At 55.5% G+C, this 57,671-nt stretch carries 47 protein-coding genes, 1 pseudogene and 2 CRISPR repeat arrays (2 of these 50 cut by a window edge); of the genes and pseudogenes, 19 read left to right on the forward strand and 29 right to left on the reverse strand.

Annotated elements, in window-relative coordinates:
- Together A6013_RS03365 and lrp are read right to left on the reverse strand one after the other, a co-directional pair.
- A protein-coding gene (locus tag A6013_RS03365; protein ID WP_069732549.1) for a DNA translocase FtsK 4TM domain-containing protein crosses the window boundary here: on the reverse strand, positions 1-1,907 show its 5' portion. It extends 1,789 nt beyond the left edge of the window; 1,907 of the gene's 3,696 nt are visible here — the first part of the coding sequence; it begins with the start codon at positions 1,905-1,907; its stop codon lies off the left edge, out of view.
- A 135-nt stretch (positions 1,908-2,042) separates the two neighbouring features.
- A complete protein-coding gene (gene lrp, locus A6013_RS03370) occupies positions 2,043-2,537 on the reverse strand; it encodes a leucine-responsive transcriptional regulator Lrp (protein WP_000228469.1) in 495 nt (164 codons plus the stop codon).
- Positions 2,538-3,081: 544 nt separating this feature from the next.
- Here lrp and trxB point away from each other — a divergent pair.
- The 7 genes from trxB to A6013_RS03405 all read left to right on the forward strand — a co-directional run bounded on the left by trxB (position 3,082) and on the right by A6013_RS03405 (position 11,158).
- The gene (gene trxB / locus A6013_RS03375; RefSeq protein WP_028012555.1) at positions 3,082-4,050 is read left to right on the forward strand and encodes a thioredoxin-disulfide reductase; all 969 of its coding nucleotides are present in this window, start codon (positions 3,082-3,084) and stop codon (positions 4,048-4,050) included.
- Between the two features lie 114 nt (positions 4,051-4,164).
- Positions 4,165-5,931 carry a cysteine/glutathione ABC transporter permease/ATP-binding protein CydD gene (cydD, locus tag A6013_RS03380; RefSeq protein ID WP_069732550.1) on the forward strand — a complete coding sequence of 589 codons (1,767 nt, stop codon included), beginning with the start codon at positions 4,165-4,167 and terminating at the stop codon, positions 5,929-5,931.
- Positions 5,931-7,652, forward strand: a complete 1,722-nt coding sequence (gene cydC, locus A6013_RS03385; protein ID WP_069732551.1) for a cysteine/glutathione ABC transporter ATP-binding protein/permease CydC — start codon at positions 5,931-5,933, stop codon at positions 7,650-7,652. Before cydD ends, cydC begins: the two co-directional genes overlap by 1 nt.
- A 45-nt stretch (positions 7,653-7,697) precedes the next feature.
- Complete coding sequence (aat, locus tag A6013_RS03390; RefSeq protein WP_041910636.1) at positions 7,698-8,402, forward strand: leucyl/phenylalanyl-tRNA--protein transferase; 705 nt, start codon at positions 7,698-7,700, stop codon at positions 8,400-8,402.
- Positions 8,403-8,686: 284 nt separating this feature from the next.
- Complete coding sequence (gene infA, locus A6013_RS03395) at positions 8,687-8,905, forward strand: translation initiation factor IF-1 (RefSeq protein ID WP_002211347.1); 219 nt, start codon at positions 8,687-8,689, stop codon at positions 8,903-8,905.
- A 110-nt stretch (positions 8,906-9,015) separates the two neighbouring features.
- Positions 9,016-10,004: direct repeats of the CRISPR family, unit length 28 nt; unit sequence TTTCTAAGCTGCCTGTACGGCAGTGCAC.
- Between the two features lie 240 nt (positions 10,005-10,244).
- Positions 10,245-10,688: an antitoxin Xre/MbcA/ParS toxin-binding domain-containing protein gene (locus tag A6013_RS03400; protein ID WP_045261776.1), complete on the forward strand. Its 444-nt coding sequence runs from the start codon at positions 10,245-10,247 to the stop codon at positions 10,686-10,688.
- Positions 10,685-11,158, forward strand: coding sequence for an RES family NAD+ phosphorylase (locus A6013_RS03405; RefSeq protein ID WP_045261777.1), 474 nt, complete (start codon positions 10,685-10,687; stop codon positions 11,156-11,158). The genes A6013_RS03400 and A6013_RS03405 overlap by 4 nt, the downstream gene beginning before the upstream one ends.
- A 22-nt stretch (positions 11,159-11,180) precedes the next feature.
- Here A6013_RS03405 and cas6f read toward each other — a convergent pair whose 3' ends face one another.
- The 7 genes from cas6f to A6013_RS03440 all read right to left on the reverse strand — a co-directional run bounded on the left by cas6f (position 11,181) and on the right by A6013_RS03440 (position 21,105).
- Positions 11,181-11,735 carry a type I-F CRISPR-associated endoribonuclease Cas6/Csy4 gene (cas6f, locus tag A6013_RS03410; RefSeq protein WP_045261778.1) on the reverse strand — a complete coding sequence of 185 codons (555 nt, stop codon included), beginning with the start codon at positions 11,733-11,735 and terminating at the stop codon, positions 11,181-11,183.
- A gap of 9 nt (positions 11,736-11,744) precedes the next feature.
- Positions 11,745-12,743 carry a type I-F CRISPR-associated protein Csy3 gene (gene csy3, locus A6013_RS03415; RefSeq protein WP_069732552.1) on the reverse strand — a complete coding sequence of 333 codons (999 nt, stop codon included), beginning with the start codon at positions 12,741-12,743 and terminating at the stop codon, positions 11,745-11,747.
- Between the two features lie 13 nt (positions 12,744-12,756).
- Positions 12,757-13,692, reverse strand: coding sequence for a type I-F CRISPR-associated protein Csy2 (csy2, locus tag A6013_RS03420; protein WP_069732553.1), 936 nt, complete (start codon positions 13,690-13,692; stop codon positions 12,757-12,759).
- Positions 13,689-14,999 (reverse strand): type I-F CRISPR-associated protein Csy1, encoded by a 1,311-nt coding sequence (gene csy1 / locus A6013_RS03425; protein ID WP_069732554.1) that lies wholly within the window; start codon positions 14,997-14,999, stop codon positions 13,689-13,691. Before csy1 ends, csy2 begins: the two co-directional genes overlap by 4 nt.
- A gap of 16 nt (positions 15,000-15,015) precedes the next feature.
- A complete protein-coding gene (gene cas3f / locus A6013_RS03430) occupies positions 15,016-18,246 on the reverse strand; it encodes a type I-F CRISPR-associated helicase Cas3f (protein ID WP_069732555.1) in 3,231 nt (1,076 codons plus the stop codon).
- Entirely contained in the window at positions 18,243-19,226 is a 984-nt protein-coding gene (cas1f, locus tag A6013_RS03435) for a type I-F CRISPR-associated endonuclease Cas1f (RefSeq protein WP_069732556.1), read from the reverse strand. Before cas1f ends, cas3f begins: the two co-directional genes overlap by 4 nt.
- 331 nt (positions 19,227-19,557) lie before the next feature.
- Positions 19,558-20,487: direct repeats of the CRISPR family, unit length 27 nt; unit sequence TTTCTAAGCTGCCTGTACGGCAGTGAA.
- Positions 20,488-20,664: 177 nt separating this feature from the next.
- Positions 20,665-21,105, reverse strand: coding sequence for a hypothetical protein (locus tag A6013_RS03440; protein WP_069732557.1), 441 nt, complete (start codon positions 21,103-21,105; stop codon positions 20,665-20,667).
- A gap of 640 nt (positions 21,106-21,745) precedes the next feature.
- Here A6013_RS03440 and A6013_RS03445 point away from each other — a divergent pair.
- Together A6013_RS03445 and A6013_RS03455 are read left to right on the forward strand one after the other, a co-directional pair.
- A complete protein-coding gene (locus tag A6013_RS03445) occupies positions 21,746-22,447 on the forward strand; it encodes a hypothetical protein (protein ID WP_069732558.1) in 702 nt (233 codons plus the stop codon).
- Between the two features lie 233 nt (positions 22,448-22,680).
- Positions 22,681-23,160, forward strand: coding sequence for a type VI secretion system tube protein TssD (locus A6013_RS03455; protein WP_069732560.1), 480 nt, complete (start codon positions 22,681-22,683; stop codon positions 23,158-23,160).
- A 103-nt stretch (positions 23,161-23,263) separates the two neighbouring features.
- On the opposite strand, the gene clpA is transcribed toward A6013_RS03455, so the two are convergent.
- Both clpA and clpS read right to left on the reverse strand, forming a co-directional pair.
- On the reverse strand, positions 23,264-25,543 hold the full coding sequence (gene clpA, locus A6013_RS03460) for an ATP-dependent Clp protease ATP-binding subunit ClpA (protein ID WP_028012550.1): 2,280 nt from the start codon (positions 25,541-25,543) through the stop codon (positions 23,264-23,266).
- A gap of 27 nt (positions 25,544-25,570) precedes the next feature.
- The gene (clpS, locus tag A6013_RS03465) at positions 25,571-25,891 is read right to left on the reverse strand and encodes an ATP-dependent Clp protease adapter ClpS (protein WP_006174393.1); all 321 of its coding nucleotides are present in this window, start codon (positions 25,889-25,891) and stop codon (positions 25,571-25,573) included.
- 267 nt (positions 25,892-26,158) lie between these two features.
- Here clpS and cspD point away from each other — a divergent pair, with 267 nt between their 5' ends.
- Positions 26,159-26,380 (forward strand): cold shock-like protein CspD, encoded by a 222-nt coding sequence (gene cspD, locus A6013_RS03470; protein WP_006809408.1) that lies wholly within the window; start codon positions 26,159-26,161, stop codon positions 26,378-26,380.
- 70 nt (positions 26,381-26,450) lie between these two features.
- Here the strand turns inward: cspD and macB are convergent, their stop codons facing one another.
- Both macB and macA read right to left on the reverse strand, forming a co-directional pair.
- A complete protein-coding gene (gene macB, locus A6013_RS03475; protein WP_045630015.1) occupies positions 26,451-28,391 on the reverse strand; it encodes a macrolide ABC transporter ATP-binding protein/permease MacB in 1,941 nt (646 codons plus the stop codon).
- Positions 28,388-29,503, reverse strand: a complete 1,116-nt coding sequence (macA, locus tag A6013_RS03480; protein WP_041910641.1) for a macrolide transporter subunit MacA — start codon at positions 29,501-29,503, stop codon at positions 28,388-28,390. The genes macB and macA overlap by 4 nt, the downstream gene beginning before the upstream one ends.
- Before the next feature lie 159 nt (positions 29,504-29,662).
- Here macA and A6013_RS03485 point away from each other — a divergent pair, with 159 nt between their 5' ends.
- Entirely contained in the window at positions 29,663-30,619 is a 957-nt protein-coding gene (locus A6013_RS03485; protein WP_045630014.1) for a VirK/YbjX family protein, read from the forward strand.
- Here A6013_RS03485 and A6013_RS03490 read toward each other — a convergent pair.
- Positions 30,616-32,274 carry an ATP-dependent endonuclease gene (locus A6013_RS03490; protein WP_069732561.1) on the reverse strand — a complete coding sequence of 553 codons (1,659 nt, stop codon included), beginning with the start codon at positions 32,272-32,274 and terminating at the stop codon, positions 30,616-30,618. The genes A6013_RS03485 and A6013_RS03490 overlap by 4 nt on opposite strands.
- A 291-nt stretch (positions 32,275-32,565) precedes the next feature.
- Between A6013_RS03490 and aqpZ the strand changes: the two genes are divergently transcribed.
- The 4 genes from aqpZ (at position 32,566) to hcr (ending at position 37,113) form a co-directional block, all read left to right on the forward strand.
- Positions 32,566-33,261: an aquaporin Z gene (gene aqpZ / locus A6013_RS03495; protein ID WP_028012545.1), complete on the forward strand. Its 696-nt coding sequence runs from the start codon at positions 32,566-32,568 to the stop codon at positions 33,259-33,261.
- Between the two features lie 176 nt (positions 33,262-33,437).
- The gene (locus A6013_RS03500; protein ID WP_069732562.1) at positions 33,438-34,337 is read left to right on the forward strand and encodes a lysine exporter LysO family protein; all 900 of its coding nucleotides are present in this window, start codon (positions 33,438-33,440) and stop codon (positions 34,335-34,337) included.
- A 144-nt stretch (positions 34,338-34,481) separates the two neighbouring features.
- Positions 34,482-36,134 (forward strand): hydroxylamine reductase, encoded by a 1,653-nt coding sequence (gene hcp / locus A6013_RS03505; protein WP_041910645.1) that lies wholly within the window; start codon positions 34,482-34,484, stop codon positions 36,132-36,134.
- Between the two features lie 10 nt (positions 36,135-36,144).
- A complete protein-coding gene (hcr, locus tag A6013_RS03510; RefSeq protein WP_069732563.1) occupies positions 36,145-37,113 on the forward strand; it encodes an NADH oxidoreductase in 969 nt (322 codons plus the stop codon).
- A 395-nt stretch (positions 37,114-37,508) separates the two neighbouring features.
- Here the strand turns inward: hcr and A6013_RS03515 are convergent, their stop codons facing one another.
- On the reverse strand, positions 37,509-37,943 hold the full coding sequence (locus tag A6013_RS03515; RefSeq protein WP_047368196.1) for a DoxX family protein: 435 nt from the start codon (positions 37,941-37,943) through the stop codon (positions 37,509-37,511).
- A gap of 151 nt (positions 37,944-38,094) precedes the next feature.
- Between A6013_RS03515 and poxB the strand changes: the two genes are divergently transcribed.
- The 4 genes from poxB (at position 38,095) to A6013_RS03535 (ending at position 43,404) form a co-directional block, all read left to right on the forward strand.
- Positions 38,095-39,813, forward strand: a complete 1,719-nt coding sequence (poxB, locus tag A6013_RS03520) for a ubiquinone-dependent pyruvate dehydrogenase (protein WP_041910648.1) — start codon at positions 38,095-38,097, stop codon at positions 39,811-39,813.
- A 37-nt stretch (positions 39,814-39,850) separates the two neighbouring features.
- Positions 39,851-40,852, forward strand: coding sequence for a low-specificity L-threonine aldolase (ltaE, locus tag A6013_RS03525; RefSeq protein WP_069732564.1), 1,002 nt, complete (start codon positions 39,851-39,853; stop codon positions 40,850-40,852).
- 10 nt (positions 40,853-40,862) lie between these two features.
- Positions 40,863-42,299, forward strand: a complete 1,437-nt coding sequence (locus A6013_RS03530) for an SDR family oxidoreductase (protein ID WP_045261794.1) — start codon at positions 40,863-40,865, stop codon at positions 42,297-42,299.
- 91 nt (positions 42,300-42,390) lie between these two features.
- Entirely contained in the window at positions 42,391-43,404 is a 1,014-nt protein-coding gene (locus A6013_RS03535) for an NAD(P)-dependent oxidoreductase (protein ID WP_028012536.1), read from the forward strand.
- A gap of 111 nt (positions 43,405-43,515) precedes the next feature.
- Here the strand turns inward: A6013_RS03535 and A6013_RS03540 are convergent.
- The 14 genes and pseudogenes from A6013_RS03540 to gspD form a co-directional block, all read right to left on the reverse strand.
- Positions 43,516-45,331, reverse strand: a pseudogene (locus A6013_RS03540) (glycoside hydrolase family 19 protein).
- A 133-nt stretch (positions 45,332-45,464) separates the two neighbouring features.
- Positions 45,465-45,905, reverse strand: a complete 441-nt coding sequence (iagB, locus tag A6013_RS03545; RefSeq protein ID WP_048959679.1) for a type III secretion system invasion protein IagB — start codon at positions 45,903-45,905, stop codon at positions 45,465-45,467.
- A gap of 102 nt (positions 45,906-46,007) precedes the next feature.
- The gene (locus A6013_RS03550; protein WP_047368191.1) at positions 46,008-48,734 is read right to left on the reverse strand and encodes a glycosyl hydrolase family 18 protein; all 2,727 of its coding nucleotides are present in this window, start codon (positions 48,732-48,734) and stop codon (positions 46,008-46,010) included.
- Between the two features lie 255 nt (positions 48,735-48,989).
- The gene (locus A6013_RS03555) at positions 48,990-49,787 is read right to left on the reverse strand and encodes an A24 family peptidase (protein WP_047362778.1); all 798 of its coding nucleotides are present in this window, start codon (positions 49,785-49,787) and stop codon (positions 48,990-48,992) included.
- Positions 49,784-50,269 carry a type II secretion system protein GspM gene (gspM, locus tag A6013_RS03560; RefSeq protein WP_045261799.1) on the reverse strand — a complete coding sequence of 162 codons (486 nt, stop codon included), beginning with the start codon at positions 50,267-50,269 and terminating at the stop codon, positions 49,784-49,786. The genes A6013_RS03555 and gspM overlap by 4 nt, the downstream gene beginning before the upstream one ends.
- Positions 50,266-51,399: a type II secretion system protein GspL gene (gene gspL, locus A6013_RS03565; RefSeq protein ID WP_069732565.1), complete on the reverse strand. Its 1,134-nt coding sequence runs from the start codon at positions 51,397-51,399 to the stop codon at positions 50,266-50,268. The genes gspM and gspL overlap by 4 nt, the downstream gene beginning before the upstream one ends.
- Before the next feature lie 15 nt (positions 51,400-51,414).
- A complete protein-coding gene (gene gspK / locus A6013_RS03570; RefSeq protein ID WP_069732566.1) occupies positions 51,415-52,425 on the reverse strand; it encodes a type II secretion system minor pseudopilin GspK in 1,011 nt (336 codons plus the stop codon).
- On the reverse strand, positions 52,422-53,057 hold the full coding sequence (gene gspJ, locus A6013_RS03575; protein WP_063154599.1) for a type II secretion system minor pseudopilin GspJ: 636 nt from the start codon (positions 53,055-53,057) through the stop codon (positions 52,422-52,424). The genes gspK and gspJ overlap by 4 nt, the downstream gene beginning before the upstream one ends.
- Entirely contained in the window at positions 53,054-53,431 is a 378-nt protein-coding gene (gspI, locus tag A6013_RS03580) for a type II secretion system minor pseudopilin GspI (RefSeq protein ID WP_028012527.1), read from the reverse strand. The genes gspJ and gspI overlap by 4 nt, the downstream gene beginning before the upstream one ends.
- Positions 53,424-53,909, reverse strand: coding sequence for a type II secretion system minor pseudopilin GspH (gene gspH / locus A6013_RS03585; RefSeq protein ID WP_028012526.1), 486 nt, complete (start codon positions 53,907-53,909; stop codon positions 53,424-53,426). Before gspH ends, gspI begins: the two co-directional genes overlap by 8 nt.
- Positions 53,909-54,358, reverse strand: coding sequence for a type II secretion system major pseudopilin GspG (gspG, locus tag A6013_RS03590; protein ID WP_028012525.1), 450 nt, complete (start codon positions 54,356-54,358; stop codon positions 53,909-53,911). The genes gspH and gspG overlap by 1 nt, the downstream gene beginning before the upstream one ends.
- Before the next feature lie 3 nt (positions 54,359-54,361).
- A complete protein-coding gene (gene gspF, locus A6013_RS03595; RefSeq protein WP_063942883.1) occupies positions 54,362-55,570 on the reverse strand; it encodes a type II secretion system inner membrane protein GspF in 1,209 nt (402 codons plus the stop codon).
- Positions 55,570-57,048: a type II secretion system ATPase GspE gene (gene gspE, locus A6013_RS03600; RefSeq protein WP_069732567.1), complete on the reverse strand. Its 1,479-nt coding sequence runs from the start codon at positions 57,046-57,048 to the stop codon at positions 55,570-55,572. The genes gspF and gspE overlap by 1 nt, the downstream gene beginning before the upstream one ends.
- Positions 57,049-57,062: 14 nt before the next feature.
- On the reverse strand, positions 57,063-57,671 hold the 3' portion of the coding sequence (gene gspD / locus A6013_RS03605) for a type II secretion system secretin GspD (RefSeq protein ID WP_048959671.1). Its footprint extends 1,326 nt past the window's final position; the window shows 609 of its 1,935 coding nt (coding positions 1,327-1,935); the start codon falls outside the window, past its right edge — the gene reads right to left on this strand; its stop codon occupies positions 57,063-57,065.

Genomic DNA, 57,671 nt, shown 5'->3' on the forward strand with positions numbered 1-57,671 from the left:
GCTGGCTGTTCACCTGAGTAACGCTGCTGCTGGGTTGCCGCAAACTGACGCGCTAATTCGGCTTCAGCCGCGTCATCTTCGTCTTCCAGCATCGGTTCATCATGCTGATAGTCTTCACCGTAGCGCTGATTCTGCTGCGCGGCGAACTGGCGCGCCAGCTCGTCCTGCTGCATTTCATCAGCATCATCTTCGTAGTCCGTCCCACGCGCTTTCTCTTCGGCCATCCGCTGGGAAGGCAGCTTGATACCATAGGAGGCAAGCTCACGACGAGTTGGAACGCGGACGCGGTTAGGGCGAGGCAGTTGCGGACCAATTCCCTCTTTCACCTGTGGACGCGGCGCACCGCCCGTTGCCAGGCTAAAGACAGGTGCCGCCGCCGCTGCGGCTGCGGTAGCCTGCTTCACGCTTTCCGCTACGGGGGCAACAGCAGGCGTCGGGTCGACCGGTGGAACCGAAACCGACGGGGCTTTTGGCGCAGGTTCCTGCACCGGTTCAGGCACAGGCTGATACCATGCCGCCAGCTGTTCGCGCTCACGAGCACGGCGTTCTTCAACTTCTTCAAAATAGTACATTGGCGGACGAGACGGTTTCATCTCTTCCACCACCTCAGGTTCAGGCTGAGGCTCGACATAAGGCTGCACAGGTTCAACCGGTTCAGGCACGTACTCCTGATAAGGCTGGGCCACAGGCTGCTCATAGTGCGGCTGTTCATACTCAGGTTGCGGCGGCTGATAAGGCTGCTGCCACTGCTCCTGCTGCACGGGGATGTAGCTCTCTGGTTCCGGCGCGATAACAGGCTCCGGCGTGTGGACACCCGGCGCGGTCTGCCAGGCAACCTGAGGCTGCTGAATAGCGGATTCCGGAGGCGGAACCGGCGCGGATGGCATCACGGCTTCGACAGGCGCGGCATACGCCTGTGATGCTGTCGTTGCGGCTGCGGCCGCGGCAACCGGCGCGGTAACGGTATGGCCGTTAAGCAGCGGATCGTATTCATCGAAATCACCCGGCATCGCCCGGTTGCCGGAGAAAAGCACATCATCAGGATCGACTGTACTACCCGCTGCGCGGTACTCCACCTGCTCGTCTTCATCCATACGCTTACCGGAGAAGAGCGCCGCGTCGGTTTTACGTCCAAGCGGGTTGGCAAATTTTTCAGCAACGCGCTGGCGACGCGCCAGGGCACCGCGCAGAATACGGGCACGACGAGATTCACGACGTTGCACCGGCGCATCGTCTTCCTCTTCGTACTCATCTTCATATTCTTCTTCATCGACCCACGTGTCGTCGCGGCGGGTACGGTTGCTCGCGAAGGTCAGGATCGTAAGAATAAAGCTGCCGATCTTTTCGGCAATGCTCACCCATGACCAGCCGGTAAACAGCGTCAGCCCGGCCGCCCAGATGCAGAGCAGCGCCAGCGTGCCGCCGCTGCTGTGAAGCATCGGCTGTAGCGCAGAGCTCAGCAGGCTGCCAATCACCCCACCGGAGGCGAAGTACCAGATATCATCGGCATTAATCGCCGCCAGCCCGCAGGAGGTGAGGATCAGCGCCAGGGCGCCAATCAGGCGCAGGGAAACTGCAAAATAGTCGATGTAATCATCGTTCTGACGATGACGCCATGCAAACCAGCATCCGCCAATGATTATGACGGGAATGGTGTAGGCCATCACACCGAAAATGAAAAAGAGCGTGTCCGCAAGCCAGGCTCCGGGTACGCCGCCTAAATTATGGATAGGCTCATGCCACGCGGTTTGCGACCAGCTGGGATCGGAGGGGTTGAAACTGAGTAAGGCTGCCATCAGCCAGACGGCAAAAAGGGCAATAACGATCAGCAAAGCCTCGAGGAGACGACGTCCGCTGCTTAGCTTCGATAGTGTGACTTCTTTGTCTTCAGTGTATTCCTGGCTCAAGAAAGGCTCTCCAGGTATCAGGCATATCCTGCCTGTTTGCTAAAACGGACAACAGCGCCGGGGCTCCCCGGCACTGTTGCTGTATGGATTAACAGGAGTGTAATCAAACTACGCTGATTTTGCACCTGTTCCGTGTTAGCGCGTCTTAATAACCAGACGATTGCTCTGTTTGACCTCTTCCATCACCACATAGGTACGGGTGTCGTTCACGCCTGGCAGACGCAGCAGGGTTTCCCCCAGCAGCTTACGGTAGGCGGACATATCAGGCACACGGGTTTTCAACAGGTAGTCGAAATCACCGGACACCAGATGACACTCTTGAATTTCTTCAAGTTTTTGTACAGCGGCGTTAAATTGCTCAAACACATCCGGCGCACCACGATTCAGAGTAATCTCAACAAATACCAGAAGTGAGGCATCCAGATAATGCGGGTTCAGCAGAGCCGTATAGCCCTGAATAAAACCCTGTCTTTCCAGTCGGCGCACACGCTCAAGGCACGGCGTCGGGGAAAGTCCCACACGTTTTGAAAGCTCGACGTTGGAAATACGCCCATCCTTTTGCAATTCATTAAGAATGTTACGATCGATACGGTCGAGATCTTTGCCAGGGCGCTTCTTGCTATCTACCATTATTATTGTCTCTCTGTATTCCTTCCCTACTCCTGCCTGGACCCTGTGCACATCACTGTTCAGAGCCTGTACCCGTTAGTCATCACATCGCCTGGTTATGTATTAGACGCGATGCGGATTCGGGTTCTGTTGGTAAGAAGACCGCTGCCCGAAGGCTGTCACCGACATCACGTATGGCGTCTGTCCACGCCATGCGTAGATTTCACTGACACGGTAAAAATGGCATTTACGTGCATGCCTATGCGGCATACGGTTAACGCGGTTTTTTTTCTTCCTTGAATGTTTTCGCAAATGCGCAGGGGATTGTCAAAGCAAAACATCGTTTTTTAGTACAAGATGCCGGATATTCATTACGGGGGGGTATTAATCCTCATTTTACTGCTTTATATACGAGCGGTTTTCAGTAGAAAACGTGATGTAACGGCACTGGATTCATCGGGCGCAGCTATTACATATATCGAAAGCAAAATCCCAGTGCTCTTTTTTTACGGCAACAAATTCCCTACAATCCAGCCCATTGCCTGCCAACAACAATGGGGATCTCATGGGCACGACCAAACACAGTAAGTTGTTAATCCTTGGTTCTGGACCTGCGGGATATACCGCGGCGGTCTATGCTGCACGCGCAAACCTGCAGCCGGTACTGATCACCGGCATGGAAAAAGGCGGTCAGTTGACCACCACCACGGAAGTGGAAAACTGGCCGGGCGACCCGAACGATCTGACCGGGCCGCTGCTGATGGAACGCATGCACGAGCATGCCGCCAAATTCGAAACCGAAATCCTGTTCGACCACATTAATAAAGTGGATTTGCAGAACCGTCCGTTCCGCCTGACGGGTGACAGCGGTGAATACACCTGCGATGCGCTAATCATTGCCACCGGCGCCTCTGCCCGTTATCTCGGCCTGCCGTCTGAAGAAGCGTTCAAAGGCCGCGGCGTCTCAGCCTGTGCGACCTGCGACGGTTTCTTCTACCGTAACCAGAAAGTCGCGGTTATCGGCGGCGGTAATACCGCGGTGGAAGAAGCGCTGTACCTGGCGAACATTGCCTCTGAAGTGCATCTGATCCACCGTCGTGACACCTTCCGCGCCGAGAAGATCCTTATTAAGCGCCTGATGGATAAAGTGGCGAGCGGCAACATCGTGCTGCACACCAACCGTACCCTGGAAGAAGTCACCGGCGATCAGATGGGCGTTGCGGGTCTGCGCATTCGTGATACCCAGAACACCGATAACGTCGAAACGCTGGAAGTGGCGGGCCTGTTTGTGGCAATCGGCCACAGCCCGAACACCGCGATCTTCGAAGGCCAGCTGGAGCTGGAAAACGGCTATATCAAAGTGCAGTCCGGCATTCACGGTAACGCGACCCAGACCAGCATCCCGGGCGTGTTCGCTGCAGGTGACGTGATGGACCATATTTATCGTCAGGCGATCACCTCTGCGGGCACCGGCTGTATGGCCGCGTTGGACGCTGAACGCTACCTCGATGGACTGGCTGAACAAGGTAAATAATCTTTACAAGTCAGTAACAAACGTAAATAAAGGCGGCCACAGGTCGCCTTTATTTTTGCTCGCGTGTAACATGCAGATGTCTAATTTCTTATAACGTCACCTGCAAAATACGCAATGGATAAAACCCGTCAACAAGAGTTAACACGCTGGCTGAAACAGCAAAGCGTTATTTCCCGCCGCTGGCTTACGATCTCCCGTCTTCTGGGGTTCGTTAGCGGTCTGTTGATTGTTGCCCAGGCATGGCTGCTGGCCCGCATTCTTAATCACATGATCATGGAGAACATTCCCCGCGAAGCGCTCCTGCTGCCCTTTATTGTTCTGATCCTGGTTTTTGTCCTGCGCGCCTGGGTGGTGTGGCTGCGTGAACGTGTCGGCTTCCACGCCGGACAGCATATCCGCTACGAGATCCGTCGTCAGGTGCTCGACCGCCTGCAGGAAGCCGGGCCCGCGTGGATCCAGGGTAAACCGGCCGGAAGCTGGGCGACGCTGATCCTTGAGCAGATCGACGATATGCACGATTACTACGCGCGCTATCTTCCGCAGATGGCGCTGGCGGTTTTTGTGCCGCTGTTGATTGTTATTGCCATCTTCCCGGTTAACTGGGTGGCGGCGCTGATCCTGCTGGGGACCGCCCCGCTGATCCCGCTGTTTATGGCGATGGTCGGCATGGGTGCGGCTGATGCCAACCGCCGCAACTTCCTGGCGCTGGGCCGGCTGAGCGGACATTTCCTCGATCGTCTGCGCGGGATGGAAACCCTGCGTATTTTTGGTCGCGGTGAAGCGGAAACCGAGAACATTCGCCTGGCATCACAGGACTTCCGCCAGCGCACGATGGAAGTGTTACGCCTGGCGTTCCTCTCGTCCGGCGTGCTGGAATTCTTTACCTCGCTGTCGATTGCCCTCGTGGCGGTTTATTTCGGTTTCTCCTATCTCGGCGCGCTGGATTTCGGCCACTACGGCACGGCGGTGACCCTCTCTGCCGGTTTCCTCGCGCTCATCCTGGCTCCGGAGTTTTTCCAGCCGCTTCGCGACCTGGGGACCTTCTATCATGCCAAAGCGCAGGCCGTTGGCGCGGCCGACAGCCTGAAAACCTTCCTGGAGACGCCGCTGGCGCACCCGGAGCGCGGTGACGTGGCGCTGAACGCTAAAGAGCCGGTAACCGTCGAAGCGAGCGATTTCTGCATTCTCTCACCGGAAGGAAAAGTGCTGGCTGGCCCGCTGAACTTTAGCCTGCCCGCCGGAAAACGCGTGGTGCTGGTCGGCACCAGCGGTTCAGGGAAGAGTTCTCTGCTGAATGCGTTATCCGGTTTTATGGCCTACACCGGTTCGCTGCGGATAAACAAAACTGAACTGCGTAATCTCGATCCCGACGCCTGGCGTAAGCAGCTCAGTTGGGTCGGACAAAACCCGCAGCTTCCTGCTTCCACGCTGCGCGAAAACGTGCTCCTGGCACGCCCGGATGCTCGTGAAGATGAACTGCAGTCCGTTCTCGACCGCGCGTGGGTCAGTGAATTTCTGCCGCTGCTCCCGCAGGGTGTCGATACCGTGGTAGGCGATCAGTCTGCCGGGCTGTCTGTCGGCCAGGCACAGCGCGTGGCCGTCGCCCGTGCGCTGCTGAACCCGTGCCAGCTGATGCTGCTGGATGAGCCTGCTGCCAGCCTGGATTCACACAGTGAACAGCGCGTCATGGCGGCCCTGAGCGCCGCTTCCCTGCAGCAAACCACCCTGATGGTTACCCATCAGCTGGAAGGCATTGCTGACTGGGATGAGATCTGGGTGATGGAAAACGGACATATTATTGAGCAAGGCAATTACGCCGCTCTTGTTGCCGCGCAGGGGCCGTTCGCCGCCCTGCTGGCGAACCGTCAGGAGGACATCTGATGCGTGCTCTGCTGCCTTATCTTGCGCTCTATAAACGCCACAAGTGGATGCTGACGCTGGGGATCGTGCTGGCGATTGTCACGCTGCTCGCCAGCATCGGCCTGCTCACGCTTTCCGGCTGGTTCCTGTCGGCCTCCGCCGTAGCCGGGTTCGCCGGATTATACAGCTTCAACTATATGCTGCCGGCGGCAGGCGTGCGGGGTACCGCCATTACCCGTACTGCCGGACGCTATTTCGAGCGGCTGGTCAGCCACGACGCGACGTTCCGCGTCCTGCAGCACCTGCGCATTTACACCTTCAGTAAACTGCTTCCCCTCTCCCCTGCCGGGCTGGCGCGTTTTCGCCAGGGCGAATTACTGAACCGTGTCGTTGCGGATGTCGACACGCTGGACCACCTATACCTGCGGGTGATCTCCCCGATAGTGGGCGCGTTTGTGGTGATTGCGGTAGTTACGCTGGGGCTGTCCGTTCTGGATGTTCCCGTTGCGCTGACGCTGGGTGGAATTATGCTGCTGACGCTCATTATTCTGCCGCCGCTGTTTTATCGCGCCGGGAAATCCACCGGGGAAAACCTGACGCGGCTGCGCGGGGATTACCGCCAGCAGCTGACCTCCTGGCTTCAGGGCCAGGCGGAGCTGACCATTTTTGGAGCCAGCAAGCGCTACCGTGCCCGAATGGAAAGTACGGAGCTGAACTGGCATGAAGCCCAGCGCCGCCAGTCGGAACTGACGGCCTTCTCGCAGGCGCTGATGGTGTTAATCGGCGGCGTGGCGGTGATCGCCATGCTATGGCTGGCATCAGGCGGCATTGGCGGTAATACCCAGCCAGGCCCTCTTATTGCCCTCTTTGTTTTCTGCGCGCTGGCCGCATTTGAGGCTCTGGCCCCGGTGACGGGCGCTTTCCAGCATCTTGGACAGGTGATCGCCTCTGCCCTGCGCATCACCCAGATTGCCGAACAGGAGCCTGAAGTCACGTTCAGTGCCGGGCAAACCACCGTGCCTGAGCAGGTGGCGCTGACGCTTGATAACGTGACCTTCGCCTATGACAAACAGGCGCAGAACGCGCTGGAGGGTATCAACCTTTCCGTTAATGCAGGGCAGCGGATTGCGATCCTCGGCCGTACCGGCTGCGGTAAGTCGACGCTGCTGCAGCTGCTGACGCGCGCCTGGGATCCACAGCACGGTCAGATTCGTTTTAATAACACGTTGCTGACTGATTTCAGCGAGCAGGCCCTGCGCAAGACCGTGAGCGTTGTTCCACAGCGCGTGCATCTGTTTAGCGCCACCCTGCGCGATAACCTGCTGCTGGCCGCGCCAGAGTCTTCGGACGATGATCTTCGCGCCGTACTGGAGCAGGTCGGACTGCAAAAGCTGCTTGAGGACGAAGGACTGAATAGCTGGCTGGGAGAAGGCGGTCGTCAGCTTTCCGGCGGAGAGCTGCGCCGTCTGGCCATTGCGCGCGCGCTGCTGCATGATGCACCTCTGATGCTGCTAGACGAACCTACAGAAGGGCTTGATGCGACAACCGAGAGTCAAATCCTTGATTTACTGGCAAACGTTATGGCAGGAAAAACCGTCCTGATGGTGACGCACCGCCTGCGCGGGCTGGCAAGTTTTGATCGGATAATTGTGATGGACAACGGACACATTATTGAGCAAGGTAGTCACGCAGAGCTGTTGGCGAAACAGGGTCGCTACTACCAGTTCAAACAGCGTCTGTAGACTATATTTGTAGCGTCCTCACTCGCGTACTGGAGTTTTGCTGTCATGCGCCTGGTCCAGCTTTCTCGTCATAACATCGCGTTTCCTTCGCCGGAGGGAGCGCTGCGTGAGCCCAACGGGCTGCTGGCCCTTGGCGGTGACCTTAGCCCTGCGCGGCTATTAATGGCCTACCAGCGCGGCATCTTCCCGTGGTTTTCTCCCGGCGACCCGATTTTATGGTGGTCTCCCGACCCGCGCGCCGTGCTGTGGCCAGCGCAGTTCCATCTGAGCCGCAGCATGAAGCGTTTCCATGCTAAATCCCCGTATCGCGTCACGCTGAATCACGCCTTTGGGCAGGTGATAGAAGGCTGTGCCGAAGATCGCCATGAAGGGACGTGGATCACCCGCGATATCGTCAACGCCTATCACCAGCTCCATGAGCTTGGCTACGCCCACTCCATTGAGGTCTGGGAAAAGGGGGAACTGGTTGGCGGCATGTACGGCGTGGCGCAAGGGACGCTGTTTTGCGGCGAATCGATGTTCTCCCGTGCGGTCAACGCCTCGAAAACCGCGTTGCTGGTCTTCTGCGAGGCCTTTGCCCAGCGCGGCGGACGCCTGATCGATTGTCAGGTACTCAACGAGCACACGGCCTCTCTCGGTGCAGTTGACATCCCGCGACGACAGTATATTGAGCATCTTGACGCCTGCCGTCAGGAGAAGCTCCCGCGCGACTTCTGGATCCCCAGAACGCTCTTTATGCCCAATGCTTAAATGTTTTCCGCATATTTTTTGTGAGGGTGTTATAATTATGCCGCAGAGTAGCTTCTGCCTGTTGCCCCGCCGCCGTTTGGGACCCTCGCTTCAGATAACGTCCTGACGTTTATCCTGTCGTCTCCCCTTTACGAATGCGCTTCCTGTTCGGTTGTACCGTGACGCTTGGGCAATGCGCCGAAACTGTTTTGCTGCGTTTTAATCGCGCAATTCTTTACTTAATTGATGAATTTCGGCATTATCTTGCCGGTTCAAAACTTGGTAGTGATACCCCAGAGGATTAGATGGCCAAAGAAGACAATATTGAAATGCAGGGTACCGTACTTGATACGTTGCCTAATACCATGTTTCGCGTAGAGCTGGAAAACGGTCACGTGGTAACTGCGCACATCTCCGGAAAAATGCGCAAAAACTACATCCGCATTTTGACGGGCGACAAAGTGACTGTTGAACTGACCCCGTACGACCTGAGCAAAGGCCGCATTGTCTTCCGTAGTCGCTAATTTTTTCGCCTGTAATGGCAGATGAATATATAAAAGGTCGGGTTAATCCCGGCCTTATTTTTTAGTGGTGCTGTTGATTATTTGAACAATTATTTAGCCGTTCGTTCCAGCTTCAGGGCTGTCTGTTCGACAGTGCACGGTGCGACGACTGTTAGGCCTTATTTTCTATTTTGCTGAGCTGCGTGTGCGGCAGTGCACTCTGGTGAGTTTGATGATTGTCCTGTGATGTATTTCTAAGCTGCCTGTACGGCAGTGCACAATCGACGCTTGTCACTCAGCTGTTCAATCTCTTTTCTAAGCTGCCTGTACGGCAGTGCCCCTATCGTTTTGGCCTGGAGTATTACGCCCTTCTTTCTAAGCTGCCTGTACGGCAGTGCACTTGTCATTTCCCTGACCCCGATGAATCGCGTATTTCTAAGCTGCCTGTACGGCAGTGCACACCTTCTGCTGAATGTGTGTAAATGACTTCATTTTCTAAGCTGCCTGTACGGCAGTGCACACGTTTGAGCCGGGGTTGATTTAGCAGAATATTTTCTAAGCTGCCTGTACGACAGTGCACCCGTCAGCTGACGTTGCTGACCTGTACTCCGTTTTCTAAGCTGCCTGTACGGCAGTGCACGTAAAGGGGCTCCGCTCACACATTCGGGTTATTTTCTAAGCTGCCTGTACGGCAGTGCACTACGTAAGCCAGATTCACGAAGCTGGCCTCTTTTTCTAAGCTGCCTGTACGGCAGTGCACAATAGCGCCACCACAGAGGATGGTATCAATATTTTCTAAGCTGCCTGTACGGCAGTGCACATCACTTCATGCTGCGGCGCTGCCATCAGGCTTTTCTAAGCTGCCTGTACGGCAGTGCACCACGGCTGAGCAGCCAGAGCTTCGAGCCCCACTTTCTAAGCTGCCTGTACGGCAGTGCACCAGACTGAGGCTGAAAAACCAATGAGCAAAAATTTCTAAGCTGCCTGTACGGCAGTGCACACACAGGAGGACAGATTGATTTCCAGGGCTTATTTCTAAGCTGCCTGTACGGCAGTGCACCTGGATTCGACGCTGAGAGTCCCGGCAATGCTTTTCTAAGCTGCCTGTACGGCAGTGCACTGAAATAATATCTCCACACCCTTCTGATTTGCATACAAAAAAAGCTAAAAAACCTTCTCTGACCCTCTTTTTTACCCACCAAAAATACTCATTTAAAATCAATGGATTACAAAACCGTTAAAAATCAGGGTCAAAACATCGTTCTTCTCACAAACCACCCAGCACAAAAAATCCCCATTCCACTCCATCTGACAAATGACTATACTTAACCATGACAAATGACATTAATCAGGAGGTAACATGAGAACCTGGATCCCCGCCAAGAAACCTGCTGATAACGCACTTTGGCGCTACGCCGGTTTACCCGCGAACAGAGGTATGCGGCTGATAGAATTTCTCAACCAGGGATTGCCCGTCAGCGTGCTCGACAATATTCATGAATGGACGGCCATGTCGAAAGCGGACATTTTACGCGTTACAGGGATTAATGAACGTAACGTGGCCCGCCGCAAAAGCGCGGGACGGACGCTGACGCCGGATGAGAGCGAACGCGTAGCCCGTTTTGTTCGGGTGCTGGATGCGGCCGTCGACTATTTTGGCAGTAAAGAAGAAGCATGGAACTGGCTTCAGTCGCCGGTGCGCGGGCTTGGCAATGTTGCGCCTGTTGACCTGATCGCTACGGAAACCGGTGCACTGGAAGTCACCGATTTGATTGGTCGTCTGGAACACGGAGTGTTTGCATGATTTTTTATCGGCTGGTGACGGGACGCTACGCCAGCGAAGCGTGGAGTGGAAGCGGCGCAAATCAGTACGGCGGTCGCTGGAATCATAAAGGGCATCCCGCCGTATATGTGTCCACGTCCATCTCGCTGGCCTCACTGGAGATTTTGGTGCACGTCAGAAAAGATACCGTGTTGAATCAGTACCAGCTTTTCAGCATTGATATCCCGGATGACCAGATTGATTACCTGGATAAAGCCTGGCTCCCCGAGGACTGGCAGGAAAATCCGGCACCGGTATCGACGATGGATCTGGGAACCGGATGGTTGCAGGCTAGCAGTGCCCTCGCGCTTATCCTACCTTCCTGCATCATACCCTATGAAAACAATGCCATCCTTAACCCCTTACATCCCGCATTCCACACGGCGCTCAGTTCTGTTCAGCAGATGCCCTTTATTTTTGATACCCGTCTCGCAGAAAAAACCGCACCCTGAACGCTGATGCGGCTGTGTTTTCTCAGAACCAGGGAACTGTCGCTGTCGCGCTCATCCCGTAGGTTGAAAAGCGTCCATCCACGGGTGCAGGAAGCAACTCACCATGACGAATAAAAAGCCTGAAAGACTGACCTGTAGAGAGGCTACGTAAATTAAGCCAGGGCAAATCAGTCCGCGCCTCTTCCATTTTTAATAGGCGCTGCTGCGCCTCTTCCTCAGTGATCCATCCTTTTTTTACCGAACGGCGCATAAGCCGCTGCGCGCTGCTTTTCACCTGCACACGGGACACGCATCGCCATTGCTTTACCTCTGGAACGGGTTGTATCGCCGTGCACAGGCAGTAATCGCTTAGTCCCTTTCGCCATGCCAGGGAGTCGAGCTCGCTTAACGCCTGTTGCGAACCGTGCAGGCGTAACATCGCGCCGGGCTTTATGCCATGTGCAGGGAAGCTGATACCAATATCCCCCAGCCCCCGCTGTCCCAGCGCACGATGCAGTTTAGCCATCAGCGCGGCCATCAGCATCTCCTCGCTGAACTCCGGGTCGGGCAGGACGCGGATCTCTAGATAGTGATCCATAACCACTCCTTACTCGCCCTTCTCACCGAAGACGCCGCCGCGGATCAGCACGGCCATCACATAATGCTGCTGTTCAACGTCAGGCTTTTGGCCCTTCGTCACCCAGTTGTCCAGCAAGGTATAGAAGTCCATTTTCTCTTTCGGCTGACGACAAGCCACACCGCGACTGGTGACTGAGCCGTACGGCTCAACGGCAATAGCGCCCAGCGCATCTACCTGAGGGTGCCAGGTATCGATAGTTCGAATGGCATTACCGATTTTCTGCGAATGCATGCCCGCAACGCTGTCTACCTGATACAACAGGCGGCTCTTGCTGCTGTTGCTGTCCAGAACCAGCTCCTGCGACGGGAAGATCTCCTGTCCGGCACCGAGTAGCACCTGCGCTTCGACGTTCAACAGCACAAAACCTTCGCCGCTAAGCCCTTTTTCGATTTCCTGGGCCAGTGCGTTTAGGCTCTCGTCGCTGGCAGAAAAATCTCGCAGCGCATAACTGTACGCATCAAACGTCCACGACTTACTGCCCGTCACGGTCACGATAATTTTTTCTGCACCGACGCGGTTACGCCATAAAAAACGTCCGTTCGCCAGGTTAGTTGCATAGCGGCGCGCCAGTTCTGCAAAACCGTGTTCAATGATATAGCCGTCGATAACCTGCTGAAGTTCATCCTGATAGGCGCGATCGTTACACACTGATGGCGTCGACAGGTTGCCCAGCACGCGTAGGGTAAACTTCACCTTCAGGGTGTCTGCATCGGCAGGAAGCGCCGCCACATCCACACGCTGCAGGTTCGCTTTCTGGATCTCGGCATCCAGTTTAGCCGGATCGTTGGTCAGGGCATTTTTCAAGCGGTTCGAAATCGTACCGCGGACCGCTTTTTCCTGTATACGGATCGGTTGCCACTGCTTGCCCTGCCAGCTTCCGGAATACATCACCGCATCCGAGGTTGCCAGCTTACGTTCAAATGCCAGTACGGATGCCGTTTTAACGGCCGTTGGAGCCTTTGCCATAAATAAGTCCTTTTTAATTAAGATGTTCAGTTGTCACCGGCGCGCCCGCGCCCTGACAGTAGTAGCCTGTTTCCGTCGTGCGATAACGCCAGAAAATCTCGTCCAGTGACCGAATACGGTGCATTCCGCACCACTCGCCCACGCCATACACGGCTTCCGTAAACGCGAAGGGCGTTTCCGCATCGCGCGCGTTTGCCACGACGCCGGGGGCGTAGAGTTCAGAGATACGCTGGTAGCCGGTCATTAATGGCACCAGATAACCGGAATTGGGTTTGGGAACAACATGCCAGTTGGCCGGTTCACCTTCGCGTATGTTGCCGTCTTCCGGCGTTTCGGCCTGTATTTTTAGCGCAGCAAAATCCAGCCAGGCGTCAAGCAGCGTGGCGTTAGGATCGTTTTCAAGAAGCATTTGATGATGTTCGCCCAGCCAGCTACTTCGGTCGCGTAAAGCAAAGCCCGGCATCAGTTGCCACTGTAATCGGCCCATCTCCTGAGCGCTGGCAGGCATCGCCATAACGGAAATATTCTGGATACCCACGATGATTCCTCCGGCCAGCCGGAGCGTAGGGCACACCTGAGACAGAAACTCGGCCAGGTCGCGTTGCCCGTATTCACCGTTGGGGATTTCCCCGTGACACTCCAGCAGCAGCGAAACCGTCATATGCATGCGCCCTTCTTCGTTAAAGGAGGCTGTTTTCGCGTCCCGTGTAAGCGGATTGCGGGTCAGGGCAAACTGATAATCGCGGCCAGACGTGTGCGCATGGATCTGTTGTTCGTGGCTGACCACGGCACAGCCATCAATGCGCAGCCCGTGCGTTTCGGTCAACCTGCGCGACAGCGCATGGGCAAATCCCAGGAAATGGGTAATGGCGGGGAAACCGTAAGTCAGGCCAGCAATCGCGTTGGCGTTTTCGACGCTGATACGGCGAAGCAGGATCAAGGAACTCATTTCAGCGCCTCCCGGATAATTTTTTCCATCTCACGCAGGTTACTGCGTAAACGCTCACGGGTTTGCCATTCACGCTGTTCCACATACCCCAGGTCCTTCAACGCCTTGCTCAGACGCGCGTTAAGCCACAGGGCAAAATCTGTCGCGACGCTAACCTGCCAGTCGTCTTTATCCCGCTCGAGCCGAAAAGCCTCATCGGTTTTGGTGCGCCAGGGATCGAGCCAGAGTTGTTGATGAGTGACTAATCGTTCGCACGAGAGCGTCCAGTTTTGCCACGTATCACGCTGTAGTTCCGACGCGACTACAAACAGCAGGTCGATAAGCGCATCAATGTATTCATCACGCGCTTCGCGAATACGGACGTTGGTGTAATCAGCGGTTCTGGCCAGTAAAGACACAAGCAGTTGAACAGTGCTGTTTGCACGTCGATCAAACCGACCACCTGAAGTGAAAATAGAACGTAACGTCGTCGGCGGCTTGTCTGCTTTTTTCCACTGCGGCGGCTGACAGGAAAGCAGCCAGCTCCGTCCGCCGCGTACGCTGTTAAGGTAAGAAATGTTTTGCGGTTTGGTGCCACCAAAGTGTATTTCCGCTGAATGCGGGAAAAGCGTCAGCGGAGTGGGATGCCAGGTTTTCTCCCGGCGCGCTTTCCAGATGGCTTTAACATCGTCGCCAAAACGGAAGGCAATCATTTTCTGATGCATGGCGTGAACAAGCGAGGTGGCAAATAACGGGCTCAGCAGATGGTAATTTTCACCTACCGGGAAATAGCCCTGTTTAGCCAGCTTGTGTGAAGCGGGCTCTCCGGGCGTTAAGGCACGGGAAAATCCCGCAATCCATTCATCCAGTTGGTTTGCGTCATCGGTAAAAGCGGCCAGCGCAGCGCGATCTCCGCGTTTCAGGCTTGCCAGTAGAGAATCACCACCGTTAACCCGCGTTTGCAGCAATTTCGCGACGTCCAGCGCCGCGGCGTTTCCCACGGCATCCGGTTCCAGACCTGACAACGCAGCGGTGCTGAGATACCCTTCCAGCGCCACTGCCTCGCTGTAGATACTGCTGCTTTTTGAATCCCCGTGGGTAAATTTCGCCGCATGGGTCACGAGGTTAATTTGTCCGGCTCGCTTCGCGGCATCCGTCAGCCAGGCTTTCGGTTCATAGCGAAGCTCCAGTTCCCGGCGTTCTGCCGCAAGCGTTGCGCTATCTGTATCGCTGCGCTTGGCGGCCTCTTTATCAAATGCTTCCAGCTTTGTTTGCCGTCGTCCGGCAATATACTCAGCAATGAAAGCGCTTAGTGCTTCAACTGACATACTCGCTCCTGGCTCCTTATCGATATTCCCTGAACACACCCAACACCGGGTGATACAGCCATTGCTCTGTCTCCTCCTCCCTGCTGATTCTCAATGTGATTTCGCCATACCGTCGCGATACCGCGGCCAGCTCCATCTGGCTTGTCTCGGCCAGCGCCTGTAATACCTCGCCATAATCAATCGCCATCCACGGCTCTACGCCGTGAGCCATCGATAAGGTCTTCTCGCAAAACCGTCCCGCAGGCTTTAACACCCCGTTTTCCTGCATCAGGCAAAACTCAGGTTGCTCACCTTCGTCTTCCATGCTTAAAAAGAAAGTGTCCTGCGGCGACGAGCGGCGAAACGGCGTCCGCCGCTGCAACTCACCGTTCCACGTCAGCGGCAGCCGCCACCACGACGCGGCAACCGCATCTGACCGTTCGCCGCCATCCAACAATGCGGCTCGCAACCGGGCATGCTCCAGCGCCGCCAGCGCATTGCCGGGCAGGTTTTCAACGATGCGCGGGATCGCATTCAGCGTGCGATAGCCCTCTTCGCTGAGCAGCTCATGGAGATCGTGGTGAGGCAGAAGATGATGTTCAGTTTCAAAACCGGGTCGGCAGTAGGCGACCTTTTCTCCGCGAAGCGCACGCACATTGCGTTCCAGAATCACAAGGTTTTCGCTCTCAGGCACGATCTGACGATGCCGCTGAATACGCCCTGCAAACTGAATAAGTGAACGCATCGAACTCGGCTCGATAATCCCCCAGTCGGCATCAAAATCGCGCCCGACTTCCAGAACGGATGTGCCGAGCACGACAAAGAGATGATGCTGTTCCGGTGACGTCAGCGCCTGCTTAACGTCAGGCAACTGCCAGACCTGCTGCGGTTTGTGCCGCGCGAACGCGGCATCGAGTCGTTTTTCAATCGCCGCACGCACAGCCAGCGGGTGCTGGCTGTGGTACACGCAATAATGAATGCGGTAATTCTCCGGAGAAGGTAATGCCATCAGCGCCTGCGCGACGGCAACCAGCGGGTTGATGTTCGCCATCCTCACCAGACCAAACGACACGGTTTTGCCGCTTTTGTGCGTGCTGCGATGATCGTCGTGCAGCACGATCATGTGCTGGTGCAAGGTCTGCGCCAGCGCAGAGACAACATCGGCAGTACAGAAAGACTGCGGCATGACGGCAGCCAGTTTCCCCAGGCGAAGCCGGGGCTGGTCTGGCAGACGTTTGATTCGCTGGCGAACAAAGTCGTCATGCGCCCGGCGAAAATGCGCATCTTCGGCCACATCCTGCGACTGCGCGCCGTATTCATCAAACCAGGCGCAACAGATACTCGTCGGTCTGTCCGACTGACCGCACGCCGCCTGCCAGGCTTTACGCCCTTCCCGATAGGCTTCAAACAGCGCTTCCGTTAATGCAGGGGGCAGCGTTGCGGAGGAGAGCAGCACGCGAGAGCCGAGCATGCCCGCCCAGTTCACCAGCCGACAAAGGGCGTGCAAATCATCAACGTCAAAATCATCAGGCTCGTCAAGCACCAGGTCGCTGGTCAGCAGGCGCAGCATGGCGGGGATCTGCCTGCCGCCGCGCACGCCTTCCGTGGCAGGCATCAGGTGATCGATGGTTGTCACCAGCACCGGGGCACTGACCAGACGGTTTAGCGCCGGTTCTTTCGCCAGCCATTGCTGCGCGATCCCGCTACTGGTCGCCCCTTCATAATGCACGTAATGATGGCTGGCGAAGAACGCTTCGTCGCTGGCGCTACTGATATCTTCGGTATCATTGCCCTGATACAACTCCTTCACGGCTGCGGCACCGGTCACCACGGCCAGCGTGTCGTCATCCAGCCCCAGGCGCGACTGCAAAGCCTGCCCCGTTTGCAGCGTCAGCGTGCGTAACCCCAGCGCCACGCTGAAACGACATCCCGCCTGCTCATCTGCCAGCGCGTACATAATTCGGGCATTGGCAAAGGTTTTACCGCATCCGGTCGAGGCCATATTGATGCCGAAGAAGCCCTGCTCTTCACTTTTCTCGCGCAGGGAAGAGGCGACATCCCAGACCTTGTTCTGCCAGTCAAAACGCTCTTCTTTCGCCCTTTCCCGAAACGTTTTATGCCGGGCGATGGCGGGCAATGAACGGCGCAACGCAGGAAGAGAACGCCCCATCAATAGCGCCTGATGCGCGACACCGACATTGTGCTCATCCAGTTTTTGCTTAAGCTGCCCGGATTGGCGGTCGCTGTTGGCCCAGCACGGGATGGCATCGTCCTGCCATCCTGAATAAGCGGGTTGTGAGGAGTACACGTGATCGGCCAGCATCAGCGACAGGCGGGCAAGATGGAGGGTAAAGAGATTATCCAGCGATCCCGCGTGTAGCAGCGCAGGCAGGTTTCGGATGCGTTTACCAATCTGTCGAGCCTTCTTTCGCCAGGTTTGACTCTTTAGCGGCGTTCCGTGGGGGAATTTCCAGACATTTTTAAAATCACGCGCTTTCCACTGATGTTTTTCGGTAGATTTATGATTAAGCGCGTTCCAGTCCGCATTCAGCTGTTTCTCAAACCAGCCTTCGCAATAGAGCAACTCAGGACGAGTCGAATGCGACTGGGGTAAACGGTGGTGCGACAATATCAGCCATACCACAACTTTCGCCAGAGGTGGAAGCTTTTCCAAAAGGCTGCATTTCTTGTCTGTGTCCCTCTTCAGCGCTTTCAGCATCGCCTTTTCGTCAGTGGCTTTTAGTTGAGTAAGGGATGTCAGCCATTGTTCATCGCTACGCTCTCCTACAAACGCCTCGAACAGACGCACCGAGATCCACTCATGGCGATACGGCTGGCAAACGTGCTGGCTTTCCCCCTTGAGCATCTGCTGGAAGCACATCCCCGCTTTACCAAAATCATGAAACAGCCCAGCGATCGCCGCCAGCAAGGCGATGCTTTCCGCGCTTTGCCAGCGGTGTTCACCGTCGTTGCGAATAACTTGTAGCGTCGTGCGATTCGTTGGCACGCGCCCCTGCGCGTTAAAGCGACGCAAGTTTCCGACTATCCACAGCAGTTCGGTTTGACCGTTTTTTTTCAGCCAGTGGCAGGCCACGGCGGTGTTACGACGGGCCGTTCTACGCAGCAGCTTGCGCAGCGTGACGACGCCTTCCATCGTAATCGTCGTCTGCCACGCCGCGTCACCCGTGCGCTCAGCAAACTGATCGATAATCCGGCAGCTTTGCTCGCGCGCACGTTTGGTACATCGGGAGATAATCAGCACATTCATTTTTCAACGCCCACCAGAGAGTGCGAGGTGTCCTGCAAGGTGGCGATCATCACATCCAGCGCTTCTGCCTGTTGAAACGCGTTGATGCAGCGCTGACGAAACTGTTGATTATCCTCACCCTCCATCGCCGCAATAAAGGCCTGCGGCATAACGAGGGCGTCTTTAATTAAATCAGCAATATCAAAAACCAGCCCGCCGCGTCGGGTTTTTCCGTGCATGACGGCCAGACCATGAGGAATGCCCGTGACCCAGGCCGCGACAGCCGCCAGCCCGTAGGCCAGATAGTTGCCCTGATCGAGAAAACGGTTCGCCATATCCGTCCCGCCACCGCGTTTGGCGCGGGTAAAGCTGCCATAGCCCACCGTCTGGCTGGTGAGTTTGTAGAGCGATTTTGTGAGCTGCGCTTCCTGGAGCATCAGCGAGGTGTGATCCTGTGCGTTTTCCATGCCCGTTCTGGCCCGCTCCAGAGTAGCCTCCAGCGCGACCTTATCAGGCTGAAAAGGCGTATCTCGCTGTATTCGCAGCCTCTCCCATTGTTTTTCAATTTGCTGTAAACGGATAAATTGAAAATGCTTTGCTGCCTGCAGACGTTTTTCTTCATCAAACCAGAACGAGACCCAGTTTTGTAAATACGCCGTTGGACGATATTCGCTTTGCGGGCTGAGCCATGAGACATCGATATCCACCTCGTTCGCAGAATAAAGCGGCGTACCGTCCGTTCCGCAAAAGCCGACCATCACCCCAGCCCGGGCAAACTCCCGCATTGCCATTTGCGTAACGGATGTTCCCATTCCCAGCATCACTGCCGTGGTATTCGCGATGGGAATATTCCAGTAAAAAGACTCTTTTCCTTCCTGGGTGACATATTCAACACGCCCACCATTTACCTGGATGCGGCATTTCTCCAGGTAATAAATGTTGGCGCGTTTTGAATGCAGGATGGTTTTTAAATCTGTTGGGGTAACGCTGTTTGCAGGCATAGCAACGGCTTTAATTTCAAGGTATTGAATGCGGGTATGTTATCGGAGATGAGAGAAATACAAATGTGATATATATCAAATGAATGGAAATTTCTGTGATAACTAAACAAAAACACATTATTTTTTTAAAGTATTATTTTTAAAAATAATATATACACGGAAATATAATTAACCCCTGAATGGGATTTTTATTTAATCTGAAAATGGATAGCGTGTGGATGATGGTATTTCGTTTTTAAATAGACAAGGTGAATATTTGTGAGGGATGGGTTTACTTGTACTGTCTGTGAGATAGTAACGCCATTTCCACGGCATTAAAGCCCAAAGGGGCTTTCAAAGCTGCCTGTACGGCAGTGAATAACAGAGAAATCCTGTGATATGGGCCTGTCCTTTTCTAAGCTGCCTGCACGGCAGTGAATCCAACTGATATCCGCAATCTCGCATTCCTGGCTTTCTAAGCTGCCAGCACGGCAGTGAACTGTGAAACACACTATCAGCACACACCAGATCATTTCTAAGCTGCCTGTACGGCAGTGAACGGTGACTACTGCCGGTTTTGGTGCGTCGCTTTTTTCTAAGCTGCCTGTACGGCAGTGAACGGAATGCGCGTAAGCGCATGAAGGCGCGAGCTGTTTCTAAGCTGCCTGTACGGCAGTGAACCCGTAATGCTTTTTGAGTCCTCGCTTCGCTGCGTTTCTAAGCTGCCTGTACGGCAGTGAACGGGAGCATTTAGCCCAGGGTTTTTATTTTGAGTTTCTAAGCTGCCTGTACGGCAGTGAACGGTCACTCTCCACTCAATGACCTTGTGCGAGATTTCTAAGCTGCCTGTACGGCAGTGAACGCGAAATACGGGTTAAACGTGACCCATACTTCTTTCTAAGCTGCCTGTACGGCAGTGAATTCAAAAATGCAGCTTGCGATTGAGCGTCTGACTTTCTAAGCTGCCTGTACGGCAGTGAACGTGGTGATAGCATGCAGGGAACCATTGAGCCTTTTCTAAGCTGCCTGTACGGCAGTGAACTACCATCATCTGTTAAAATAATTGTTGTATCTTTTCTAAGCTGCCTGTACGGCAGTGAACCCTCATCGACGAACATTGCTCTTATCTTTTTATTTCTAAGCTGCCTGTACGGCAGTGAACCGCACCATTTATTTTGTATATTGATAGTTATATTTCTAAGCTGCCTGTACGGCAGTGAACAACGTTTTCATAGCTCCCCCTATACAATTAAGTTTCTAAGCTGCCTGTACGGCAGTGAACTGAAAGGAAACAACGCCATCTTATTGTTAGCAAATAAAATAATCAACTTTTACGCCTAAAACCCTTTTTTCTGGAACGTAAATCCGCACTATATAAATCAATATGTTACGTAAGCATCAGAAAAAAGGGTATAAACCAATGGCGTCAGAATAACGCCCCCGACGCCCTGGATTGCACTTAGGAAATAATGTGAATTACCGTTTCTTCACGTTGAGGCGCAACAACATCTGCGGCCATAGAATGCGTAATGTCATGGAGCAGTCCTGTAAGATGCGGCAGCATGTCGCGGTCAAAATGCGACACCAGCAGCACATGATTCAACGCCCGGCAGTAGTCACATTTCGTTTCGGTATCTTCCAGCAGCCACTCTTTTTGTCGCGGTTGTTCCGCTTCGTCCTCAAATTCCACCACTTGAAAATCACGCATGGATTCCGTGAGGCCGGTTTTAACTTCTTCCAGATAAGCCCCGAGGCAACGGCATACGGGCTGCGTTTGGGGGAGTGATTTGCAGTCGAGCAGGATTTCGGTGAGCAGTTTGCAGCGCTGGGCAAGGGTTGGGAGATCGGGGTTGAGGGAGAGCTCGCTGTAGAAATGGACGAGGTTGTTTTCTGTATTCATTGGGTAATTCCTTCACACACTTTGAATTTACCACCGCAGGAAACGCCAATTTGCTGGCGGCGGACGAAAAGGAATTGGCGTACCAGTGTGTGTGCTACTGGCGCTTCAAAAGAAGCTTCCGATTCGCCCGCCAGATGCAGAATTATACCCTTTTCCTTAGGGCGAACGAAGCCTGCAGCATTACTGCTGCTCACACACTTTCAGGACGCCAATCCCGGCACCTGATTTTGCAGGTGCGCCGCCATTTTATTACTGTGTATTTATCCAGCAACTGACTTCGAAAGAAACTGGAAAGCGCCTCGCAAAATTCCTCTGCAGCCACATGCTCTCCCCCCTCTCCTACAACAAAGGACGTCCAAAAAGAACAAATAATAATGTAATTTAAGTGAGAGAGGTGCAGGACGGGTTGGAATGCGTGATAACTTCTCCGGACGCACTTTGAAATCGGAAAATAAGCCAATCAAAATAATAAACAACTGATAATCCAGTTTTATATTCACCACATTAATTATTTAAGTCCATTCATCCATCAAGATGATAAAGAGTAATCTTTTTCCTATTTAACAAAAGTGAGAGCATGATCACTTGATCAAATGTTTTCGTATAAGAAGATAAACGCATTAAACTAAAGGAATATATTATGTATTACAGCGAAGAAATCATTAGGAAAATTGGAACCGATAAAGAGCTAGCAGTGCGATTAGATAAAGCGTTAGCTGGAGTTAAAGAGGGGGTCGTAGATTATTTAAATGGTCTGGAGGATGGCGTAACACGATTACTTTATTATACTTCTTGTCTTACAGACAATTATCAAGATGTGTGTAATAAACTAATATCTGAGGATAAAAGATTTTTGTTTTCTCTGTATGAACTGATAAAGCATCGGGATGTTATATTCCGGATGATAAAAATATACATTGAAACACTTCTAAAAAATAAGAGTGATGTAGAAAAAAAATCAATCCTTGAGAAATTAACACCCTTTACAACACACTACTCTATAAAATACATTTCAAAAAATGGTTTAATATATACTGTGACATCTTATATATGCTACGGGAATAAGATGAGTTTAGTAGTACAAGATGCATTAATGAAAAAAATTGGTAGCAGAGTCGGATGGGTGGTGGGAGGCGCAAATATTTATGGCATTGTTCAACATGCTGCTGAAAGTGCAAATAATCTAAAATATTATTGTCCATTATTTTATAATGCTTTATATAGAGAGGGATTAGAAATGCTGTATTTCTTGATCGAACCGATTATCCTGAAAGCAGGATATCTGAATATTAGCTTAGCCTCGAATGAGGAAATTACCCAAGCATTAAAGAGAATGATGTGATAATGTTTAATTTGATAAATGAATTTCTTTGGCGTTGTGTTAAGCGTTTATTTACCAGTATTAAAGGTGATTGCATTAATGATCTTATAGGTTGGGGGATTATTTTTTTTATTATAATGATCTCCATTTTCGTTTCGGCTCTAGTAAATAATAACAAGGTTTCATTTATAATTATCGTCTCTATAGTAGTGACTATATTTTCATTAGTACTTTTTTATAAAGGAAAAAAATAAATGTCTATACCAGCATATATGTGGCTTACCGATGAAAATAACTCACCTATAATGGGGGAGTGCTTAATGCCTACACGATTGGGTTCGACAGAACTTAAATCGTTCAATCATTCTGTATGGATCCCTACAGATTATAACACTGGAAAACTTACTGGTACGCGCCTACATGTTCCAATTACATTTGAAAAAGAGATAGATCGCCTCACTCCCTATTTATTCAGGGCGGTATGTCAGGGTAGAACACTTAAAACTGCTTTAATAAAAATGTACAGGATTAATGAAGCAGGAATAGAAGTAGAATACTTTAATATAAAGATGGAGAACGTAAAAATTACAAGGATTTCCCCCATTTTATTTCCAATGGGCGTTGCAAGTAAGCATATGGAAGAAATTGAAATTCGTTATGAATCTATAGAATGGATTTACTGTGATGGGAACATAATGTTCAAAGACTCATGGAATGAAAGAGCAGTAGCATAAAAAAGGACTCCAAAGAGTCCTTTTTCTGATATGCCCATACGTCTCTTTACTTGCAAACACAAAAACGGCAACCGAAGTTGCCGTTTTGCTTTTACCTTACAACTCAGTGAGCCGCTTCCGGCTTGTGCTTCGCCGCACTCTGGAAATCGTACGTCAGTTCGTTCTTCGCCTGGTCCAGCGCCACGGTCACCTGACCGCCGTCTACCAGCGAGCCAAACAGCAGCTCGTTCGCGAGCGGTTTCTTCAGGTTATCCTGAATCACGCGCGCCATCGGACGGGCCCCCATCGCGCGGTCGTAGCCTTTCTCGGCCAGCCAGTTGCGGGCCTCCTGGCTCACTTCCAGCGAGACGCCTTTTTGATCCAGCTGAACCTGCAGCTCGACGATGAACTTATCCACCACCTGATGGATCACTTCGGTAGACAGGTGATCGAACCAGATAATGTTGTCCAGACGGTTACGGAACTCCGGCGTGAAGATCTTCTTGATCTCCTCCATCGCATCGGTGCTGTTATCCTGGTGGATCAGGCCGATAGATTTGCGCTCGGTTTCACGCACCCCGGCGTTAGTGGTCATCACCAGCACCACGTTGCGGAAGTCCGCCTTGCGCCCGTTGTTATCGGTCAGCGTCCCGTTGTCCATCACCTGTAACAGGATGTTGAACACGTCCGGGTGCGCTTTCTCGATTTCATCGAGCAGCAGTACCGCGTGCGGATGCTTGATCACCGCGTCGGTGAGCAGGCCGCCCTGGTCAAAGCCGACGTAGCCCGGAGGTGCACCAATCAAACGGCTGACGGTGTGACGCTCCATATACTCGGACATATCAAAGCGCAGCAGCTCAATGCCCAGCGCTTTGGAGAGCTGAACCGTCACCTCGGTTTTCCCCACGCCGGTCGGGCCGGCAAACAGGAAGGAACCAACGGGCTTGTGGTCATGCCCCAGGCCAGCACGGGCCATCTTGATCGCTTCGGTTAAGGCCTCAATGGCTTTATCCTGACCAAAGACCAGCATTTTCAGGCGATTGCCGAGCGTGCGCAGCGTATCGCGATCGCTCTGAGAAACGCTCTTCTCAGGAATACGCGCGATGCGGGCGACCACGGACTCAATATCCGCCACGTTAACGGTTTTCTTACGCTTGCTGGCCGGCATCAGGCGCGCACGCGCCCCGGCCTCATCAATCACGTCAATCGCCTTATCCGGCAGGTGACGGTCGTTGATGTATTTCACCGCCAGCTCCACCGCCGCACGCACCGCTTTCGCGGTGTAACGCACGTCGTGGTGCGCTTCGTACTTGGTTTTCAGGCCGTTGATGATCTGTACCGTTTCGTCAACCGACGGCTCGGTGACGTCGATTTTCTGGAAACGACGCGCCAGCGCGCGATCTTTCTCAAAAATGTTACTGAACTCCTGGTACGTCGTGGAGCCCATCACGCGGATCTTGCCGCTTGAAAGCAGCGGTTTGATCAGGTTTGCCGCATCCACCTGGCCACCGGAAGCCGCACCTGCGCCGATGATGGTGTGGATCTCATCGATAAACAGGATGCTGTTGGTGTCCTGCTCCAGCTGTTTTAACAGCGCCTTGAAGCGTTTTTCAAAATCACCGCGGTATTTAGTGCCCGCCAGCAGCGAGCCAATATCCAGCGAGTAGATGGTGCAGTCGGCAATCACTTCCGGCACGTCGCCCTGCACAATGCGCCAGGCAAGACCTTCGGCAATCGCCGTTTTACCCACGCCTGACTCGCCCACCAGCAGCGGGTTGTTCTTGCGGCGACGGCACAGCACCTGAATCGCGCGCTCCAGCTCTTTATCGCGGCCAATCAGCGGGTCGATGCCGCCAACGCGAGCAAGCTGATTAAGGTTGGTGGTGAAGTTTTCCATACGATCCTCCCCGCCTGCTTGCTCTTCATTGTTATTGACCTGATTGCTGGAATCCGATGCCTGGTTAGGCTCGTCTTTGCGCGTTCCGTGAGAAATAAAGTTAACCACGTCGAGGCGGCTGACTTCGTGTTTGCGCAGCAGATAGGCAGCCTGTGACTCCTGCTCGCTGAAGATGGCGACTAAGACGTTTGCGCCAGTCACTTCGCTACGTCCGGAAGACTGGACGTGGAATACCGCGCGCTGCAGCACGCGCTGGAAGCTGAGCGTCGGCTGCGTGTCGCGCTCTTCTTCACTGGCTGGCAGCACCGGTGTGGTTTGTTCGATGAAGGCTTCGAGTTCCTGACGTAGCGCCACCAGATCCACGGAGCAGGCTTCCAGCGCTTCGCGGGCAGATGGGTTGCTAAGCAGTGCGAGCAGTAAATGCTCGACGGTCATAAACTCATGTCGGTGCTCACGCGCTCTGGCGAAAGCCATGTTTAAACTGAGTTCCAGTTCTTGATTGAGCATAGGCACCTCCCCCAATTTTATGCCTTATCAGGCCTTTTCCAGCGTACACAGCAACGGATGCTCGTTCTCCCTCGCATAGTCGTTCACCATCGCCACTTTGGTTTCCGCCACTTCGGCGGTAAAAATGCCGCAGATAGCTTTGCCACGATAATGAACGGTAAGCATCAGTTGCGTTGCACGTTCTACATCATAAGAAAAGAACTTTTGTAGCACGTCAATAACAAATTCCATCGGCGTGTAATCATCGTTCATTAACATAACTTTATACATAGATGGCGGTTTTAGCGCGTCGCGCACTTTATCTTCCGCCAGCTGGTCAAAATCCAGCCAGTCGTTGGTCTTACCCATTTTGCATAACCACTTTGAATCTACCTCAGATGTTAGATAACAATCATCTATTACTGTCATCCGCGATGTCTGTCACAAACTGTTGCAATAGCGTTAACTGCTTCAAAATTTGGTTGATTATTGTCCCAACTCCAGCGCCAAACGCTTGACGACGTCTTTCGTTTATCTAAATTGTACAAGCGTGAGATGGCGAGGTTTTGAACAGCCCCCACTCCACCACCGGTTCATTCCATCTTAATTTATAAGATTTACGAAGGATGTCGAAGCATGGAAATGGGTACTGTTAAGTGGTTCAACAACGCCAAGGGGTTTGGCTTCATCTGCCCCGAAGGCGGCGGCGAAGATATCTTCGCTCACTATTCCACCATTCAGATGGATGGTTACAGGACGCTCAAAGCCGGGCAGTCCGTCCGGTTCGATGTACACCAGGGACCAAAAGGCAATCATGCAAGCCTAATCGTACCCGTTGAAGCAGAAACGGTTGCATAGCTCTCTGTTTTATTGTGTACATCACGCAGTCAAAATGCCAGCCCGATCGGCTGGCATTTTTATTTTCGGGTTATTCCCGAGCCAGCGCGTCCACCGGATCCAGCCGCGCCGCGTTGCGCGCAGGCAGCCAGCCAAACAAAATCCCGGTAAAGGTGGAACACAAAAACGCGGTGAGTATCGCCATCGGCGAGAAGCCAATCTCCCAGCCGGGTAAAAAGAGCTGGAGCGCAAAGGCAATCATCATCGAGAGCGCAATGCCCATCGCGCCGCCCACCAGGCATACCAGCACCGCTTCAATTAAAAACTGCTGCAGCACGTCGCTGGCCCTGGCCCCGACCGCCATGCGGATGCCAATCTCCCGGGTGCGTTCAGTTACCGACACCAGCATGATATTCATCACCCCGATACCGCCAACGACCAGCGAGATCACCGCCACCAGCGTCAGGAACAGCTGAAGAGTACGTGTGGTCTTTTCCGCCGTTTTCAAGAGGCCGTCCATATTCCAGGTGAAGAAATCCTTCTTCCCGTGGCGCAACGTTAACAGCCGTTCCAGCTGCTGTTCCGCCAGCGCGCTGTCGTAGCCCTCCTTCACGCGCACGGTGATGGAGTTAAGCCACGACTGGCCCATAATCCGCCCGGAGATGGTGGTATACGGCAGCCAGACGCGCAGGATTTTGCTGCTGCCGAACATCGACTGCTTCTCTTCCGCCACGCCAATGACCGTGGCAGGCATGTTGCCGACGAGGATCACTTCGCCCACCACGTTCGCTTTATTGGGGAAAAGCTGCCTGCGCGAGTTGGCGTCCAGCACCACCACCTGCGCCCTCCCCGCCAGCTGCTCGGCGTTGAAAGTGGCCCCTTCGCTGAAGGTCATGCCGTAGACGTTGAAGTAGTCGCCGCTCACGCCGTTGGCGCTGGCCGCTACGTCGATGTTGCCGTAGCGCAGACGCAGGTTTTGCGAGACCGCAGGCGTGGCGGAGTTCACCCACGGCTGCTTCTGAATCGCCGCCAGATCGTCATACTTGAGCGCCTGCTGATACTGCGGCTCGTCGTCGCCGAAGTCTTTGCCGGGATAAACGTCAATGGTGTTGGTCCCGATGGCGCGGATATCCGCCAGCACCAGCTGCTTGGCCGCGTCGCCCACCACCACAATCGACACCACCGAGGCAATACCGATAATGATGCCTAGCATGGTCAGCAAGGTGCGCATTTTGTTGGCCGCCATCGCCAGCCAGGCCATGGTCAGCGCTTCACGAAAGCCGCTGGAGAACTGCGCCCAGCCGGTCGACGCAGGCAGCGCTTCCTTCGGTGCCGCCGCGCGGGACTCACGCGGCGGCGGGTTGCTCACCAGCTCGCCGTCGTGGATCTCTATAATGCGTTCGGCCTGCGCCGCTACCTGCGGATCGTGGGTAACGATAATCACCGTGTGGCCCTGATCGCGCAGCTGGTGCAGGATCGCCATCACCTCTTCGCCGGAGTGGCTGTCGAGCGCCCCGGTCGGTTCATCCGCGAGGATCACCTGCCCGCCGTTCATCAGCGCGCGGGCAATACTCACGCGCTGCTGCTGGCCGCCGGACAACTGCGACGGCTGGTACTCCACCCGCTCCGCCAGCCCCAGACGCGTTAACAGCGCCTTCGCGCGCTCAAGGCGTTTCTTCCGCTCAACGCCCGCATACACCGCGGGAACCTCCACGTTCTGCGCCGCGCTCAGGTGAGAGAGCAAGTGGTAACGCTGGAAGATAAAGCCAAAGTGTTCCCGGCGCAGCTTCGCCAGCGCGTCGCCGTCCAGCGTGGAGATATCGGTTCCGGCCACGCGATAGGTACCGCTGGTGGGTTTATCCAGACAGCCGAGAATGTTCATCAACGTCGATTTACCGGAGCCCGATGCCCCGACAATCGCCACCATCTCGCCCGCCTCCACGCTCAGGGAGATGCCTTTCAGCACCTCCACCGGGCCGTCGCCGGACGGATAGCTGCGGCGAATGTCCTTCAGCTCAAGCAGCGCGGTCATTTAGCGGCTCCGGGCAGGCTTTCGCTGACAACAACCTCCTCGCCCTCTTCCAGCCCTTTCTCCACCACCACGTCGGTGTCGTTGCGCGCGCCAATCACCACCTCGCGCTCGCGCGTTTCACCGTTGCGCAGCACTTTCACCTTGTAGCGATTGTCCCCGGCGGATTCACCCAGCGCGGAGAGCGGAACGGTCAGCACGTTCTTCACGCCGGTCAGCTGGATGTGCACCTGCGCGGTCATGTCCAGGCGCAGCACGCCCTTCGGGTTTGGCACTTCAAAACGCGCATAGTAGAAAATGGCGTCGTTAACCTTTTCCGGCGTCGGCAGAATGTCTTTCAGCACGCCTTCGTAGCGGGTCTGCGGATCGCCTAGTACGGTAAACCAGGCATTCTGCCCCGGCTTAAGATGGATCACGTCCGCCTCGGAGACCTGGGCCTTCACCAGCATGGTGCTCATGTCCGCCAGCGTCAGAATGTTTGGCGCCTGCTGGGCGGCAATCACCGTCTGGCCCTGCAGCGTGGTAATTTGCGTCACTTCCCCGGCCATCGGCGCGACGATCTTTGTGTAATCAAGATTGGTTTTCGCCGTATCCAGCGAGGCCTGATTACGCTTGATTTGCGCGTCGATCGTGCCAATCTGCGCCTGTTTCACCGCCAGTTCAGTCGCGGCGGTGTCTAAATCCTGTTTCGAGATAGCCTGGGTTTTCGCCAGCGCCTGCTGGCGGGTCAGCGTCACCTGCGCCAGGTTACGCTCTGCCTGCGCCTGCGCACGCTGCGCGCGCAGCTCCATCAGCGTCGCTTCCACTTCGCGGATCTGGTTCTCAGCCTGCTCGGGATCGATAACGCCAAGCAGCTGGCCTTTTTTCACCTTGTCGCCAATCTCTACCGACAGCGTTTTCAGCTGGCCGCTGACCTGAGCGCCGACGTCAACTTTGCGCAGCGCATCAAGTTTGCCCGTCGCAAGGACATTTTGCTGCAGTTCACCCGGACGAACGATCAGCGTCTGGTACTGCGGCACAGGCGCGTTAAGCACCTGCCATAACCAGAATCCACCGGCGACAATCACCAGCGCCAGCAGCAGAAACAGCGTTCTGCGTTTTCCCTTGAGGTTCATAAATATTCCAAATAAATGTTCTGGCAATAATAAACGTTGATTCTATCTAAACGACTCCTTAACGAAACCCCTGTTCTCCGAAATCACCCTAATTTGTTTACAAGACGTTGATATTTCCCCTGCTGAAATAGAGGTATTCCAAAAGACTCAGGATTTATCATGTCTTCTATCGTCGATACACCTCTTCCAAACCTGACGCAGCCGACATCCGGCTGGCAGCTCTTCAAAAATCTGGCGTTCGGCAAGATCGCGCCCGGCCTTGCATGGCAGAACCCCGCCTATCGCCGTAAGTTCATGCTGCGTTCTCTGGCGACGCCCGTGAGCACCTCTCGCCTGTTAACAAACCTCGCTAAGCAGCCGCGTTTGATGCAGATGCTGCAGGTGCAGCCCGGTTTGCCGTGTCGGCTTCATCGTCCCTGGCTGACGGTGAAGATGGATCGCCAGCACGCGCTGGAATCCCTGAACTGGCACTATCAGGCCATGAGCCGCCAGCTCCCGGCCACGCTACTGAAGGGCTATCTTTCGACGCAGGGGACTACGCTGCTGACCTTAACCGGGAAAGATGAACAGCAATTTACCGTCCGCCTGTGTGCCGATGCGTTTCTGGATAAAGAGGGAGAGGCCACCCTCACCTTCTGCGACGTTCAGAATACGGTGCTGGCGGAGCTAACCTTTACGCTCTGCCAGTTTGAAGGAAAATCGACGCTGTTCATCGGCGGTTTGCAGGGCGCGAAAGCGCATGTTCCTCATGAGCTGATCCAGAAAGCGACGAAGGCCTGCCACGGTCTGTTCCCGAAACGCCTGCTGGTTGAAGCCGCCATGACGTTCGGCGCCGCATTCCCGGTCGCGCAGATTGTTGCCGTCAGTAATGCCACCCATATTTATCGCAGCTGGCGCTACCGCAAGAAAAAAGAGGGAAAACTGCTGGCCGATTACGACGGCTTCTGGAGTTCCCTCGGTGGGGAAAAACAGGAGAGCGGCCACTTTATGCTGCCGCTTGCCATGCCGCGTAAACCCGTAGAAGAGATCGCGAGCAAAAAACGCGCCGAATACCGTCGCCGCTACGCGCTGCTGGATAGCCTGATTCAGCAGGTGAAACAGGCGACCGAACGTTAATCCGCCCTTCCGCGTGCCAGCCACAGCACGCGGGAGAACATTTTCCGCAGCAGGGTCGGAACCGCCTCTACGCCCCGCCTTCCCGCTTCCGTCGCCACTTCAATGGCTAAGTCCGGTTTCGACGAACGGTGAATAGCTTTGGCGATCACGCGCCGCATGTTCATCGGGACGTCGACCGGCACCATCGCAATGCGGTGGAATACATCGTCAAAGCCCTGACGGTACATAAAATGCTCCATGTCCATCGCGGACAGCATCGTTAAATGGTCCCGTTCTTCTTCCCGCTCGTTGTTCAGCAGGCTGCGCACGGTTGAGGCATATTTTTTCCCCGCTTCGTCGCCGTCCACCAGCACATGCCATTCAATTCCCATTCGGCGGGCAAATTTTATCAGCGGTTTTAATCCCGACTGGGCAAATTCGATCACCTTAATACCTTCGGCATCAAAATGGTGGCCGCACTGGCGCGCCAGTTCGTTGATGACCCAGGTCTCCGTTTCCCCCTCCACCAGCAGCCAGCAGCGGGCGAAGAGCGACGAGGCGCGATTAAAGCGTATATGAAACGCGATTCGCCGCCCGTCTTCGGCGTTCATCCCGCCGGGCCCGAGGCGGTACGCGGATACGCGGGAGGACTCGCGCACCAGACGGCAGATGTGCTCCACCGGCGTCAGCGATAGCAGCTCACCGGAGTTGGTGGTGGTAATCCGCTGGAGCGGCAGCAGATTCAGCAGGTGCCACGCCACGGAGAGCATGATGGGGTGCAGGCGCGTTTCCGGATCTTCCACCAGCAGCAGCGGGCGGGCATCCCGGTCAAGACGCACGGTGCCCTTCGCCTGCAGAAGCGTTGAAAACAGCCCCAGCAAAATCACCCGATGGGTACGCCCGCCGGGCCGGTCGATCATCCGGTTGATGATGTCGAGATAGCGCCAGCTGCGCTGTTCATCATGAGAACGGCGGCGCATCAAACGATGGCGCGACTCCGAGGTGCCCTGCTCGGAAAAATAGTGCTCCAGCAGTTGCACCATCGCCGACAGCCCCTGACGAATTTGACCATCGGTGAGGTTTTGCGGACGCGACACCAGCTCTCGCGCCAGGAAATCCAGCTCGCGGGCGGTGACTTCCACCTCCGGCATATTCGGTACGGTGCCGTTACGAATACGGCGCATAAAGCGCGCATCGCGCAGGCGTAACACCGGCGTCAGGCGGATAAGGTGACGCGCCAGATCGTCGATATTCTCCAGCGGAATCGGGTTGGCTTTCTCATCGAGGAATTCACGCAGGGTCAGTACCCCCTCGTTTTCCGCCATCTCACCTTCCAGCCGATAGAAAATCCGGTGGAAACCGTCGTCGCAGGGCACCCAGCAGGGCGACAGCGGGCGGAAGCGACGCACGCGGTGACGGCCGGGTTCAGATTCACGGAACGTCAGGATGATATGCAGGTGCTTCTCGCGGCCCGCGATATCGCCGGGCGGGAACCAGAAATCATCGTGGACGAAGTGATACAGCTTGTCTTCGGGTGAAAGCAGCAGCGTTAGTGCATCAAGCAGGCTGGACTTACCCCACGCGTTCTCGCCGATCAGGACGTTGTTCTGCTCCAGCTGCAGCGACAGGCGGTTAATACCGCGAAACCCGACAATTTCCACACGTTCGAGAAGCATAAATCCCCCGCGAAATGATCACTTTTTCCTTTAAGTTATCAGCAGTATAGCGGCAGGAACCCTGGCACGACAGCAGAACATTCACCCTTGCGGGATTTGAACTATGCTCTATTTACCGCTGATTTGAACAAGGATTAACATCACATTGCCTTAAATCAAATTAACCGAATTTATTTAAGTGGCGAAGGGATGTTGTTGGTTTTTAAAATACGGGCTCTTTGAGTCGTCATCCCTTTATGGCGATATATCCCGCGCGCGGGAAAACGCGTGGAAAATTATTTTGAGGTGGTTATGTTTAGAAAATTGGCAGCAGAATGCTTTGGTACATTCTGGCTGGTATTTGGTGGCTGCGGTAGCGCCGTTCTGGCAGCAGCATTCCCGGAATTAGGTATTGGTTTTGTCGGCGTCGCGCTGGCATTTGGCTTAACCGTATTAACCATGGCTTTCGCCGTGGGGCATATTTCCGGCGGTCATTTTAACCCGGCGGTGACATTAGGCTTATGGGCGGGCGGGCGTTTCCCGGCGAAAGAGGTTATTGGCTACATCGTGGCGCAGGTGGTTGGTGGTATTATTGCGGCGGGCGTGCTGTACGTCATTGCCAGCGGTAAAGCAGGCTTTGACGCGGCGGCCAGCGGCTTCGCCTCTAACGGCTTTGGCGAACACTCTCCGGGCGGTTATTCCATGCTTTCTGCCATTGTAATTGAAATTGTACTGACCGCAGGCTTCCTGCTGGTGATCCACGGTGCAACCGACAAACACGCGCCTGCAGGCTTCGCGCCCATCGCCATTGGTCTGGCGCTGACGCTGATCCACCTGATCTCCATTCCGGTGACCAACACCTCCGTTAACCCGGCGCGCAGCACCGCCGTCGCCATTTTCCAGGGCGGCTGGGCGCTTGAGCAGCTGTGGCTGTTCTGGGTGATGCCGATTGTCGGCGGTATTCTGGGCGGCGTGCTGTACCGCACTCTGCTGGAAAAACGCGATTAATTAATTGCGGCCTGTAATGTCGGGTGGCGCTAACGCTTACCCGACCTACGTGAGTGTGCACTTTGTCGGCCGGGTAAGGCGTAGCCGCCGCCCGGCTTTCTTTGCCGCTTTACTGAGCAGCCTTTATTGGGTAGTGTCTCTGGCGCTTAACAGAAACTCAAAAGGACCGGCTGTTCATGTTTTCAGGACTCCTCATTATTCTGCTGCCCCTGATTGTGGGCTATCTTATTCCGCTGCGTCATGAATCGGCCTTAAAGCTTATTAACCGTTTTCTCAGCTGGATTGTTTACGTCATTCTGTTCTTTATGGGGATCAGCCTGGCCTTCCTGGATAATCTGGCGACAAATTTACTTTCCATCCTGCATTATTCTGCGGTCACCGTGGTGGTTATTTTGCTGTGCAATATTGCCGCCCTGCTGTGGCTGGAACGCACTATTCCGTGGAAAAATAATCACCACCAGGAAAAGCTTCCCTCCCGAATTGCAATGGCGCTGGAATCATTAAAGCTCTGCGGCGTCGTGGTGCTTGGATTTCTTCTGGGCCTTACCGGATGGACATTTTTGCAGCACGCGACGGACGCCAGCGAATATACCCTGATCTTCCTGCTGTTCCTGATTGGTATTCAGCTGCGAAATAACGGTATGACGCTGAAACAGATTGTCCTGAACCGTCGGGGAATGATCGTTGCCGTTATGGTTGTCGTCAGCTCAATGGTCGCGGCCGTGATTAATGCCTTTATTCTCGATCTGCCGCTGAAAACCGGCCTGGCGATGGCCTCCGGGTTTGGCTGGTACTCCCTCTCCGGTATTCTGCTGACCGAATCCTTCGGCCCGGTGATCGGCAGCGCCGCCTTTTTTAACGATCTGGCTCGAGAGCTGATTGCCATCATGCTGATCCCGGGTCTGGTTCGCCGCAGCCGCTCGACGGCACTGGGCCTGTGCGGCGCCACGTCGATGGACTTTACCCTGCCGGTCCTCCAGCGTTCTGGCGGGCTGGAAATGGTGCCCGCAGCCATCGTTCACGGCTTTATTTTGAGCCTGCTGGTTCCCGTCCTGATGGCGTTTTTCTCTGCCTGATACCTCTGTGGCGGTAGGGCTCCTGCCGCCAAAATTGCGCTAAATCAATCTCCCTCTATTTTGTCGCAGAAAGCTCTTTTCACCGTTCTGGCACAGGCATACCCTTAAACATGTATATTAAATATAACTTTTACAGGTGTGATTATGTTTTGTGTGCAATGTGAACAAACCATCCGTACCCCGGCAGGCAACGGCTGCTCTTACGCGCAGGGTATGTGCGGTAAAACCGCAGAAACATCAGACCTGCAGGATCTGCTGATAGCCGCCCTGCATGGTCTTTCCGCCTGGGCCTTCAAAGCCCGTGAATACGGCATCGTCGACCATTACGTCGACAGCTTCGCGCCGCGCGCGTTTTTCTCCACGCTGACTAACGTCAACTTCGATTCTCCTCGCATCGTCGGCTATGCCCGCGAAGCGATTGCCCTGCGCGAAGCTTTGAAAGCGCAGTGCCTGAATGCCGATACCAGTGCCCGCGTGGACAACCCAATGGCGGAGCTTCAGCTGGTGAGCGACGACCTGGGCGAGCTACAGCGCCAGGCCGCAGAATTTACCCCTAATAAGGACAAAGCGGCGATTGGCGAGAACATCCTCGGCCTGCGTCTGCTGTGCCTGTACGGCCTGAAAGGTGCAGCGGCCTATATGGAACACGCGCACGTTCTCGGGAAGTCAGATAACGACATTTACGCTCAGTACCACAAAATTATGGCGTGGCTCGGCACCTGGCCTTCCGACATGAACGCCCTGCTCGAGTGCGCAATGGAAATCGGCCAGATGAACTTCAGGGTCATGAGCATTCTGGATGCCGGTGAAACCAGCACCTACGGTCATCCGACCCCGACGCAGGTCAACGTCAAAGCGACCGAAGGCAAATGCATCCTGATTTCCGGCCACGACCTGAAAGATCTCTACAACCTGCTGAAGCAGACCGAAGGCACCGGCGTTAACGTCTATACCCACGGCGAAATGCTGCCCGCCCACGGCTACCCGGAACTGCGCAAGTTCAAGCATCTGGTGGGTAACTACGGCAGCGGCTGGCAGAATCAGCAGGTAGAGTTCGCCCGCTTCCCTGGCCCTATCGTGATGACCTCCAACTGCATCATCGACCCTACCGTGGGCGCGTATGACGACCGCATCTGGACCCGCAGCATCGTCGGCTGGCCGGGCGTGAGCCACCTTGAAGGCGACGATTTCGGTCCGGTTATCGAGCAGGCGCAGCAGATGGCGGGCTTCCCGTACAGCGAAATCGAACATCTGATCACCGTTGGCTTCGGTCGCGAAACGCTGCTGGGTGCGGCAGATTCACTGATTGACCTCGTCAGCCGTGAAAAGCTGCGCCACATCTTCCTCGTTGGGGGATGCGACGGCGCGCGCGGCGAGCGTAACTACTTCACCGATTTCGCCACCAGCGTGCCGGATGATTGCCTGATCCTGACCCTGGCGTGCGGTAAATACCGTTTCAACAAGCTGGACTTCGGCAACATCGAAGGCCTGCCGCGCCTGATTGATGCAGGCCAGTGCAACGATGCTTACTCGGCCATCATTCTGGCGGTCACGCTGGCGGAAAAACTCGGCTGCGGCGTCAACGACCTGCCCCTGTCCCTGGTGCTCTCCTGGTTTGAGCAGAAAGCGATTGTCATCCTGCTCACCCTGCTCTCTTTGGGCGTAACCAACATCGTGACCGGCCCGACGGCGCCAGGCTTCCTGACGCCGGACCTGCTGGCGGTGCTGAACGAGAAATTCGGTCTGCGTTCCGTGACCAACGTTGAAGATGATATGAAACAACTGCTGAGCGCGTAAGGAGCGATTCATGACCATGCCAACCTCACAATGTCCGTGGCGGATGCAGGTTCATCACATCCATCAGGAGACGCCGGATGTGTGGACGCTGTCGCTGCTCTGCCACGACTACTATCCGTACCGTGCGGGCCAGTATGCGCTGGTCAGCGTTCGCAACTCGGCGGACACGCTTCGCGCCTATACGATCTCCTCCACGCCGGGCGTGAGCGAGTACATTACGCTCACTATCCGCCGCATTGATGACGGCGCAGGCTCCCAGTGGCTGACCCGTGACGTGAAGCGCGGGGATTACATCTGGCTGTCTGACGCGCAGGGGGATTTCACCTGTGACGACAAGGCAGACGATAAATTCCTGCTGCTGGCGGCGGGCTGCGGCGTAACGCCGATCATGTCGATGCGCCGCTGGCTGGCGAAGAACCGCCCGCAGGCCGACGTGCAGACAATCTTCAGCGTGCGCTCTCCGGAAGATGTGATTTTTGCCGAGGAGTGGCGTGACTATCCGGTGACGCTGGTGGCGGAACACAACGCGACCCACGGTTTTGTGCCCGGTCGCCTGAGCCGCGAGCTGCTGCAAAGCGTGCCGGACATTGCGAACCGTACCGTGATGACCTGCGGCCCGGCGCCGTACATGGATATCGTGGAGAAAGAAGTTAGAGCGCTTGGCGTGACCCGCTTCTTCAAAGAGCGGTTCTTCACGCCGGTGGCGGAAGCGGCAACCAGCGGGATTCAGTTCACCAAACTGCAGCCCGCACAGACCTTCTTTGGCCGCGTGGGCACCACGCTGCTGGAAGCGCTGGAAAGCAACAAGGTGCCGGTAGTCGCGGCCTGCCGTGCGGGCGTGTGCGGCTGCTGTAAAACGAAAGTGGTTTCCGGGGAATATACCGTCACCAGCACCATGACGCTGTCCGACGCGGAAATTGCCGAAGGTTACGTGCTGGCGTGCTCGTGCCACCCGCAGGGGGATCTGGTCCTCGCATAAGCAATAAACGTTCGATCGTAGGCCCGGTAAGCACTAGCGCTACCGGGCTTTTTTGCCGGGTGGCACTGCGTTTACCCGGCCTACGTTGTGCATGCTGCCTGTTCGGCGGTGAAATCCCCCGATCAGTATCTGAAGATGGCCGCAGATTTCTAAGCTGCCTGTACGGCAGTGAACATCACGGCGGGCTTTGCTGAGACGTTGAAGCGTTTCTAAGCTGCCTGTACGGCAGTGAACGGAACAATCTACACCTATCACCTTGTCAGATAAAGAATTCCCCTAAAAAATACCCTTTAAACCCTTTTTTCATCACAAATAATTCCGTTTAATAAAATCAAAGACTTAAAAACCACCAATAAAAAAGGGTCCAGAGACCCTTATATTTTCAGTACCCAGCTTTATTGCCACGCAGGCGCTTTCCCTAACGCAAACCGCCCTGCCCCTAAACACGCTACCGCCAGCGAGCCAACAAAGAAGTACACCAGGCTTTCAATCGCCCATGCCCCAACCTTATCGAGCGCGAACGTTTCACCCACTCCCACCATCAGCCATGCCACGATCATCGTAAACGCCAGCACCAGCGCGGCCGGGCGCGTAAAGAGCCCGACAATAATCAGGATCGGTGCCACCACTTCGCCAATCAACACGCCGTAGGCAATAAATCCCGGCAGCCCTTTCTCTACCAGCATGCCGCTGATAAATCCCACGCCACCAAACAGCTTATGTAAACCGTGAAAAAGCATCAGCCCACCGACGGCAAGTCGTAACAAGAGTTTGCCGAGATCGTCGTACGATAGCTTTTCATTAACAGCAATTAACAATGATTTAACCATTTGAAATGATTCCTGTTTTCACTGAGGCATCACCAGATTATGCCGAAGCGTGGCGCGTGAAAAGCACCTTTTAAATGGGGGGATTTGACGGGCAATACAGTGACTTTCTTCTAAGCTTGTAAGCGATATCACAAAAAGGAGACGGACAACCATGAAACAAACCGTGGCTGCATATATAGCGAAAACGCTCGAACAGGCTGGCGTAAAACGTATCTGGGGCGTGACCGGCGATTCCCTGAACGGGCTCAGCGACAGCCTGAACAAGATGAAAACCATCGAATGGATGCCGACCCGTCATGAGGAGGTCGCTGCCTTCGCGGCCGGTGCCGAAGCGCAGCTCACAGGAGAACTGGCCGTGTGTGCAGGCTCGTGCGGGCCCGGCAACCTGCATCTGATCAACGGCCTGTTCGACTGCCACCGTAACCACGTGCCGGTGCTGGCGATTGCCGCCCATATCCCCTCTTCCGAAATCGGCAGCGGCTATTTTCAGGAGACGCATCCGCAGGAGCTGTTCCGTGAATGCAGCCACTACTGTGAGCTGGTTTCATCCCCGGAGCAGATCCCGCAGGTGCTGGCGATCGCCATGCGCAAAGCCGTACTAAACCGTGGCGTTTCCGTGGTCGTTATCCCGGGAGACGTGGCGCTCAAGGCTGCACCTGAAGGGGCCAGCACCCACTGGTATCACGCTCCGCAGCCGGTGGTAACGCCAGCCGAAGAGGAGCTGAAAAAGCTGGCGCAGCTGCTGCGCTACTCCAGCAATATCGCCCTGATGTGCGGCAGCGGCTGTGCGGGCGCGCATAAAGAGCTGCTGGAATTTGCCGGTAAGCTCAAAGCGCCCATCGTCCACGCCCTGCGCGGCAAAGAGCACGTCGAATACGATAACCCGTACGATGTGGGCATGACCGGGCTGATCGGTTTTTCTTCCGGCTTCCACACCATGATGAACGCCGACACGTTGATCCTGCTTGGCACCCAGTTCCCGTACCGCGCGTTCTACCCGACGGATGCCAAAATCATTCAGATTGATATCAACCCGGCCAGCATCGGCGCGCACAGCAAGGTCGATATGGCGCTGGTGGGCGACATCAAATCCACCCTTGCCGCCCTGCTGCCGCTGCTGGAAGAGAAAACCGACCGCAAGTTCCTCGATAAAGCGTTGAGCGACTATCGCGACGCGCGCAAGGGGCTCGACGACCTCGCCAAACCGAGCGACAAAGCCATTCACCCGCAGTATCTGGCGCAGCAGATCAGCCATTTTGCGGACGACGATGCCATCTTCACCTGCGACGTGGGCACGCCAACCGTCTGGGCGGCACGCTACCTGAAAATGAACGGCAAACGCCGCCTGCTCGGCTCGTTCAACCACGGTTCGATGGCCAACGCCATGCCGCAGGCGCTGGGCGCAAAAGCGACGGCACCGGAGCGTCAGGTCGTGGCGATGTGCGGCGACGGCGGGTTCAGCATGCTGATGGGCGATTTCCTGTCGGTGGTGCAGATGAAGCTCCCGCTGAAAATCGTGGTCTTTAACAACAGCGTGCTGGGCTTCGTGGCGATGGAGATGAAGGCCGGAGGCTATCTCACGGATGGCACCGAGCTGCACGACACCAACTTTGCCCGCATCGCCGAGGCCTGCGGCATCACCGGCATCCGCGTGGAGAAAGCCTCCGAGGTGGATGAAGCCCTGCAGCGCGCCTTCTCCATCGACGGTCCGGTACTGGTTGACGTCGTCGTCGCCAAAGAAGAGCTGGCGATCCCGCCGCAGATCAAGCTGGAACAGGCCAAAGGTTTTAGCCTCTACATGCTGCGCGCCATCATCAGCGGGCGCGGTGACGAAGTGATCGAACTGGCAAAAACCAACTGGCTCAGGTAAAACGTTTCGCATGACCTCTTAAATAAAGGGATGTGAAATGATTGATTTGCGTAGTGATACCGTTACCCGCCCGAGCCGCGCCATGCTCGAAGAGATGATGGCCGCCCCGGTCGGGGACGACGTCTACGGCGATGACCCGACGGTCAACGAACTGCAGCGCTTTGCGGCAGAGCTGAGCGGCAAGGAGGCCGCGCTGTTCCTGCCGACCGGCACGCAGGCTAACCTGGTGGCGCTGCTCAGCCACTGCGAGCGCGGCGAAGAGTATATCGTCGGCCAGGGTGCGCATAACTACCTGTACGAAGCTGGCGGTGCGGCGGTGCTTGGCAGCATCCAGCCGCAGCCGATTGACGCCGCGTCGGACGGCTCCCTGCCGCTGGATAAAGTCGCGGCAAAAATCAAAGCTGACGATATTCACTTCGCCCGCACCAGGCTGCTCAGCCTCGAAAACACCCACAACGGTAAAGTGCTGCCGCGCGAATACCTGAAAGCAGCGTGGGAATTCACTCGCGAGCGCAGGCTCGGCCTGCACGTCGATGGCGCACGCATTTTCAATGCCGTGGTGGAGTACGGCTGCGAGCTGAAAGAGATAACGCAATATTGCGACTCGTTCACCATTTGCCTCTCAAAAGGGCTGGGTACGCCGGTGGGTTCGCTGCTGGTCGGCAGCGCAGACTACATCAAGCGCGCCAACCGCTGGCGTAAAATGACCGGCGGCGGCATGCGTCAGGCGGGCATTCTGGCGGCTGCCGGACTGTACGCATTAAAAAATAACGTGGCGCGCCTCAAGGACGATCATGACAACGCCGCGTGGATGGCAACGCAGTTGCGCGAGATCGGCGCGGACGTGATGCGTCACGACACCAACATGCTTTTTGTGCGCGTGGGCGATGAGCACGCCGCTGCGCTGGGTGAGTTTATGAAAGCGCGTGGTGTGCTGATCAACGCCTCCCCGGTCGTGCGCCTGGTGATGCATCTCGACGTGAGCCGCGAACAGCTGGCGGACGTGGTGAAACACTGGCAGGCGTTTTTACAGCGTTAAGGAGCATCACGTGCCGCAACGTATTCTGGTGCTTGGCGCCAGCGGATATATCGGTCAGCACCTCACCACTGCATTAAGCCAGCAGGGGCATCAGGTGCGGGCAGCGGCACGCAATACCGAGCGCCTGCAAAAGCTTGGTTTGCCTGGCGTGACCTGTCACAACGTCGATCTCAACTGGCCGAAGGAACTCCCCGCGCTGCTGGAAGGGGTCGACACGCTTTACTACCTGGTCCACAGCATGGGTGAAGGCGGGGATTTTATCGCCCACGAGCGTCAGGTGGCGATGAACGTCCGCGATGCCCTGCTGCAAACACCGGTGAAGCAGGTGATTTTTTTAAGCTCGCTCCAGGCACCCGAACACGAGCAGTCCGACCATCTGCGCGCCCGCCAGCTGACGGCAGACACGCTGCGCGGGGCGAATATTCCCGTCACCGAACTGCGCGCCGGGATCATCGTCGGCGCGGGTTCCGCGGCCTTCGAAGTAATGCGCGATATGGTCTACAACCTGCCGGTGCTGACCCCGCCGCGCTGGGTGCGCTCGCGCACCACGCCGATTGCGCTGGAGAATTTGCTCCACTATCTGGTGGCCCTGCTGGATCACCCGGCAGAGCAACACCGCGTGCTGGAGGCGGCAGGCCCGGAAGTGCTGAGCTATCAGGAGCAGTTCGAACATTTCATGCGCGTCAGCGGACGCCGCCGCTGGCTCATCCCCATCCCCTTCCCGACCCGCTGGATTTCAGTGTGGTTTTTGAATGTCATCACCTCCGTGCCGCCAACGACCGCCAAAGCATTGATCCAGGGGCTAAAGCACGATCTGCTGGCGGACGATCGCGCGCTGCGCGCATTGATCCCCCAGGCGTTGATCCGCTTTGACGACGCAGTGCGCCATACGCTGAAAGAAGAAGAGAAGCTGGTGAACTCCAGCGACTGGGGCTACGACGCGCAGGCCTTTGCCCGCTGGCGCCCTGAGTACGGCTATTACCCGAAACAGGCGGGCTGCACGGTAAAAACCTCTGCCAGCCTTCACGCGCTGTGGGAGGTGGTGAACCAGATCGGCGGCAAAGAGCGCTATTTCTTCGGCAATATCCTCTGGCAGACGCGCGGTGCGATGGATCTGCTGGTCGGTCACCGGCTGGCGAAAGGCCGCCCGGCGCATCCGTATCTTAAGCCAGGCGATGCGGTCGACAGCTGGAAGGTGATCGTCGTCGAGCCGGAAAAACAGCTGGCGCTACTGTTCGGCATGAAGGCGCCGGGGCTGGGGCGGCTCTGCTTTACGCTCAAGGACAAAGGCGACCATCGGGAACTGGACGTTCGCGCCTGGTGGCACCCACACGGGATGCCGGGTCTGTTCTACTGGCTGTTTATGATCCCCGCCCATCTGTTTATCTTCCGGGGTATGGCAAAACGCATTGCGCAACTGGCAGAACAAAAGACGAAAATAAGTTAATAAAACCCTCTTTCTTTCACCTTTCCCATTGCAACACATCGTAATTCACGAAAGAATGCGCACGAAATTCTTTTCAACACAGTGGATTGATATGAAGGTACTGGTTACCGGGGCGACCAGCGGCTTAGGCCGAAATGCGGTCGAATTTCTGCGCAACAAGGGCATCAGCGTCAGGGCCACCGGTCGCAACGAAGCGATGGGGAAACTGCTGCAAAAAATGGGCGCGGAGTTCGTCCATGCCGACCTGACGGAGCTGGTCTCCTCGCAGGCGAAGGTGATGCTCGCCGGTATCGACACGCTGTGGCACTGCTCCAGTTTTACCTCCCCGTGGGGAACCCAGGAAGCCTTCGATCTCGCCAACGTGCGCGCCACGCGTCGTCTGGGCGAATGGGCCGTCGCCTGGGGCGTGCGTAACTTTATCCATATCTCCTCCCCGTCGCTCTATTTTGATTATCACCACCATCGCGACGTGCAGGAAGACTTCCGCCCTGCTCGCTTTGCCTGCGAGTTTGCCCGCAGCAAGGCGGCCAGCGAAGAGGTGATCGACCTGCTGGCGCAGTCAAACCCGCATACCCGTTTTACCGTCCTGCGCCCGCAAAGCCTCTTCGGACCGCACGACAAAGTGTTTATTCCGCGTCTGGCGCAGATGATGCACCACTACGGCAGCGTGCTGCTGCCGCGCGGCGGCGATGCGCTGGTGGACATGACCTATTACGAAAATGCCGTCCACGCCATGTGGCTGGCAAGCCAGCCGGACTGCGATAAGCTTATCTCAGGTCGCGCCTATAACATCACCAACGGTGAACCGTGCACGTTGCGCAGCATTGTGCAGCGGCTGATTGATGAACTGCAGATCGACTGCCGTATCCGTTCCGTGCCCTACCCGATGCTGGACATGATCGCCCGCAGCATGGAGCGTTTTGGCAGTAAATCCGCCAAAGAGCCCGCGCTGACGCACTACGGCGTATCGAAGCTTAACTTTGATTTTACGCTGGATATCACGCGCGCGGAGACTGAGCTGGGGTATAAGCCGATTGTGACGCTGGATGAAGGCATTGTGCGCACGGCGGCGTGGTTACGGGATCACGGGAAGTTGCACCGCTAGCCTTTTTGCCCGGTGGCGGCTTCGCCTTACCGGGCCTACATCTCCTCGCCCCTTCGGGGAGAGGGGAAAGTGCAAATACTAAAACGGCAACCTTTCGGTTGCCGTTTGCTTTTACAGAGCCGTCCAGGCATCAGCCCATGCCAGACCTGCGCCTGGTTCATAGTATGCCGGGGAGTTGTTACACCAGCCGCTGTACGGGAACGGTTTGCACTGGAACAGTTTACCGTGGTTGTTCACGATATCACCTGCGTTGTACTTGCTGTTCGCGCTCCACGCCTGGTAAGCACCTTCGTCACCTGATGGCGTTGCCGCTTTCGCTTTCACGTTCAGCAGGTAAGTGGTGGTATTGCTCAGCTCGCCATCGCTGACGGTCAGGCTGATTTCAATCTGCTGCGCCGTTGCGGACTCAGGCGCCTTGAAGGTCACCACCGCTTTATCTTCGCCGGTCACAGTCTGGCCATCCTGAGAATGCCAGGTGTAGGTCAGCTTGTTGCCGTCCGCGTCGGTAGAGCCTTCCGCGCTCAGAGAAACCTGTGCGCCCGCTTCAACGGCACCGATTGGACCCGCAATCTGCGCAACCGGCGCGTGGTTCACCGCAACAGGTTCAGCCGGGGTTTCATCCGGCGTTGGCGCTGGAGCTGGTGCCGGCGTTTCATCTTCTGAAGGCGTTGGCGCTGGCGTTACCGGGGTTTCGTCCGGCGTTACGGCAGAGCCGTCATCGTTCACGATATTGACGTTATAGAACTTCTGCACGCACTTGGTATAGTCGCCGTCTTTGAACGCGCTGAACGGCGTCTGGTAGCCCACCAACTGGCACGAGTAGGTCTTACCGTCTGGCGTATCCGCGCTCCATCCCCAGTCCTGCTCCCAGTAGATCTTCAGGGCGCCGGCACCGTATTCGTCGAACTGCTTCATGTTGGCGCAGCCCAGCACTTCATTGGCCGGAACAGGCACTTTCAGGTAGTTCGCGAACTCTTTGTAGTACTTGATACGGTTCTGAGACTGAGCAATTTCAGTCGGGCCGCCGCACTCTACGCCGCCGTTGATGATCTGGGTGGTCACACCGAAGCCAGGGACCAGACCGTTGGCTTTATCATGATCGTTCGGCTGCCACGTGCCGTCGATAACCTGCAGCATGCTTGGTTTTGGCGGCTGCGGGTAGGCGAAGAAGAAGATCGCGCTCGCCAGGTTCAGCCACCAGCTCAGGTTTATCCAGCAGGGTACGCACGTCGCCGTACATTGCTTCGGAGAACGGACCGTAGTTGTAGTTGTAGGACAGCTGCTTCGCGCCGCGACCGAAGTAGCTCAGGAAGTCGCCGTCTTTATCCTTACCGCACGGCCAGGTCTGGCCCTGCCATACTTTCGGGTCACATTCGCCGTTATAACCGCCCTTCTGCCCTTCGCTCCAGCCCATTTCACGCACGTGGACCAGCGCCTGACGCCACTCGGCTTCCGGACGCCAGCTTTCGTGGCCGCCGGTTTCCTGGGCAAAGTGGGCAAACATGGTGGCCAGCTCTTTGCGGCAAATCGCATCGCTGTCGCGACCGTCGTTATAGGTCTTACACAGCGCCGGGAATTTACCTACGGCTTTCAGGAAGTTGCTGTAGGTATAGGCCTGAGCGCGCAGCGGGAAGAGATAATCCCAGTCGCTGGCCTTCACGATCCCTTCCACGCGCTTAACGTTGTCCGGGTTCGCCGCACGGCCTGGCTCAATCATTTCGACCTGCGCGTTATCAAGGGTCTGAATCGTCTCTTTAACGGAGGTCATCAGCGGGAAGTTAGTGAGCTCCTGCTCTTTCTTCGCCAGATCGCTGGCTTTCATGGTGTACGGCTCGCCGGTGGTCGCCTGCAAAGAGGCAGCCTGCGCCATAAAAGGTGCAACGCAAGCACCAGCAACAAGTACACTCAGTAACGTCCTTTTGTTCATTTCAATATTCCTGTTTCGTTAAGATTAAAAAAAGAATCCCGGTTTATGTATTAATCCATTAATAAATAAACCACAGACAGCTGTTTTCACTTTTCGAAGAACACCAAAAGGAATTCTTCAAAAATAAAAAACGTTAATAACGCGCTGCTAATTTCAATTCCTGATATTTTTTCCAGACTTTGTGGGCATACATCATACGCTGCGGATAGTTCTCTCTTTTTAATCCGGCGTTATAAGCCCCTACTGCTTCCCAGTTATAACCGTAGACCTTAATCATGTTTGAGAGAATCGACGCTCCCACCATAATTGAGGTACAGGGTTCGGCCATCAACCGATACTCATCAATGCCTTTTCTCTCAAGCTCCGTAAAGTGTGAGCTGTTTATTTGCATTAATCCGACATCGCGTGTGCCATCATGATTTTGCCCTACCGCATACGGGTTCATCCCCGATTCAACGTTAGCGATGGCGTACAGCAAATAAGGATCGACATGATAATAGTGCGCGGCGTTATTCCAACAGTTTGCCAGTGCGCCGTGGCTTATTATCAATAATAACAAGATGAACTTTTTCATTTTTACCTGCTGACATTTTCGGTTATTTCTCCTGGCCAACATCCTGTAAAATGAAGTTTGAATTGCTCCCCCCAATAAGGGGGGAGCATTTATTGGGCTAGATTATTTGCAGTCTGTTGCTGCGCCTTCTTTTACCCATACATCGCTGTTAGCCGGGTTATCACCACGGGTCCACCATTTGGCACGGTAAACGCTGCCCTGGTAAGTGGTGGTATCACCGCCGTTATAGACCAGGTCAGAACGCCAGTTCATTTTCACGTTGCTCACCAGTTCCCATGCATCCACACCGAAGCCAGGCTGGTTGCCCTGCGTCCAGTACTTCGCTTTCCACACCAGATGGTCGAAGCTTACGGTATCGCCATTGTTGTAGATTTTGCTGGCATCCCACGCAGCATATTTGCTGGCGTTAGCATCGACAGGCGCGTCGCAGCTACCGGTTGCAGAACCTTCGTCAGATGGCGGAGTCACATCATCAGCCGGAGGGGTCACATCGTCAGCTGGTGGGGTCACATCGTCAGCCGGAGGGGTCACCTCATCAGCCGGTGGCGTTACGTCAGCCGGTTTTGGATTCACAGTCACCTGCACGTTAGACTGCACGCTGGTTTTACCATCCGTCACAACAACGCTCAGCGTGTAAGAAGAGGTATTGTTCACCTCTGGCGCAGTGATGCGAACGTTAGCAGTATCGGTACCCGTTGCGTTCATATCAGCCGGTACGCTCCAGCTGTAGGTCAGCGCATCGCCATCAGGATCGGAGGCTTGTGCATGCAGAGAAATCGCTTCACCGGATTCAACGGTAACGGATTCCATGGCATTGATCACCGGAGCCTGGTTGGCCTTAGGCGCTTTGTTCACTACCTGTACGTCGATAGCGTTGCTCAACCCTTTCGCGTCGGTCACGGTCAGGCGGAACACCAGGTTCTGATCGCTGGTCACGGCCGGTACGCTGAAGCTGGCTTTCGCTTTGGTGCTGTTCGCCAGGGTCACGGTGGCGCCGGAAACCTGCGTCCATTTATAGGTCAGCGCATCGCCGTCCTGGTCGCTGGAGGCTGAGCCGTCGAGCGTGACAGTCGCCGGGCCCGTTACCGTCATGTCGGTTGCAGAAGCGACAGGCGCATGGTTGGTTACAACCGGCTCAACAGGCGTAGAGCTGCCGCCCAGCAGGCTTTCGTTCATGGCATTCAGGATATCGCCGTTATCGGATTCGATAGACCATGCGAACAAACCACCCAGGTTTTTGCTCAGCACGTATTTGCCTTTCGCATTGACGGAACGGGCGTTATCGTATGTCACCAGCTCACCGGTGGATTTGTTGAACACGTACGGCGCTTCTGCTGCTTCGTCGTATTTGTATTCCCAGCCTGGTTTGCCCAGCATCTGGTTTACAATCTGACGGTAGTCAACAATACCGTTTTCCCATGTCCCTTTGATTGGACCCGTCGCGGTACCGGTGAATGGATTGTCACCCGTGTAACCGTGAACGCCGGTCCAGCCGCGGCCATACATGCCCGCACCGACGACGATCTTGCCAGGCTGAACGCCCTGCGCCAGCATCTCTTTCACTGCGTTATCGGTGGTGTAGTTGGTATCTGGTTTCCAGGACGCACCGTACAGCGCGGTCTGGTGACCCAAATCGGTATTACTCCACGCACCGTAGAAGTCGTAGCTCATCAGGAAGATATGGTCGATGTACTGCTGCGCGGTGTTGTAGTCCACGTCTTCGATCTTATCTTTACCTGCACCGATTGCCGTGGTCAGCTCGTAGGTACGGCCAGTTTCCGCAGACAGCTCGTTCAGCATCTGACGCAGGTCATGCATCAGCGCGGTGTAAGTCGCTTTGTCGGTCTGCGGGTTACCCAGCTTGGCGTTCTCACCGCCGCCGCCCGGGAATTCCCAGTCGATATCCACACCGTCGAATACTTTCCAGGTGGTCAGGAAGTCTTTAACGGACGCAACGAAGCGGTCACGCAGCACTTTGTTATCCATCTGATAGAACGGGTCAGACAGAGTCCAGCCGCCTACGGATGGCAGGATTTTCAGATCAGGATGGGCTTTTTTCATCGCCATCAGCTGGCCGTAGTTGCCTTTGTACGGGTCGTCCCAGTTGCTTACGCCCTGCTGAGGTTTTTGCAGCGCAGCCCACGGGTCGTGGATCGCCACGGTGTAGTCCTGGCGGCCCTGACAGGCGCGTTTCAGAGACTCCAGCGCGCCGGAGGATTTGGCGCTGTCGTTAATGCCGTCGCCGCCACAGATTGGAATGAAGCCGTACAGCAGGTGGTTAATGTTCGCGACAGGAATTTTGTCTGCCGAGAAGTTACGGTCGTACACGCCCCACTCAGGGAAGTAAGCGCCAACCACTTTATCGGTGTGCTGCGCGAACGCTTTGTTGTTTTCCAGCAGCGGGGTGTTCAGAGGAAGCAGGTGGCTACCGTCGGTGTCCGCCACGATGATCAGCTTGCTGGCGCTCTTGGTGCAGCCGCTGTCGTTACACAGCTCGACCTGCTCCTGATAGCGTCCGCCTTTCTTCACTTTAAAGGTCGCAGAGCCTGCGGCACTACCCGCACCGGTCCAGACGGTCTTGCCGTCCAGCAAAACTTTTGCAGACGTTGGGGCATCGCCGCTCCAGACGTTCCACTCCACCTTCACGTCAACGCCATCTTTATGCACTTTGATGAGGTTGTTGTAGTCCTGTGCCGCCTGATCCACCTCTACCAGCGCAAACTTATCATTGCCTGATGTAATTGACGGTGTACCCGGCGCCGCTGCAAATACTGAGCTTGTTGCGGCTGCAACAAAAAGCGCCAGATATTTAGGCTTCATAAATTTCATTTTTTATTTCCTGATAAATTTATTCGTAACGTAATAATCCATGTCTTCCTTGAGAGCATGGAGTCTATTTGCGTAATGCGTATTTAACCAACCTGAAAACCGTGACAAAAAACGTTTTGCTGCGTTGTATTCCTCCATAAAAAGATACAAGCCCAAATTCCGTGTAGCTTATATCTTTTACGATACACTGAGCGCAAAGAGACATCCTTCTCTTCCACCGTCAAAAAAACTTATAAAAAAACTTGACCTGTATATTTAAAATATGAAAGCAAACTGCTGTCCAATAAACACGACTATTCCAGCAAATGACAGATAGGGTCCGAAAGAAATAGTGAGGTTATTTTTATTTAAATTATTTAACGCGAAATAGCCCGCGATACCGCTCAACGCTGCGGCAAGTTCAATTGAAGGCAGCGCCTGCCAGCCGCACCAGGCACCTAAGGCCGCCAGCAGCTTAAAATCGCCGTAGCCCAGCCCTTCCCGCCCTGTCAGCAGGCGAAAGGCCCAGTAGAGCAGCCAGAGCGACAGATAGCCTGCTACCGCACCGAACAACGCGTCCTGCAACGGCAATCTGTGGTCAAATGCATGGAGTAAGAGACCTGCCCACAACAGCGGCTGGGTCAGGCAGTCCGGGAGAAGCTGATGCTGCCAGTCGATCATCGCCAGTGGCAGTAAAAACAGCGCGAGTAACCACAGCGAAAACAACCCCTGAACGTCCGGCATGCACCAGGCCGTAACGCCAAAAAACAGCGCCGAGAAAAATTCGATCAAAAATAACCGCAGCGGGATGGTCGTGCCGCACTGGTGGCAGCGTCCCCGTAATAACAGCCAGCTGACCAGGGGAATATTTTCCCATGCAGCAAGCGTGTGCTGGCACACCGGACAGTGCGAGGCAGGAAAGAGCAGATTGCCGCTTCCCTCTTCATCCATCACAATTCCCGGCAGGCGCTCGGCAACAACGCCAAGAAAACTACCCATAATCCCGCCCAGGATCGCACTCATTATCGGAAAACTAACCGGGCAGGCCTCCCGGATCAGCGAGAAGGTATTCATGCGTTTTTTGCCCAGGTGAGCTGCACCTGCGCTTTTACATCGCTGAGATGGTCAACCGGCGTAAGGTTTATTTTTTGCAATCTGACGCCGGAGGTCTGATTAATTTCGCGCAGCCAGTTTTTTAATTCATAAACATTTACCCGATTAACCACGAACGATAAAGTTTGTCCTTCCTGGCGCACGTCCGTCAGCGACAGGTTAATTTCATTGGCGCTTTTCTCGACCACCGTGCGTGGATTATCCGTTTTGACTAACTGAACCTGAAGATGATTTTTATCAATTTCATTGCGCATCCAGTTAAGCGTCTCTTTTTGTCTTTTAAGCGTCGATTTACTATTTTGAATCATATTATCCAAAGGGATGACTCCTGCGTAATACACCGCAGCCCCAAGCAGGGCAACGATGCAGAGTTTTAAAATAACTTTCTCCCGGGCGCTGTAGTTCTGGTAGCGTGATTTCAGCTGCGCGATTCGCTCTTTCATTTATGTTTCCCTGCGATCATGGCGGTATAGGGTTTGGTGGTTGAAACAGGCTGTAAGGTAAAATCGAAATTCTCACGGGTCTGGTTAACAAACGCCTGCAACGCGGGCTGGTTTTGCGCGCTGATGCTCAGCGTCAGCGTGTTTTGCTGCGCATCGTATTCCAGCAGATCGATTTCCATCGCAGGCACTGACTGCCGGGCGGCCGCCAGCTCGTCCAGCTGAAGGAAGATCCCCTTACTCTGTTTTTTGACGTTCTGACCAAAGTGATATTTGATATTGGTCTGGTGACGCATGCTGGGGAAATGGTGCTTATACACCTGGAGGATCTCCTCCTGTATCTGGTTTTCCTGCTGCACCAGCATCCAGGCCATCGCAATGCGCGGCCCCAGCAGCAGGCCAACGGACAGCAGGCCCGCAATCGCTACTGCGGCTTTCATGCTTTTCGCGACACGCCCGTTACCGGCCTTAAGGCTGAATTCACCGTGAAGCAGATTCACGCGACAGGCCTGCCACTGTGGCTGGATCAGCACCAACGGATGCTGCCAGGGCTGGGCGATGTCGACGTCCACACCAGCAGGCGCTTCGCCGTAACAGCACACCTCCCCCTCTCCGGCCTTCTGCATCAGAAGCGGCAGCAGGCTCGCTTCCATTTCGCTGGCAACATGCGGTGATAAACGTAGCCAGTAGCCGTCGTCCTGAGCGACAAGAGTACTTCCGCCAGCCGTCACGGGCAGCAGCCAGGCATCCGGCAGCACCTGGATCACTTTTAACCCCGCCTCCTGACAGCGGCTTAACCACCCGCGCAGCAGATCGGCGTCTATCGCCACCGCATCAACCTCAGCGCCTTTTTTGTTCAGCACCGTCCAGTGGAGATTATCCACCTCGCCAATCAGCGTCTCTTCCGCCATCCAGGAGAATGCCGTCGCCTGAGAGGCGACTTTCTTCGGCAGCGTAAAATGGCGGAAGATCATGCTGCTGGCGGGCAGCAGCAGACAAACACGGGCCGCCAGTGGGTGGTCCGCCAGCGCGTCCAGGCTCTCCAGCGTCTCAACCTGCTGGCTGCCGGAGACACACCCCATTATTTTCCCGCCCTCGCGGTTATCGGGACGAACAAAAAGTACCTGTTTCATAGCGATCTACTTTTCTTATTCAATCATTCGGTAACGACGTTGCCACGTCACGATCTCACCGGCTTCGTTATTCACCTGAAGCTGGCTAACCACGCGAAGCGTTAATTCATCGGTATTGCCGGTATAATTCACGCGGAAATACCGGCTGCTGATGGAGAGAAACTCAGCCACCTGCGGGAGGTCGTCTTTCAACTGCGGGAAGGTCTGCTCCAGCGCTTTGCTGAAGGTTTCCATATTTTCCCAGCCCGTTTCAGGACGCGAATCAATCAGGCGAACCGCGTCATCTTCCGTCAGTTTTCCCGGGAACAGGGCGGCCAGTAAGGCGGCCTGTTCCGGCTTCAGGGTGTTCACATCCACCTTGCTGGCGGTGTCTGGCAGCGCGCACAGCAGTTTGCTCACCTTCGGGTATGCCGCCGCCGGAAACGCGGGCAGCTGTTTGATCTCCGCAATGGTGCGCATCATCTGGTTCGCGGGCTGTCGGGCGGGCAAGACGCCCGCCCAGGCATCGCTCTCTGCACCGTCTTTGGCCGTCGTCGCGTCGCCATCGAGATAGTCCACCAGCTGTTGATACACCTCTTCTGCCGTAGTGTGGCTGATGCCGCTTTCCGTCAGGATCTGTTCAACAATCTGCTCGTTGCGCGGTTTTTCCGGCACGGCGGGCGCGTTTTGCCCCTGTGGTATTTTCTCTGCGGCCAGCAGGTTATTGACGTTAAAGCAGTCCTGCGCGTCTTCCACCTGGCTGACCACCGTGTAATCTTCGCCCCGCGTCTCCAGCGGCTGGTGCCAGTCGCCGTCAAGGTTCAGAGCCTTGTTTTCACCGGTGGCGTCGGTCTGCAGGCGGTCCTTCACCACCTTCTCCTGCGCCTGCATCGCCCAGCGCAACTGCTGCTGGCTGACCTGATAATGGGTTTTCTGCAGATTGCGACAGAACTGCTGGCTAATTTTGGCGGCCAGCGCCGACATCATGACCAGCAGGATCAGCACAACCAGCAGCGCTACCCCTTTCTGTTTACGTAATGCACTCATGATTTTGCTTCCGGTGCCGGCAACGGCGCAGGCGCGGTCTCTGGCGCAGCGGCGGGCGCTGGCGCCGCCGCTTCAGGCATATCGCCAGGAGTCGTAAAGACCCAGCGCCAGGTATCGCCGTTTTCCATGGTCAGCGTCAGCTCCACGCCGTCCGGCAGATGCGCCGGGTCGCTCCAGCTTTTCTGCCAGCCCTGACGGTAAAAACGCCACTGCAGCGATTTCACCTCACTGACAATCGGCACTTCATCGGGCTTCGCGTCCACCGGGCCATCAATCACCGGCCAGACGTCGCGATACAGACGCCCCTCTTCCAGGCGCCAGCGCACACGCTCCAGTTGGATCGTTCCGCTCACGCCATTCAGCGTGGTCAGCTCAAGCGCATCATCCACCTGACGAAACAGATCCGGCTCGTTACGCGGGGCGCGCGCCTGCAGCTGGTAGAAATCGCGCTCCATCAGATTCCAGGCCCGCTGCAGCTGATTGAGCTTCGCGGCGCTGGCGTCGGTTGCCGAACTGGTGCGCATTGCGCCGTCCAGAATTTGCCAGGCCAGGGTGCTGATCACCGCGAAGATGGTCAGGGCAATCATGATCTCCAGCAGGGTAAACCCGCGCTGGCGTCGCGTTTTTTTCACTTGCTCTCTCCCGGCGGAACGATCTGCAAAGCGATAACCGGCTGGCTGTCGTCCCCTTCCGCGTAGACGCGAATGGCGTTCGCCCAGCCGTTGTCGGCGGTTTTCACCCGCTGCTTGCGCCAGTTCCAGCTGCGCCCGCCCATGATTTCCGTCCCCTGCGCCTCGGCGTCCGGGAAGTCGGTTTTCGTGAGCTGCGCTTCCGCCAGCTGATTTTCCGCCACCCAGCTGGCCTGCAGCGTGTCGGCCAGGCCGTGAGTGAAACGCACGTTCAGGGAGACGGAGTTCATCAGCGCCAGCGCGGCGGTGGAGAAGATCACCAGCGCGACCATCACCTCCAGCAGCGTCATCCCCTTTTGCTTTTTGCCGTTAGCCATCGTTCTCTACCGATACAGGCGCAGCGCCTTGCGACACCACGCGGAAATGGTGCTGTTTGTCATAGCTTTGCAGCGTCAGCGTGAAGCGGCTGATTTCGCCGTCCGGTAAAAAGAGCACCTGCGGATCGGCGCTTACCGTGGCGGCAAGGCGCTGGGGCGAGAGCGAAACGTGCATCTCTTCCGGGAAATCGCCCTTGGTGGTAATACGCCCGGCGGATAACGGCACCCAGTGACGTTCGCCGTTTTTATCCTCGAGCGTCACCAGCTGATAATTATCCGTCGTGATGACCAGCCCGACGATATTTCCGTCCATCACCGCACGGTCTGAACCATAATCAACGAGGGCTTTTAATTGCTGGCCAAATATATCCGCACCGCTGCGTGAGGGTATGGTTGACACCACCATCATGGCGCAGCTGGCAAATATCACCAGCGCCAGAATAATTTCCAGCAACGTAAAGCCGCGTTGTTTATTCATTATTTCTCTTTCTTATCCAGAGACCAGTTCGTAATATCATCGGCGGTATTGGCTTCACCGTCCGGACCGGCGGAGAAGACGTCGACCGCGCCGTGTTCGCCCGGGCTAACCAGAATATAATCTCCGCCCCACGGGTCCTGCGGCAGGCGACGGATATATCCATCGGCACGGTAGCCGTTCGGGATTGGCGCGATTTCAGGCTTGGTTACCAGCGCCTGTAAACCCTGCTCGGTTGTCGGGTAGCGGTGGTTATCCAGCTTATACATATCCAGCGAACCTTCGAGCGCGACAATATCGCTGGTTGCTTTTTGCGTATCTGCTTTTTCTTTATTGCCCATTAAATTTGGCACCACCATGCTCGCCAGTACGCCGAGAATAACAATGACCACCATTAATTCGAGCAAGGTGAAACCCGCCTGACGCGCCAGGTTTTTACGTTTTAAAGCCATGATTTAACCTACCATATTATTAAGTTGCAGAAGCGGTTGTAATATTGACAGCACGATGAATAAAACAATCGTCGCCATGGATACCACCAGCGCCGGTTCAAATACCGACAGCGTTAATGTAATTCGATGCTGCAATGCCGATTCCTGGTTTTCCGCCGCGCGGTCCATTAAATTGCCTAATTCTCCGCTCTCTTCGCCGGAGGCAATCATATACAGCATGGTTGGCGGGAATAATTTCGCCTGCTCCAGCGCGGCATAGAGCGATGCCCCCTGGCGCACGGTATCAGCGGCCTGCTCCAGCACCTGCCGGGCGTAGAGGTTTTCGATACCGTCCATCGCGATGTACATCCCCTCCAGCAGCGGCACGCTGCTGGCCTGCAAAATGCTCAGGGTACGGATGTAGCGGGCGCTGTTGATAGCGCACACCAGCTTTTTAATCGGCGAGCCGTTCACCAGCCAGCTGTGCCAGCGAAAACGGTTTTTGGCGTTTCTCAGCCAGGTCTTAAAGCCGACAAACCCGCCGCCGAGGATCCCCACGATGTAGATCCCGTACGCCTGCAGAAAATCACTCACCGCAATCAGCGTGCGGGTGGTGATCGGCAGCTGCTGCTTCATGTGGGTGAACTGCTCGATCACCTGCGGCACCACCGCCACCAGCAGAATGCTGATGACCGCGATGGCGACCACGGTCAGGGTAATCGGGTAGACCATCGCCTGCGTCAGCTTGCTTTTCATCTTCTGGCGCTGCTCGTTGTACTCCGCCAGCTTCTCCAGCACGTCGCCCAGGTGGCCGGTTTTTTCGCCGGCCATCACCAGGGTGCAATAGAGCTTGTCGAAGGTGCGCGGGAACTGGCTAAACGCGTCGAACAGCGTGTGGCCTTCCACTACTTTCTCGCGGATCTCCACCACCATCGCCGCCAGCTTTTTGTCCTCCGTCTGCTTCGAGATAGCCTTCAGGGCGCTTTCCAGCGGCAGCGCGGCGTTGACCAGCGTCGAAAGCTGGCGGGTAAACATCGACAGCACCGGCGTGGAGAGCTTTGTGCCGGTTTTCGCTTTACCGGACGCCGCCGCCTCGCGGGTTTCGTTGATGCTGACGGGCATCAGCTTTTGCTCGCGAAGCCACTGGCGAACCTGCTTTTGCCCCTCGGCCTGCAGCGTGCCGCGCTGGGTTTTCCCCGCGCCGTCCGTTGCGGTCCAGGCGTAGAAGGCCATTACGCATCCCCCCCACGCTCGGCGGTGACGCGCATCACCTCTTCCAGCGAGGTCACGCCGCTAATCACCTTCAGCAGCCCGTTTTCACGCAGGCTGTAAGCCTGCTTAAAGAGCTGCGTCTCGATGGACATTTCGTCCTTATCTTCATGAATGGCGCGGCGCATGGTGCTGTCCACCACCAGGAACTCATGAATACCGGCCCGGCCCTGATAGCCGCTCTGGCGGCAGTGTTCACAGCCCACCGCGCGGTAGATTGCTTTTGGCGGCGCGTCCATAAAGCTGAACAGCGCTTTTTCATTGGCATCCAGCGGACTGGTGGTCCGGCAGTGGGTACACAGCCGACGCACCAGACGCTGGGCAATGACACCGAGCAACGATGAACCGATTAAAAAGGATTCCAGCCCCATATCCCGCAGGCGCGTTATCGCCCCTGCGGCGCTGTTGGTGTGCAGCGTAGACATGACCAGGTGACCGGTAAGCGACGCCTGCACCGCAATTTGCGCGGTTTCACCGTCACGAATTTCCCCGATCATCACCACGTCCGGGTCCTGACGCAGAATGGCGCGCAGCCCGCGGGCAAAGGTCATGTCCACGCGCGGGTTAACCTGCGTCTGCCCCACCCCTTCCAGCTCGTATTCAATCGGGTCTTCAACGGTCAGAATGTTGCGTTCGTGACCGTTCAGTGCCGAAAGAATGGCGTACAGGGTGGTACTTTTACCGGAGCCTGTCGGCCCGGTGACCAGGATAATGCCGTGCGGGCGGTCAATCAGCCCTTTCAGCTTCTCCAGCTCTTCATCAATCAGGCCCAGCTTGTTGATGTCAGGCTTAAGATTGCTTTTATCGAGCAGACGCATCACCACGCGCTCGCCGTACTGGGACGGAATGGTCGAGACGCGCACGTCGATCGCCTTGCGACCAATGCGCAGGGAGATACGGCCATCCTGCGGCAGGCGCTTCTCGGCGATGTCGAGTTTTGACATGACCTTGATGCGCGATACCAGCAGCGGCGCGAGCTTGCGCGCAGGCTGCAGCACCGGGCGCAGCACGCCGTCAACGCGGAAGCGAATGCTCAGCGTGCGCTCGAAGGTTTCGATATGAATATCCGACGCGCCGTCCTTCACCGCCTCGCCGAGAATGGCGTTGATCAGGCGGATCACCGGCGAGTTTTCGTCGTTATCGAGCAGATCTTCGTTATCCGGGATCTCCTCGGTTAACGCCATCAGGTCGATATCGGCATCCATATCGTCCACCAGCTGCTGCGAGACGCCGCTGCTCTGCTGCCAGATTTTGGCCAGCATCTCGTCAAACGCTTCCGGCGTGAGGGTGACCGGGACGAACGCGCGTCCCAGCACCCGGCGCACTTCCAGCAGTGCAAATGCCGGGGTATCCTCACGGATATAGACGTCATTGTTGTAAAATAAAACGCCGTTATCTTTTGCGTAGCTGCTGCTACACAGTGTTTTACTCAGTTCGTCCACGTTGCCCCTCCGCCTTACTCTTTAAACGGATTGCGTGTCGCGCTGGTTTTCACCGGTGCGGCATGGGTGGCCGTCTTAGTGTCGGCAGACGGAAACGCGGGCAGAATGGCGTTATCCGCTGGCTCAATAATGCCGAGCTTTTTCTCCTCCACGCGCTGCATCTGGCGAACGCGGATCTGGTCATATTTCTCTTTCGACGCGGCGCTGTAGTTGTCGTCGTCACGCAGGACGGTGGTATGGATAAACACCATCAGGTTGCGTTTCGATGTGTCCTGCGAGGTGTAGCGGAACAGCTGGCCCACCAGCGGGATATCGCCGAGCAACGGCACTTTGGAAACCGACTGCTTGGTGACGTTTTCCATCAGGCCGCCGAGCACCACCGTCTGGCCACTGTGGACCATCACTTCGTTATTAATGGTGCGAGTGTTGAAGGTTGGGCCGAGGCTGGCGTCTTCCGTCGCGCTGTTGTCAACGCTGGAAACTTCCTGCTCAATCTTCAGGTGGATCATGTCACCGTCGTTAATCTGCGGCACAATTTTCAGCTTGGTACCGACGGTCTTACGCTCAACGGAGTTAAAGACGTTGTCGCCGCTGGTGGTCTGCGAACCGGCAAGGACCGGCAC

The sequence above is a fragment of the Enterobacter sp. IF2SW-B1 genome, assembly GCF_001743375.1.
Taxonomy (GTDB): Bacteria; Pseudomonadota; Gammaproteobacteria; order Enterobacterales; family Enterobacteriaceae; genus Enterobacter; species Enterobacter bugandensis.

Bases quoted from the DNA above. Each gene is read 5' to 3' on its own strand.
- lrp (WP_000228469.1), bottom strand. From the start codon at position 2,537: ATGGTAGATAGCAAGAAGCGCCCTGGCAAAGATCTCGACCGTATCGAT.
- trxB (WP_028012555.1), top strand. From the start codon at position 3,082: ATGGGCACGACCAAACACAGTAAGTTGTTAATCCTTGGTTCTGGACCT.
- cydD (WP_069732550.1), top strand. From the start codon at position 4,165: ATGGATAAAACCCGTCAACAAGAGTTAACACGCTGGCTGAAACAGCAA.
- cydC (WP_069732551.1), top strand. From the start codon at position 5,931: ATGCGTGCTCTGCTGCCTTATCTTGCGCTCTATAAACGCCACAAGTGG.
- aat (WP_041910636.1), top strand. From the start codon at position 7,698: ATGCGCCTGGTCCAGCTTTCTCGTCATAACATCGCGTTTCCTTCGCCG.
- infA (WP_002211347.1), top strand. From the start codon at position 8,687: ATGGCCAAAGAAGACAATATTGAAATGCAGGGTACCGTACTTGATACG.
- A6013_RS03400 (WP_045261776.1), top strand. From the start codon at position 10,245: ATGAGAACCTGGATCCCCGCCAAGAAACCTGCTGATAACGCACTTTGG.
- A6013_RS03405 (WP_045261777.1), top strand. From the start codon at position 10,685: ATGATTTTTTATCGGCTGGTGACGGGACGCTACGCCAGCGAAGCGTGG.
- cas6f (WP_045261778.1), bottom strand. From the start codon at position 11,735: ATGGATCACTATCTAGAGATCCGCGTCCTGCCCGACCCGGAGTTCAGC.
- csy3 (WP_069732552.1), bottom strand. From the start codon at position 12,743: ATGGCAAAGGCTCCAACGGCCGTTAAAACGGCATCCGTACTGGCATTT.
- csy2 (WP_069732553.1), bottom strand. From the start codon at position 13,692: ATGAGTTCCTTGATCCTGCTTCGCCGTATCAGCGTCGAAAACGCCAAC.
- csy1 (WP_069732554.1), bottom strand. From the start codon at position 14,999: ATGTCAGTTGAAGCACTAAGCGCTTTCATTGCTGAGTATATTGCCGGA.
- cas3f (WP_069732555.1), bottom strand. From the start codon at position 18,246: ATGAATGTGCTGATTATCTCCCGATGTACCAAACGTGCGCGCGAGCAA.
- cas1f (WP_069732556.1), bottom strand. From the start codon at position 19,226: ATGCCTGCAAACAGCGTTACCCCAACAGATTTAAAAACCATCCTGCAT.
- A6013_RS03440 (WP_069732557.1), bottom strand. From the start codon at position 21,105: ATGAATACAGAAAACAACCTCGTCCATTTCTACAGCGAGCTCTCCCTC.
- A6013_RS03445 (WP_069732558.1), top strand. From the start codon at position 21,746: ATGTATTACAGCGAAGAAATCATTAGGAAAATTGGAACCGATAAAGAG.
- A6013_RS03455 (WP_069732560.1), top strand. From the start codon at position 22,681: ATGTCTATACCAGCATATATGTGGCTTACCGATGAAAATAACTCACCT.
- clpA (WP_028012550.1), bottom strand. From the start codon at position 25,543: ATGCTCAATCAAGAACTGGAACTCAGTTTAAACATGGCTTTCGCCAGA.
- clpS (WP_006174393.1), bottom strand. From the start codon at position 25,891: ATGGGTAAGACCAACGACTGGCTGGATTTTGACCAGCTGGCGGAAGAT.
- cspD (WP_006809408.1), top strand. From the start codon at position 26,159: ATGGAAATGGGTACTGTTAAGTGGTTCAACAACGCCAAGGGGTTTGGC.
- macB (WP_045630015.1), bottom strand. From the start codon at position 28,391: ATGACCGCGCTGCTTGAGCTGAAGGACATTCGCCGCAGCTATCCGTCC.
- macA (WP_041910641.1), bottom strand. From the start codon at position 29,503: ATGAACCTCAAGGGAAAACGCAGAACGCTGTTTCTGCTGCTGGCGCTG.
- A6013_RS03485 (WP_045630014.1), top strand. From the start codon at position 29,663: ATGTCTTCTATCGTCGATACACCTCTTCCAAACCTGACGCAGCCGACA.
- A6013_RS03490 (WP_069732561.1), bottom strand. From the start codon at position 32,274: ATGCTTCTCGAACGTGTGGAAATTGTCGGGTTTCGCGGTATTAACCGC.
- aqpZ (WP_028012545.1), top strand. From the start codon at position 32,566: ATGTTTAGAAAATTGGCAGCAGAATGCTTTGGTACATTCTGGCTGGTA.
- A6013_RS03500 (WP_069732562.1), top strand. From the start codon at position 33,438: ATGTTTTCAGGACTCCTCATTATTCTGCTGCCCCTGATTGTGGGCTAT.
- hcp (WP_041910645.1), top strand. From the start codon at position 34,482: ATGTTTTGTGTGCAATGTGAACAAACCATCCGTACCCCGGCAGGCAAC.
- hcr (WP_069732563.1), top strand. From the start codon at position 36,145: ATGACCATGCCAACCTCACAATGTCCGTGGCGGATGCAGGTTCATCAC.
- A6013_RS03515 (WP_047368196.1), bottom strand. From the start codon at position 37,943: ATGGTTAAATCATTGTTAATTGCTGTTAATGAAAAGCTATCGTACGAC.
- poxB (WP_041910648.1), top strand. From the start codon at position 38,095: ATGAAACAAACCGTGGCTGCATATATAGCGAAAACGCTCGAACAGGCT.
- ltaE (WP_069732564.1), top strand. From the start codon at position 39,851: ATGATTGATTTGCGTAGTGATACCGTTACCCGCCCGAGCCGCGCCATG.
- A6013_RS03535 (WP_028012536.1), top strand. From the start codon at position 42,391: ATGAAGGTACTGGTTACCGGGGCGACCAGCGGCTTAGGCCGAAATGCG.
- iagB (WP_048959679.1), bottom strand. From the start codon at position 45,905: ATGAAAAAGTTCATCTTGTTATTATTGATAATAAGCCACGGCGCACTG.
- A6013_RS03550 (WP_047368191.1), bottom strand. From the start codon at position 48,734: ATGAAATTTATGAAGCCTAAATATCTGGCGCTTTTTGTTGCAGCCGCA.
- A6013_RS03555 (WP_047362778.1), bottom strand. From the start codon at position 49,787: ATGAATACCTTCTCGCTGATCCGGGAGGCCTGCCCGGTTAGTTTTCCG.
- gspM (WP_045261799.1), bottom strand. From the start codon at position 50,269: ATGAAAGAGCGAATCGCGCAGCTGAAATCACGCTACCAGAACTACAGC.
- gspL (WP_069732565.1), bottom strand. From the start codon at position 51,399: ATGAAACAGGTACTTTTTGTTCGTCCCGATAACCGCGAGGGCGGGAAA.
- gspK (WP_069732566.1), bottom strand. From the start codon at position 52,425: ATGAGTGCATTACGTAAACAGAAAGGGGTAGCGCTGCTGGTTGTGCTG.
- gspI (WP_028012527.1), bottom strand. From the start codon at position 53,431: ATGGCTAACGGCAAAAAGCAAAAGGGGATGACGCTGCTGGAGGTGATG.
- gspH (WP_028012526.1), bottom strand. From the start codon at position 53,909: ATGAATAAACAACGCGGCTTTACGTTGCTGGAAATTATTCTGGCGCTG.
- gspG (WP_028012525.1), bottom strand. From the start codon at position 54,358: ATGGCTTTAAAACGTAAAAACCTGGCGCGTCAGGCGGGTTTCACCTTG.
- gspF (WP_063942883.1), bottom strand. From the start codon at position 55,570: ATGGCCTTCTACGCCTGGACCGCAACGGACGGCGCGGGGAAAACCCAG.